56 protein-coding genes and 1 pseudogene (1 of these 57 running past the window's edge) are annotated in these 55,808 nt (G+C 68.7%); 41 read left to right on the top strand and 16 right to left on the bottom strand.

The window, feature by feature from the left end; all coding sequences use genetic code 11:
* From mraY to DM816_RS01875, 19 genes are all read left to right on the top strand, one after another.
* Window positions 1-823, top strand: partial view of a phospho-N-acetylmuramoyl-pentapeptide-transferase gene (gene mraY / locus DM816_RS01965; RefSeq protein ID WP_117208298.1) — the 3' portion only. 284 nt of this gene lie to the left of the window's left edge; the window shows 823 of its 1,107 coding nt (coding positions 285-1,107); its start codon lies off the left edge, out of view; it ends in the stop codon at window positions 821-823.
* Window positions 820-2,151: a UDP-N-acetylmuramoyl-L-alanine--D-glutamate ligase gene (murD, locus tag DM816_RS01960; RefSeq protein WP_117208297.1), complete on the top strand. Its 1,332-nt coding sequence runs from the start codon at window positions 820-822 to the stop codon at window positions 2,149-2,151. Before mraY ends, murD begins: the two co-directional genes overlap by 4 nt.
* Before the next feature lie 100 nt (window positions 2,152-2,251).
* Entirely contained in the window at window positions 2,252-3,562 is a 1,311-nt protein-coding gene (locus tag DM816_RS01955; RefSeq protein ID WP_117208296.1) for an FtsW/RodA/SpoVE family cell cycle protein, read from the top strand.
* A complete protein-coding gene (gene murG / locus DM816_RS01950) occupies window positions 3,559-4,659 on the top strand; it encodes an undecaprenyldiphospho-muramoylpentapeptide beta-N-acetylglucosaminyltransferase (RefSeq protein WP_117208295.1) in 1,101 nt (366 codons plus the stop codon). The genes DM816_RS01955 and murG overlap by 4 nt, the downstream gene beginning before the upstream one ends.
* Before the next feature lie 23 nt (window positions 4,660-4,682).
* Complete coding sequence (gene murC / locus DM816_RS01945; protein ID WP_117208318.1) at window positions 4,683-6,116, top strand: UDP-N-acetylmuramate--L-alanine ligase; 1,434 nt, start codon at window positions 4,683-4,685, stop codon at window positions 6,114-6,116.
* A gap of 179 nt (window positions 6,117-6,295) precedes the next feature.
* The gene (locus DM816_RS01940) at window positions 6,296-7,057 is read left to right on the top strand and encodes a cell division protein FtsQ/DivIB (RefSeq protein ID WP_117208294.1); all 762 of its coding nucleotides are present in this window, start codon (window positions 6,296-6,298) and stop codon (window positions 7,055-7,057) included.
* A 117-nt stretch (window positions 7,058-7,174) separates the two neighbouring features.
* A complete protein-coding gene (gene ftsZ / locus DM816_RS01935) occupies window positions 7,175-8,278 on the top strand; it encodes a cell division protein FtsZ (protein WP_117208293.1) in 1,104 nt (367 codons plus the stop codon).
* On the top strand, window positions 8,268-8,957 hold the full coding sequence (locus tag DM816_RS01930) for a YggS family pyridoxal phosphate-dependent enzyme (RefSeq protein WP_117208292.1): 690 nt from the start codon (window positions 8,268-8,270) through the stop codon (window positions 8,955-8,957). Before ftsZ ends, DM816_RS01930 begins: the two co-directional genes overlap by 11 nt.
* 127 nt (window positions 8,958-9,084) lie before the next feature.
* A complete protein-coding gene (locus DM816_RS01925) occupies window positions 9,085-9,801 on the top strand; it encodes a cell division protein SepF (RefSeq protein ID WP_117208291.1) in 717 nt (238 codons plus the stop codon).
* A 30-nt stretch (window positions 9,802-9,831) separates the two neighbouring features.
* Window positions 9,832-10,125 carry a YggT family protein gene (locus tag DM816_RS01920; RefSeq protein ID WP_117208317.1) on the top strand — a complete coding sequence of 98 codons (294 nt, stop codon included), beginning with the start codon at window positions 9,832-9,834 and terminating at the stop codon, window positions 10,123-10,125.
* 52 nt (window positions 10,126-10,177) lie between these two features.
* A complete protein-coding gene (locus DM816_RS01915) occupies window positions 10,178-10,939 on the top strand; it encodes a DivIVA domain-containing protein (protein ID WP_117208290.1) in 762 nt (253 codons plus the stop codon).
* A 207-nt stretch (window positions 10,940-11,146) separates the two neighbouring features.
* Window positions 11,147-11,767 carry a hypothetical protein gene (locus DM816_RS01910; RefSeq protein ID WP_117208289.1) on the top strand — a complete coding sequence of 207 codons (621 nt, stop codon included), beginning with the start codon at window positions 11,147-11,149 and terminating at the stop codon, window positions 11,765-11,767.
* A 203-nt stretch (window positions 11,768-11,970) separates the two neighbouring features.
* Window positions 11,971-12,288: a DUF167 domain-containing protein gene (locus DM816_RS01905; protein ID WP_117208288.1), complete on the top strand. Its 318-nt coding sequence runs from the start codon at window positions 11,971-11,973 to the stop codon at window positions 12,286-12,288.
* Window positions 12,285-13,784 (top strand): potassium/proton antiporter, encoded by a 1,500-nt coding sequence (locus tag DM816_RS01900; RefSeq protein WP_117208287.1) that lies wholly within the window; start codon window positions 12,285-12,287, stop codon window positions 13,782-13,784. Before DM816_RS01905 ends, DM816_RS01900 begins: the two co-directional genes overlap by 4 nt.
* Before the next feature lie 404 nt (window positions 13,785-14,188).
* A complete protein-coding gene (locus DM816_RS01895) occupies window positions 14,189-14,647 on the top strand; it encodes a TraR/DksA family transcriptional regulator (protein WP_117208316.1) in 459 nt (152 codons plus the stop codon).
* Complete coding sequence (gene lspA, locus DM816_RS01890; protein ID WP_117208286.1) at window positions 14,648-15,217, top strand: signal peptidase II; 570 nt, start codon at window positions 14,648-14,650, stop codon at window positions 15,215-15,217.
* Complete coding sequence (locus tag DM816_RS01885) at window positions 15,207-16,133, top strand: RluA family pseudouridine synthase (RefSeq protein ID WP_117208285.1); 927 nt, start codon at window positions 15,207-15,209, stop codon at window positions 16,131-16,133. The genes lspA and DM816_RS01885 overlap by 11 nt, the downstream gene beginning before the upstream one ends.
* Window positions 16,134-16,194: 61 nt before the next feature.
* Window positions 16,195-17,139, top strand: a complete 945-nt coding sequence (locus DM816_RS01880; RefSeq protein WP_117208284.1) for a hypothetical protein — start codon at window positions 16,195-16,197, stop codon at window positions 17,137-17,139.
* A 79-nt stretch (window positions 17,140-17,218) separates the two neighbouring features.
* Entirely contained in the window at window positions 17,219-18,172 is a 954-nt protein-coding gene (locus DM816_RS01875) for a MinD/ParA family ATP-binding protein (RefSeq protein ID WP_425455202.1), read from the top strand.
* A gap of 30 nt (window positions 18,173-18,202) precedes the next feature.
* On the opposite strand, the gene DM816_RS01870 is transcribed toward DM816_RS01875, so the two are convergent.
* From DM816_RS01870 to dnaE, 3 genes are all read right to left on the bottom strand, one after another.
* Window positions 18,203-20,920 carry a COR domain-containing protein gene (locus DM816_RS01870; RefSeq protein WP_117208282.1) on the bottom strand — a complete coding sequence of 906 codons (2,718 nt, stop codon included), beginning with the start codon at window positions 20,918-20,920 and terminating at the stop codon, window positions 18,203-18,205.
* Between the two features lie 82 nt (window positions 20,921-21,002).
* Complete coding sequence (locus DM816_RS01865; protein WP_117208281.1) at window positions 21,003-21,386, bottom strand: VOC family protein; 384 nt, start codon at window positions 21,384-21,386, stop codon at window positions 21,003-21,005.
* A gap of 169 nt (window positions 21,387-21,555) precedes the next feature.
* Window positions 21,556-25,107 carry a DNA polymerase III subunit alpha gene (dnaE, locus tag DM816_RS01860; RefSeq protein WP_117208315.1) on the bottom strand — a complete coding sequence of 1,184 codons (3,552 nt, stop codon included), beginning with the start codon at window positions 25,105-25,107 and terminating at the stop codon, window positions 21,556-21,558.
* 63 nt (window positions 25,108-25,170) lie between these two features.
* On the opposite strand from dnaE, the gene DM816_RS01855 reads away from it, so the two are divergent.
* Window positions 25,171-25,923 (top strand): DUF2567 domain-containing protein, encoded by a 753-nt coding sequence (locus DM816_RS01855; RefSeq protein WP_162907007.1) that lies wholly within the window; start codon window positions 25,171-25,173, stop codon window positions 25,921-25,923.
* Here DM816_RS01855 and DM816_RS01850 read toward each other — a convergent pair.
* Entirely contained in the window at window positions 25,829-26,512 is a 684-nt protein-coding gene (locus DM816_RS01850; RefSeq protein WP_117208279.1) for an LON peptidase substrate-binding domain-containing protein, read from the bottom strand. The genes DM816_RS01855 and DM816_RS01850 overlap by 95 nt on opposite strands.
* Window positions 26,513-26,585: 73 nt before the next feature.
* On the opposite strand from DM816_RS01850, the gene hisD reads away from it, so the two are divergent.
* From hisD to DM816_RS01810, 8 genes are all read left to right on the top strand, one after another.
* A complete protein-coding gene (gene hisD, locus DM816_RS01845; RefSeq protein WP_117208278.1) occupies window positions 26,586-27,860 on the top strand; it encodes a histidinol dehydrogenase in 1,275 nt (424 codons plus the stop codon).
* 52 nt (window positions 27,861-27,912) lie between these two features.
* On the top strand, window positions 27,913-28,974 hold the full coding sequence (locus DM816_RS01840) for a histidinol-phosphate transaminase (RefSeq protein ID WP_246001444.1): 1,062 nt from the start codon (window positions 27,913-27,915) through the stop codon (window positions 28,972-28,974).
* Window positions 28,971-29,576, top strand: a complete 606-nt coding sequence (gene hisB, locus DM816_RS01835; protein ID WP_117208276.1) for an imidazoleglycerol-phosphate dehydratase HisB — start codon at window positions 28,971-28,973, stop codon at window positions 29,574-29,576. Before DM816_RS01840 ends, hisB begins: the two co-directional genes overlap by 4 nt.
* A 67-nt stretch (window positions 29,577-29,643) precedes the next feature.
* Window positions 29,644-30,270, top strand: a complete 627-nt coding sequence (gene hisH / locus DM816_RS01830) for an imidazole glycerol phosphate synthase subunit HisH (RefSeq protein WP_117208275.1) — start codon at window positions 29,644-29,646, stop codon at window positions 30,268-30,270.
* The gene (locus DM816_RS01825; RefSeq protein WP_162907006.1) at window positions 30,263-30,595 is read left to right on the top strand and encodes a hypothetical protein; all 333 of its coding nucleotides are present in this window, start codon (window positions 30,263-30,265) and stop codon (window positions 30,593-30,595) included. The genes hisH and DM816_RS01825 overlap by 8 nt, the downstream gene beginning before the upstream one ends.
* A gap of 2 nt (window positions 30,596-30,597) precedes the next feature.
* Complete coding sequence (priA, locus tag DM816_RS01820) at window positions 30,598-31,320, top strand: bifunctional 1-(5-phosphoribosyl)-5-((5-phosphoribosylamino)methylideneamino)imidazole-4-carboxamide isomerase/phosphoribosylanthranilate isomerase PriA (RefSeq protein WP_117208273.1); 723 nt, start codon at window positions 30,598-30,600, stop codon at window positions 31,318-31,320.
* A gap of 466 nt (window positions 31,321-31,786) precedes the next feature.
* Window positions 31,787-32,728, top strand: a complete 942-nt coding sequence (locus tag DM816_RS01815; protein WP_117208314.1) for a ribose-phosphate diphosphokinase — start codon at window positions 31,787-31,789, stop codon at window positions 32,726-32,728.
* Between the two features lie 9 nt (window positions 32,729-32,737).
* Window positions 32,738-33,112 carry an FKBP-type peptidyl-prolyl cis-trans isomerase gene (locus DM816_RS01810; RefSeq protein ID WP_117208272.1) on the top strand — a complete coding sequence of 125 codons (375 nt, stop codon included), beginning with the start codon at window positions 32,738-32,740 and terminating at the stop codon, window positions 33,110-33,112.
* Here DM816_RS01810 and DM816_RS01805 read toward each other — a convergent pair.
* Window positions 33,031-33,987 (bottom strand): LysR family transcriptional regulator, encoded by a 957-nt coding sequence (locus tag DM816_RS01805; protein WP_117208271.1) that lies wholly within the window; start codon window positions 33,985-33,987, stop codon window positions 33,031-33,033. The genes DM816_RS01810 and DM816_RS01805 overlap by 82 nt on opposite strands.
* Window positions 33,988-34,059: 72 nt before the next feature.
* On the opposite strand from DM816_RS01805, the gene DM816_RS01800 reads away from it, so the two are divergent.
* The 6 genes from DM816_RS01800 to DM816_RS01775 all read left to right on the top strand — a co-directional run bounded on the left by DM816_RS01800 (window position 34,060) and on the right by DM816_RS01775 (window position 38,883).
* Window positions 34,060-34,926, top strand: coding sequence for an EamA family transporter (locus DM816_RS01800; protein WP_117208270.1), 867 nt, complete (start codon window positions 34,060-34,062; stop codon window positions 34,924-34,926).
* Complete coding sequence (hisF, locus tag DM816_RS01795) at window positions 34,886-35,644, top strand: imidazole glycerol phosphate synthase subunit HisF (protein ID WP_117208269.1); 759 nt, start codon at window positions 34,886-34,888, stop codon at window positions 35,642-35,644. Before DM816_RS01800 ends, hisF begins: the two co-directional genes overlap by 41 nt.
* The gene (locus DM816_RS01790) at window positions 35,641-36,675 is read left to right on the top strand and encodes a saccharopine dehydrogenase family protein (RefSeq protein WP_117208268.1); all 1,035 of its coding nucleotides are present in this window, start codon (window positions 35,641-35,643) and stop codon (window positions 36,673-36,675) included. The genes hisF and DM816_RS01790 overlap by 4 nt, the downstream gene beginning before the upstream one ends.
* Entirely contained in the window at window positions 36,672-37,277 is a 606-nt protein-coding gene (locus DM816_RS01785) for an MBL fold metallo-hydrolase (RefSeq protein ID WP_117208267.1), read from the top strand. The genes DM816_RS01790 and DM816_RS01785 overlap by 4 nt, the downstream gene beginning before the upstream one ends.
* A 57-nt stretch (window positions 37,278-37,334) precedes the next feature.
* On the top strand, window positions 37,335-38,219 hold the full coding sequence (locus DM816_RS01780; protein ID WP_117208266.1) for a hypothetical protein: 885 nt from the start codon (window positions 37,335-37,337) through the stop codon (window positions 38,217-38,219).
* A gap of 217 nt (window positions 38,220-38,436) precedes the next feature.
* A complete protein-coding gene (locus DM816_RS01775; protein WP_246001442.1) occupies window positions 38,437-38,883 on the top strand; it encodes an FAD-dependent oxidoreductase in 447 nt (148 codons plus the stop codon).
* 232 nt (window positions 38,884-39,115) lie between these two features.
* On the opposite strand, the gene DM816_RS01765 is transcribed toward DM816_RS01775, so the two are convergent.
* The 7 genes from DM816_RS01765 to DM816_RS01735 all read right to left on the bottom strand — a co-directional run bounded on the left by DM816_RS01765 (window position 39,116) and on the right by DM816_RS01735 (window position 47,507).
* Window positions 39,116-41,560, bottom strand: coding sequence for a S8/S53 family peptidase (locus DM816_RS01765; protein ID WP_117208265.1), 2,445 nt, complete (start codon window positions 41,558-41,560; stop codon window positions 39,116-39,118).
* 92 nt (window positions 41,561-41,652) lie between these two features.
* A complete protein-coding gene (locus tag DM816_RS01760) occupies window positions 41,653-42,999 on the bottom strand; it encodes an RNA polymerase sigma factor (RefSeq protein WP_162907005.1) in 1,347 nt (448 codons plus the stop codon).
* 288 nt (window positions 43,000-43,287) lie between these two features.
* Window positions 43,288-43,944 carry a zinc metalloprotease gene (locus DM816_RS01755; protein WP_117208263.1) on the bottom strand — a complete coding sequence of 219 codons (657 nt, stop codon included), beginning with the start codon at window positions 43,942-43,944 and terminating at the stop codon, window positions 43,288-43,290.
* A gap of 16 nt (window positions 43,945-43,960) precedes the next feature.
* A complete protein-coding gene (locus DM816_RS01750; protein WP_117208262.1) occupies window positions 43,961-45,187 on the bottom strand; it encodes an exonuclease domain-containing protein in 1,227 nt (408 codons plus the stop codon).
* Complete coding sequence (locus DM816_RS01745; RefSeq protein ID WP_117208261.1) at window positions 45,184-45,825, bottom strand: DUF998 domain-containing protein; 642 nt, start codon at window positions 45,823-45,825, stop codon at window positions 45,184-45,186. The genes DM816_RS01750 and DM816_RS01745 overlap by 4 nt, the downstream gene beginning before the upstream one ends.
* Before the next feature lie 19 nt (window positions 45,826-45,844).
* On the bottom strand, window positions 45,845-46,897 hold the full coding sequence (locus tag DM816_RS01740) for an intradiol ring-cleavage dioxygenase (RefSeq protein ID WP_117208260.1): 1,053 nt from the start codon (window positions 46,895-46,897) through the stop codon (window positions 45,845-45,847).
* Between the two features lie 382 nt (window positions 46,898-47,279).
* Window positions 47,280-47,507, bottom strand: a complete 228-nt coding sequence (locus DM816_RS01735; protein ID WP_117208259.1) for a hypothetical protein — start codon at window positions 47,505-47,507, stop codon at window positions 47,280-47,282.
* A 1-nt stretch (window position 47,508) separates the two neighbouring features.
* On the opposite strand from DM816_RS01735, the gene DM816_RS01730 reads away from it, so the two are divergent.
* Complete coding sequence (locus DM816_RS01730; protein ID WP_117208258.1) at window positions 47,509-48,570, top strand: alpha/beta hydrolase family protein; 1,062 nt, start codon at window positions 47,509-47,511, stop codon at window positions 48,568-48,570.
* Here DM816_RS01730 and DM816_RS01725 read toward each other — a convergent pair.
* On the bottom strand, window positions 48,524-49,054 hold the full coding sequence (locus DM816_RS01725; protein WP_117208257.1) for a MarR family winged helix-turn-helix transcriptional regulator: 531 nt from the start codon (window positions 49,052-49,054) through the stop codon (window positions 48,524-48,526). The genes DM816_RS01730 and DM816_RS01725 overlap by 47 nt on opposite strands.
* A 123-nt stretch (window positions 49,055-49,177) precedes the next feature.
* Here DM816_RS01725 and DM816_RS01720 point away from each other — a divergent pair, with 123 nt between their 5' ends.
* From DM816_RS01720 to DM816_RS01700, 6 genes and pseudogenes are all read left to right on the top strand, one after another.
* Window positions 49,178-50,647 carry an LLM class flavin-dependent oxidoreductase gene (locus DM816_RS01720; protein WP_117208256.1) on the top strand — a complete coding sequence of 490 codons (1,470 nt, stop codon included), beginning with the start codon at window positions 49,178-49,180 and terminating at the stop codon, window positions 50,645-50,647.
* A gap of 59 nt (window positions 50,648-50,706) precedes the next feature.
* The gene (locus DM816_RS01715; RefSeq protein WP_117208255.1) at window positions 50,707-51,540 is read left to right on the top strand and encodes a helix-turn-helix domain-containing protein; all 834 of its coding nucleotides are present in this window, start codon (window positions 50,707-50,709) and stop codon (window positions 51,538-51,540) included.
* Window positions 51,541-51,802: 262 nt separating this feature from the next.
* Window positions 51,803-52,204, top strand: a complete 402-nt coding sequence (locus DM816_RS44120; protein ID WP_246001439.1) for a hypothetical protein — start codon at window positions 51,803-51,805, stop codon at window positions 52,202-52,204.
* Window positions 52,182-52,265: pseudogene (locus tag DM816_RS45600) on the top strand (BBE domain-containing protein); the annotation flags it as partial. The gene DM816_RS44120 and the pseudogene DM816_RS45600, both read left to right, overlap by 23 nt.
* The gene (locus tag DM816_RS01705) at window positions 52,262-52,654 is read left to right on the top strand and encodes a dihydrofolate reductase family protein (protein WP_117208254.1); all 393 of its coding nucleotides are present in this window, start codon (window positions 52,262-52,264) and stop codon (window positions 52,652-52,654) included. The pseudogene DM816_RS45600 and the gene DM816_RS01705, both read left to right, overlap by 4 nt.
* Window positions 52,651-53,571 carry an NAD-dependent epimerase/dehydratase family protein gene (locus DM816_RS01700; RefSeq protein WP_117208253.1) on the top strand — a complete coding sequence of 307 codons (921 nt, stop codon included), beginning with the start codon at window positions 52,651-52,653 and terminating at the stop codon, window positions 53,569-53,571. Before DM816_RS01705 ends, DM816_RS01700 begins: the two co-directional genes overlap by 4 nt.
* Before the next feature lie 342 nt (window positions 53,572-53,913).
* Here the strand turns inward: DM816_RS01700 and DM816_RS01690 are convergent, their stop codons facing one another.
* From DM816_RS01690 to DM816_RS01680, 3 genes are all read right to left on the bottom strand, one after another.
* On the bottom strand, window positions 53,914-54,315 hold the full coding sequence (locus DM816_RS01690) for a VOC family protein (RefSeq protein WP_117208252.1): 402 nt from the start codon (window positions 54,313-54,315) through the stop codon (window positions 53,914-53,916).
* 185 nt (window positions 54,316-54,500) lie between these two features.
* The gene (locus DM816_RS01685; protein WP_117208251.1) at window positions 54,501-54,899 is read right to left on the bottom strand and encodes an OsmC family protein; all 399 of its coding nucleotides are present in this window, start codon (window positions 54,897-54,899) and stop codon (window positions 54,501-54,503) included.
* A 133-nt stretch (window positions 54,900-55,032) separates the two neighbouring features.
* Window positions 55,033-55,800: a TrmH family RNA methyltransferase gene (locus DM816_RS01680; RefSeq protein WP_117208313.1), complete on the bottom strand. Its 768-nt coding sequence runs from the start codon at window positions 55,798-55,800 to the stop codon at window positions 55,033-55,035.
* Window positions 55,801-55,808: the final 8 nt, after the last annotated feature.

The following is a 55,808-nucleotide window of genomic DNA, read 5'->3' as shown; positions in this document are numbered from 1 at the left end:
GCTGCTGGGGCTGTTCGTGTTCTGCGGTGCGGTCGGGTTCATCGACGACTATCTCAAGGTGCGCCGGCGCAACAGCGGTGGCCTGAGCAAGCGCGGCAAGCTGCTCGGCCAGCTGCTCGTGGGCGCGGTGTTCGGCACCGTCGCGCTCAACTTCCCGAGCACCAACGGGCAGACCGTGCTGTCGACCAAGGTGTCGTTCGTGCGTGACGTGTCGTGGGCGGACATCGGCCACGTGGGCGCGGTGATTCTGTTCGTCTTCATGATCATTGCCACGTCCAACGCGGTGAACATCACCGACGGGCTCGACGGCCTGGCCACAGGCACGTCGGTCATGGTGCTCAGCGCGTTCAGCCTGATCGGTGCCTGGCAGTACCGGCACTGGTGCGCCGACTGGGATTACTCCGGCTATTGCTATGTCGTGCGCGACCCGCTGGAGATCGCGATGATCGGCGCGGCCGCGGCCGGTGCGTGCGTCGGCTTCCTGTGGTGGAACGCCGCTCCCGCAAGGATTTTCATGGGCGACACGGGCGCGCTCGGGTTGGGCGGCCTGATCGGGGGCCTGGCCATCGCGAGCCGTACCGAGCTGCTGCTGCCCATCATCGGCGGCCTGTTCGTGATCCTCATGGGCTCGGTGATCATACAGATGATCTCGTACAAGACCACGGGCAAGCGCGTATTCCTGATGTCGCCGCTGCAGCACCATTTCGAGCTGAAGGGCTGGAGCGAGGTCAACATCGTGATCCGGTTCTGGATCGTCGGCGGGATCTGCGTCGCGCTCGGGCTCGGCATCTTCTACAGCGACTTCCTGGCGCACATGCCATGAGTAGCTTTCTGGTCGCAGGCGCACGGGTCGCGGGGGCGGCCAGTGCGCTTGCGCTGCACCGGCTCGGGCATGAGGTGACCGTCGTCGACCGGGCGTCGGCCGACCCGCGGCTGGCGGAGGCCGGCATCCGCGTGGTCATCGGCGAACCCGACCCGCGGGAGCTGTTGTCCGGTGTGGACGAGGTGGTCGTTTCGCCCGGTGTGCCGCCGGACCATCCGCTGGTGCAGGCGGCCCTGCAGCGCGACATCGAGGTGTACAGCGAGCCCGAGCTGGCGTGGCGTCTTCGCGGGCCCGACGCGCCCATTTGGCTGGGCGTTACCGGTACCAACGGAAAAACGACGACGACCACGATGCTGGCCGCCATCCTCAAAGCGGCCGGGATGCGCACGGCGGCCCTCGGCAATATCGGCGAGCCGCTGGTGGACGCCCAAGCCGGTTACGACGTGATCGCGGTCGAGCTGTCCAGCCAGCAGCTGCACTGGTCGTCCACGCTCGCACCGCACGCGGGCGTCATACTCAACCTGGCCGACGACCACCTGGACTGGCACGGCGGCTTCGATGACTACGCGATGAGCAAGACCGCCATCTGGCGGGGCGGGATCGCCGTGGGCAACCTCGACGACCCGCTCGTGGAGTCGCTGCTGGGCAAGGCGGAGGGGCGCCGGATCGGGTTCACGCTCGACGTGCCGCCACCCGGATGCGTTGGCGTGGTTGAGGAATTGCTCGTGGACCGGATCGAGCCCGGTGACGCGCGCGAGCTGGGCACGATCGCCGACATCAAACCCGTCGGTGCGCATAACGTTGCCAACGCGCTCGCTGCTGCGGCGCTGGCCCGCACGGTCGGGGTTTCGCACGACGCGATCCGGGCCGGGCTGCAAGGCTATGTTCCCGAGCCGCATCGCAACGCGCTCGTGACCGCCGTCCGCGGAGTGTCCTATGTGGACGACAGCAAGGCCACGAATCCGCACGCGGCACAGGCCTCGCTGACCTCCTATGAGCGGATCGTGTGGATCGCGGGCGGCCAGCTCAAGGGAGTGGACATCGATCCGCTCGTGCAACGGGTCGCGCCCCGGCTCGCGGGCGCGGTGCTGCTGGGCGTCGATCGGCACGAAATCAAGGAAGCGCTGGCGCGACACGCGCCCAGCCTGCCGGTCGTCGACGTCGCGGCGACCGATGATGGGGCGATGGGGGAGGTAGTGCGAGCCGCCGCGGCGATGGCGCGGCCGGGCGACACGGTGTTGCTGGCCCCGGCCGCCGCGTCGCGGGACATGTATGAGAGCTATGCGCACCGGGGCAAGGCATTCGCCCAGGCGGTCCATCGGTTATGACCGAGAACCTGTTCGAGGTCAGCGGGATTACAGTCCGCCCTGTGCCTCATGCCGAATGCGACCGCCACCGGTTTGAACGCTCCGAGGGGGAGCATTCGGCATGAGTGCTGAGTCGGGGCGCCGCAGGGATCCACTGATGTGGGCCGCGGCGTTGCGCGGCCTGCTCGACCGCCCGCTGGCTTCGTACTATCTGTTGCTCGCGAGCTCCGGGCTGCTGCTCATCATCGGGCTGGCGATGGTGTTCTCGGCGACGAGCGTGTCGTCATACGGCTCGTCGGGCAACGCGTACAAGGTGATCCTGCAGCAGGTGGCCGCGGCCGTGGTGGGGCTCGCGGCGTTCTGGATCTGCCAGCGGCTGCCACGGCGCACGTTCCGTGCGCTTGCCCCGATCTCGGTCATCATCGCGCTCGTGCTGCTGCTCGTGATGGACGGCATCTACGTGCTGCACGCCTCGGGCACGATCTCGTCGCCGAACATCGGGCCGATCGAGTCGGAGACGCTGTGGCTGTGGATCGGGCCCGTGCAGCTGCAGCCGTCGGAGCTGGCGAAGTTCGCGCTCGTGCTGTGGGGAGCGGACGTGTTGACCCGCAAGGGAAAGCGCATCATCAACTGGCGCGAGCTGGTCATGCCGCTGTTCCCGGCCGTGGCGCTGCTGTTCATCCTTGTGGGGTACAACGACCTGGGGTCGATGCTGTGCCTGCTGATTCTGTTCGTCGGGCTGCTGTGGGCGGCGGGCGTGCCCTTGCGTTTTTTCGGCATCATGCTGGGCGTCGGGCTGGTCGGCATCGCGGGGCTGATCGTGGCGCCGGGCCGGTCGGACTACCGCTCCGAGCGCTTCGACGCGTTCTTCTCCGCCGACGCCGCGTTGCTGGCATGCAAGGGCGAGCAGAAGTGTTATCAGGCCAAGCAGGGGCTTCTGGCGCTCGCCGAGGGCGGCTGGTTCGGTGTGGGCCTGGGCAACGGCAGCGCCAAGTGGGGCTGGGCGCCCAGTGTGCACAACGACTTCATCTTCGCGCTGATCGCCGAGGAGCTCGGTGTGGTCGGGTGTCTGGTGGTGCTGGCCCTGTTCGCGGTGCTGGCCTACTCGGGCATGCGCATCGGGCGGCGCGTGGCCGACCCGTTCCGGCGCATGGCCGCGTGCGCGGTGACGCTGTGGCTCGTCGGCCAGGCAGTGATCAACATTGGTGGCGTGGTCAAGCTGCTCCCGATCACCGGGCTGCCGCTGCCGTTCATCTCCGACGGCGGAACTGCCCTGGTGGTGACGCTGGCGGCGGTCGGCATGCTGGCCTCGTTCGCCCGCGCCGAGCCCGATGCGGCGGCAGCCCTGCACGCCCGTCCCCCCGCGAAGTGGTTCCAGCTAGTCTGGGCACCGTTGCCCCCGTTGCCAAGTTCCAGTAGGAGAGTCCCGTGAAGTCAGTCGTCCTCGCCGGTGGTGGGACGGGCGGGCACATTTACCCGCTGCTCGCGTTCGCCGACTGTCTGCGCCGACACGATCCGGGGATCCGGATCACGTGCCTGGGCACGCCGCGCGGCCTGGAAACCGACCTCATCCCCGCGGCAGGCTACGACCTGCGCCACATCCCGGCCTATCAGCTGCCGCGCTCTGTCAACATGAACCTGCTGCGCACGCCCGACCGGATGTGGCGGTCGAGCCGGGCCGCCCGCGCGATCATGGACGAGGTGCAGGCCGAGGTGGTCGTGGGCTTCGGTGGATACGTGTCGGCCCCGTCCTTCCTGGCCGCGTGGCGGCGGCGCACGCCGATCGTCATCCATGAGGTCAACGTGCCCCCGGGCGTGGCCAACCGGCTGGGCATGCGGCTGACCAAGCACGTCGCCGTCGGCTTCCCGCACCAGGTCGAGCAGTCGGCGGCGCTGCGCAGGGCCGCGGTGGTCGGCATCCCATTGCGCCAGGCCATCGCCGCTCTCGACCGGCAGGCCATGCAGACCCGCGCGCGGGTGCACTTCGGGCTCGACCCCAACCGGCCGACCCTGCTCGTGTTCGGCGCGTCGCAGGGCGCCCGCTCGATCAACCTCGCCACCGCGGGCGCGGCCAAGGCCCTGTCGGAGGCGGGGGTGCAGGTGCTGCATGTGATCGGCGCCCGCAACGAGGACGTGGACGTGCCAGCGGGGCTTCCCGTGCCATACGTCCGGCTGAAATTCATCAACGAGATGGAGATGGCCTACGCGGCCGCCGACCTCGCCCTGTGCCGGGGCGGCGCGTTGACCTGCGCCGAGACCGCGGCCGTCGGGCTGCCGGCGGTGTTCGTGCCGCTGCCCTATGGCAACGGCGAGCAGCGGCGCAACGCGCTCCCGGTCGTTGAGGCAGGTGGGGGTCTCATCGTCGATGACGCCGAGCTGTCGCCACAGTGGATCGAGCAGAACGTGCTGCCGCTCGCGCTCGACAAGCAACGACTAGCATCGATGAGCGCGGCTGCGGCGGCATACGGCCGCCGTGACGGAGACGAGCAGCTGCGGCGGTTCGTGCTGGCGGCCGTGGGCGAGCAATAGGAGGAATCGTGGAGACGGCGGAGATGATTCCCGCGGGCGTTTTAGCCGCGGAGGATCTGGGGCGCGTGCACATGATCGGTGTGGGCGGCGTCGGCATGTCCGGCCTGGCCCGCCTGCTGCTGACGCGCGGCGTCCCGGTCTCCGGGTCCGAGCTGCGCGAGTGGCCGTCGCTGGACAGCCTGCGCGCGCTGGGCGGCACGGTGTTCATGCGGCATGAGCCGTCCAATCTCGACGGTGTGGACACGGTCGTCTACTCCACCGCGATCCCGGCCGACCACCTGGAGCTGGTCGAGGCGCGGCGGCGGGGCCTGCGCATCCTGCACCGGTCGGAGGCGCTCGCGGCCGCGATGACCGGCCGGCGCACCATCGCCGTCGCCGGGACGCACGGCAAGACCACCACGACCTCGATGGTGACGCTGGTGCTGCAGCAGGCCGGGCTCGCGCCGTCGTTCGTGATCGGCGGCGAGATCTCGGAGGTCGGCTCCAACGCCCACCACGGCACCGGCGAATACTTCGTGGCCGAGGCCGACGAGCACGACCGCACGTTCCTGCTCTACCGGCCGTACGTGGCCATCATCACCAACGTCGATGCCGACCACCTCAACACGTACGGCGACATGGCCGGGCTCGAAGACGCGTTCGTGGAGTTCGGCAGCCTCACCGATCCCGACGGGTTCATCATCACCTGCGCCGACAACGACGGCGTGCGGCACGTGGCCGACCGCCTGCGCGCGATGGGCCGCGCGGTCTACACCTACGGCGAGGCTTCCGACAGTGACTTGAGCATGTCCGAGGTGCATTCCTCGGCGTCCGGTGTGCGCTATCTGGCTACTTTGGACAACGAGCCATTAGGTGAATTTTCTTTGCCGGTACCGGGAAGACACCTCGGGCTGAATTCGGCGGCCGCCGTGCTGACCGCGTTGAAGCTTGGCATCGACCCGGAGGTCGTGGCCGCCGCGCTCGCGGGCCACCCGGGGGTGCGCCGGCGCTTCGAGCTCAAGGCGATCGCGGGCGGCGTGCGCGTCTACGACGAATACGCCTACCACCCGACGTCGATGACCGCCGCGCTGCACACTTTGCGCGAGGTGGCGGGCGAGGGCCGGCTCATCGTGGTGTTCCAGCCGTATCGGGTCTACCGCACGCGCGACCTGCAGACCGAGATCGCGACCGCGCTGGCGATCGCCGACGAGGTGCTCGTGATGGAGGTCTTCGGGCCGGGCGAGATACGCGAGCCGGGCGAGGGCGGGGTGGCCCTGACCGCGGCCATCGACCTGCCCGAGGAGCGCAAGATGTTCGTGCCGTCGTGGGAGGACGTGCCGGGAGAAGTGGTCCGGCGGGCCCGTGAGGGCGACGTGGTTGTGACCATGGGCGCGCCGCCCATCTCGCTCATGGGCGAGGACCTGATCGAGGCGTTGACCCAGCGCAGCAGCTACGCCCCCCGGCATGCGAAATCCTGACGCATTGCCGCCGCCGCTTTCCCGCAGCGATCTTGAGGCGCTCGGGCCATTCCGGCTCGGAGGTGTCGGCCTGCGGCCGCCACGCCGCGACCCGGAAAAGCCGCTCTTTGCTTTCAAGATCGCAAGGGAAGGTTGCGGCTTCAGGGTGGTAATGACGGCGACTTGCTTTGGCGGGAGCCATGACTGACGGCCGTCGTCGCTGGCGCCTGGTGCGGGCGCGCAGCGATGCGATCCCCGATTCGCTGCGCCGGCTCATGGCGCGGGCGCGCGAGACGCGACCGCGCTGGAGCGTCGTGCCGTGGCGGGAGATCGGGCTCGCGGCGACGGCCCTGGCGTTCCTGGGCTGGCTGGTGTTCTATTCGCCCGTGCTTGGCGTGCGCGAGGTCGAGGTGACCGGGCTGGTCGAGCTGCCCGAGGCACAGGTGCGCGAGACCGCCGCCGTGGTCATGGGGACCCCGCTGACCAGATTGGACGCGTCGGCGATCGCCGACCGGGTGCGCGGGCTCAAGCCGGTCGGCGCGGTCGACGTGTCCCGGGTGTGGCCGTCCACTTTGCGCATCGCCGTCACCGAACGGGTCCCGGTCGGCGGGGTCAAGCGGGACAACGCTTTCGAGCTGTTCGACGGGCAGGGCGTGCTGTTTCGCACGGCCGAGTCGCTGCCCGGCGGGGTGGCACACGTCGAGCTGACCGTGGTGAACCAGCTCCTGATCGACGGCGCGGCCCGGGTTATCGGATCCCTGACACCGGAGCTGCGTGAGTCCTTGGTCACGTTGAAGGTCGACGGGCCGGCCGGATACGAGCTCGTCTTGCCCAATGACCGTACTGTGATCTGGGGCGATGCCGAGGAAAACGACACCAAGGCGAAGGTCGCGACCGCCCTGTTGAAGCAGAAGGGGAAGCGCATTGACGTCAGCGTCCCGGAGATCGTCACGATCCAGTGATGGACACGCCGTCCGTGGTCCTTGGATCAAACCGCGCTGACACTTACGTTTTCGTCCAGACAGTAGTCGCAGTAATTGACAATGCTGTGAAGCTCTAGTAGAGGTTGAGGGTTTGCGATGACACCACCGCACAATTACCTCGCCGTGATCAAGGTCGTCGGTATCGGCGGCGGCGGCGTCAACGCGGTCAACCGCATGATCGAGGTTGGCCTCAAGGGCGTGGAGTTCATCGCGATCAACACCGACGCCCAGGCGCTGCTGATGAGCGATGCCGACGTCAAGCTCGACGTGGGGCGGGAGTTGACCCGAGGGCTCGGCGCGGGTGCCAATCCCGACGTCGGCAAGAACGCGGCCGAGGATCACCGCGACGAGATCGAGGAAGTTTTGCGCGGCGCCGACATGGTGTTCGTGACGTGCGGCGAGGGCGGTGGCACGGGCACCGGGGGTGCCCCGGTGGTCGCCAACATCGCCCGCAAGCTGGGCGCGCTGACCATCGGCGTGGTCACCCGGCCGTTCTCCTTCGAGGGCAAGCGTCGCCAGGTGCAGGCCGAGGCGGGCATCGAGGAGCTGCGCAACCAGTGCGACACGCTCATCGTGATCCCCAACGACCGGCTGCTCGCGCTCGGCGACCGCGGGATCACGATGATGGACGCCTTCCGGCAGGCCGACCAGGTGCTGCTGTCCGGTGTCCAGGGGATCACGGATCTCATCACCACGCCGGGCCTGATCAACCTGGACTTCGCCGACGTGAAGAGCGTCATGAGCGGGGCGGGCAGCGCGCTGATGGGCATCGGCAGCGCGCGCGGCGACAACCGCGCGGTCGAGGCGGCCGAGCGCGCCATCTCCAGCCCGCTGCTGGAGCAGAGCATGGACGGCGCACGCGGCGTGCTGCTATCCATCGCGGGCGGGTCCGACCTGGGCCTGTTCGAGATCAACGACGCGGCACAGCTGGTGACCGACGCGGCGCACGCCGACGCGAACATCATCTTCGGTGCGGTGATCGATGACGCGCTGGGCGACGAGGTGCGCGTGACGGTGATCGCGGCCGGGTTCGACGGTGGCACGCCGTCGTACAAGCCGGCCGAGGTGCGCCGGATCCCGCCACCTGAGCCGCCGCCCCTGCGCAACCCGGCGCCGACCAGCGCGCCGCCCGCGCAGACCCAGCGCAAGGTGCTCTTCGACGACGTGGACGTGCCGGACTTTCTGAAGAATGGATCGTAGGGACGAGCTTGCGGCCAACCTGGCGGCGGTGCGGGAGCGCATCGCCGCCGCGTGTATCGCGGTGGGACGGTCGCCTTCGGAGGTCACGCTGATTGCCGTGACCAAGACCTATCCGGCGTCGGACGCCGCGCATCTGGTGGCGCTCGGGGTACCGGATATTGGGGAAAACCGCGATCAGGAGGCGGCGCCGAAAGCGGCGGCCGTGCCCGGGGCGCGCTGGCACTTCATCGGCCAGCTGCAGCGCAACAAGGCCAAGTCGGTGGTGACGTATGCGCACATGGTGCATTCGGTGGACAGCGTGCTGCTGGCCCGGACGCTCGCCGAGCAGGCCTCGCGCAGGCGTGAGGCGCCGCTGGAGGCGCTCGTGCAGGTGAGCCTCGACGAGGCTCCGGGGCGCGGGGGCGCGGCGGCTGACGAGTTTTTGACCGTGGCCGAGGCGATCGCCGGATCGGGGGCGCTCAGATTGAAGGGCATCATGGCCGTGGCACCGCTCGGCGAGGATGCACAAATGGCTTTCGCCAGGTTGGAGCGGTACATCACACTACTACGGGCGGATCATCCTGATGCGACCGTGGTGTCGGCGGGGATGAGCGATGATCTTGTCGAGGCGATCGCCAATGGCGCGACACATGTGCGCATAGGCAGCGCCTTGCTCGGAAAGCGCCAGGCACTGCGGTAGCCTGGCGGCGGGGCACCGAATTACATGGGTGTGGTTCACCGGGATGTGACGTGAATGGTGTCCACGCGCGACAGAGCGGCATAAGGCACGGGGGACTGTGCCGCACGGCGGACGGAGGGGCGCGGAAATGGGCGCACTTAGGAAGGCGGGGGTCTGGCTCGGCCTGGTCGAAGACGATGACGACCTGGAGTACGACGACGCCCCGGCTGAGTCCTACTCCCGTTACCGCGACCGCGACCGTGGCACCTCTTCGCGGCGCGCCGAGGAGCGGCGCGATCGGTTCGACGACTTCGACGACGACGAAGAGCTCGACGTGACGCCGGTCAGGCGGCGCCGTCCCACGCGGCTGGAGGCCGATGACACTCCCGCCGAGCCGGTGGCATCGCCCCGCTCGGCCGTTGAGGCACGCCTGGAGCAGGCGCGCGCCGAGCGCGCGACGGTCCGCCCGATCACCCGGCCGGTCTCGGCCGCACCGGCGGCCGGCACGGGCACCCGGGAAAACCTTGCCCTGGCACCGCAGCCGCAACCGCTGCAGCGAGTCGCCCCGGCGGCCGAGGACGACCGCCGGACACAGATCACTACCCTGCACCCCACGACTTACAACGAGGCAAGGCAGATTGGGGAGCGCTTTCGGGATGGTTCTCCGGTCATCATGAACCTCACCGAAATGGACGAAGCGGACGCGAAGCGGCTGGTGGACTTCGCGGCGGGACTTGCGTTCGGGTTGCGCGGTACGATCGAGCGCGTGACCAACCGGGTGTTCCTGCTCTCACCGGCCAACGTCCAGGTCACCGCGGAGGACAAGGCCAAGATAGCCGAGGGTGGGTTCCTGAATCACAGTTAGCCCGAGCGAGGGACCCCCACTGACGTGTACATGTCGATCGTGCTCCAGGTAGTTCACATTGCGTTAAACGTCTTCTTGCTGACGCTCATCGCCAGGTTCATCATGAGTTTTGTGCTGACGACAGGGCGTCGATGGCGGCCGGGGCGGGGAGCCGCTGCGGCGCTGGAGGTCGTGTGGAGCGTCACTGATCCGCCCCTCAAAGCGTTGAGGCGTGTGATCCCACCTTTGCGCCTTGGTACCGTGAGCATCGACCTGCCCTCCATACTCTTGCTGATTATCCTGTTCCTGCTGATGTTTCTCGTTGCAGCGCTGATCCCAGCGTGACCCCCACGCGAAGACCAGCCCAACGCGGCCGCGACTGACCCGAGGAGTTTCGATGCCGCTCACCCCGGCCGACGTGCACAACGTGGCCTTCAAGAAGCCCCCTATCGGCAAGCGGGGTTACGACGAAGAAGAGGTCGACGCCTTCCTCGACGAGGTCGAGCGCGAACTCGCCCGCTTGATCGAGGAAAACACCGAGCTGCGCATGCAGGTCGAGCGTGGTGGCGGGCGTGCGGCGCCGGCCGGGCCGGGCCCTGACCCCCGCCTGGCCGCGGAGCTCAACGAAATGAAGTCCCAGCTCGACCGGATCCAGCGGGAGAAGGTCGCCGCCGAGCAGGCCGCCCGCGCGATGTCGGCCGAGCTGGAGCAGCTGCGCGCCGCCGGCGGTGGCCCGATGGTCGGCCCCGATGGCGAGCAGCAGGCGCTGCGCGTGCTGATGATGGCCCAGCGCACCGCGGACGATCACGTGTCGGACGCCCGGCGCGAGGCCGACAAGGTGCTCTCGGAGGCGCGCTCCAAGGCCGAGGAGGTCACGCGCGACGCGCGGGCCAAGGCCGACGCGCTCGAGCGCGACGCCCGCCAGCGCCACCAGGAGGCGATCAGCGGTCTGGACGCCAAGCGCACCGCGCTGCAGCAGCACATCGACACGCTCAAGCAGTTCGAGCGCGAATACCGCACCCGGCTCAAGGCCTACCTGGAAAGCCAGCTGCGCGACCTGGAGGGCCGCGGCCAGTCGCTGGAGGCCGAGATCGGGCGCGAAGGTGCGGGCAGCGGCGGCCTCGCCGCGGCGGGCACCGGCGCGTTCAACGGCCGCTAGGGTCATGATCGCAGGCGGCCCATCGCGGGCCGTCACCGTTGTTGGTGGCCCGGGAGCGGGCCGCCAACGCCAGGCGGCCCGCCGGGCCGTCGACCGCAAGTTGAAATAAACCTGTCGCCGGAACCCCCCTCGACGCATCCTTCGGCGGCGGTGCACTGTCATATGTATCGATGACACTCTGGATGCCCGACGCGGCGGGGGTGAGCTGTGATTGTTGCAAGTCTCGTGCTCATCCTCGGCGCCGTCGCGCTGCTCGTGCTGGGCCTGGCGAACCAGTCAAGCGGATTGCTTGTCGGTTCGATCGGAACCAGCCTGCTGGCCGCGGTGGCCCTCGTGGTGGGGGTTCGTCAAGCCGCCGCCGCGCGTGCCGCGGCGGACCTCGATGAGGACGAGCAGTTCGACGACGCCGAGGGTGACGACTGGGCCGACCGGCCGACGTCGCGCTATGACACGCGTGAAGTCGAGCACGCGCGGGCGATGGTCCCGCCACGGGAGCCGATGGAGCGGGAGGCGGTTGAGCGTTCCGCCCCGGTCGGGGTGAGTGTGCCGTCCCAGCCGCTCCACGACGACGACCTCGACGACGAGGACCCGCCGGACGAGCCGGTCGCGCAGCGGGTCACCGCGGCCGACGCCGCCCGGGTGGCGCGGATGAGCACCGAGGTCCTGGTCATCGACGGGCGGCCGCGTTACCACGTGGCCGGGTGCGTGCACCTGCTCGGGCGGCCCTACGAACCACTGCCGGTCTCGGAAGCGGTGGAGCTGGGGTTCAGCCCGTGCGGGCTGTGCGAGCCGGACAGTGCATTGCTCGCCGACGCCCGGCGCGTCTGACCCGTTTGTTGGGGCGGGTGGCCGTTGTCGGGACGGTGCCCGATGATCCGTAGGGTGGCCGACTGCCGTACGGCAGAATTGGCGGGTTCGCGGCGATGGGCGCGTTCGATTTGTGTGTGGCGAAGCCCTTGCAAATCGCGACGCCACCATCGTCTTTAAGGCGAATCCGCCGCGCGTTGCTTTGCACGCGCCAGAATAACGGCATGCCGCGCCGCCCTTCCCATGATGATGAAGTCGTGATCGCCGTCCGGGTCAAACCGGGGGCCTCGCGAACGCGTGTGGGCGGGCGGCATGACGGGCCGCACGGGTCGGCGGTGGTGCTCGCCGTGCAGGAGCGGGCCGTGGACGGCCGTGCCACCGAGGCGGCCCGCCGGGCGCTCGCCGAGGCGCTCGGGGTGTCCAAAGCGGACGTCTCCCTGCGCTCGGGCGCGGCCGCCCGGGACAAGCTGTTCACCGTGCATCACCCACCCTCCGATGTGGACGAACGGGTGGGGCGCCTCATGCGAGACGACCCGTCATGACGCTGGTCGGGGACGTGGTCGTGCTCCTGGCGGCGGCCGTCCTGCTGGTGTCGGTCGCGGCCGTACGGTGGTCGAGCCGCCTGGGCGTGCCGAGTCTGTTGGTGTACCTCGCGATCGGTGTGCTGCTCGGGGAGTCGTTCCTGGGCATCCAGTTTTCCGACGCGCAGCTGGCCCGCTTGCTGGGCACGCTCGCGCTGGTGCTGATCATCGCGGAGGGTGGCCTCACCGAGCGCTGGAGCCGCATGCGGCCCGTGCTCGGCCTCTCGCTGTCGCTCGCCACCATCGGTGTGCTGGTCAGCGTCGGTGTGGTGGCGGTTTGCACCCACTATCTGCTCGGCTTCGACTGGCGCACCTCGGCTCTGGTCGGCGCGGTGATCTCGTCCACCGACGCGGCGGCCATTTTCTCGGTGTTCCGGCGGCTGCGCGTCAGCCCGCGGCTGAAGGCCGCGCTGGAGTCGGAATCGGGCATCAACGATCCGGTCGCCATCCTGCTGGTGATCCTGCTGTCCGCGCCGGGCGGGGAGGCGCAGTGGTGGTGGGTCGCGCTCATGATCGTTTACGAGCTGGTGGTCGGCCTGCTGATCGGGGTCTTGGCGGGGGCCTTGGGCGTGTGGCTGCTGCGCCGGGCGGCGCTGCCGGCGGCGGGCCTGTACCCCATCGCGGCCGTGGGGTTGACCGTGCTCGCCTATGCGGCCGGGTCGGTGGTGCACGCCTCGGGATTCATGGCGGTCTACGTGTCGGCGCTGGTGCTTGGCAACGCCAGACTCCCGCACCGTCAGGCGATCATGGGTTTCGCCGACGGTGTGGCGTGGCTCGCGCAGATCGGCCTGTTCATCATGCTCGGCCTGCTGGTGTCCCCGCCCGGCCTGCCCGGGGTGCTCATCCCGGCGCTGCTCATCGGTTTGGTGCTCACGCTGGTGGCGCGGCCGCTGTCGGTGCTGGTGTGCGCCACGCCGTTTCGGGTCGGGTGGCGGCAGCAGACGTTCCTGTCGTGGGCGGGCCTGCGCGGGGCCGTGCCGATCGTGTTTGCCACGATCCCGCTGGCCCAGGGCACGCCGCACGCCGTGTGGATCTTCAACGTGGTGTTCGTGCTCGTGGTGATCTACACGCTGCTGCAGGCGACCACGCTGCCCACGGCCGCGGCATGGCTCGGCGTCGGGGCGCCCGAGGAGGCGACCGAGCTGCGGGTGGAGACCGCGCCACTGGAGCGGATGCGTGCCGACCTGCTTCAGCTCGATGTGCCGCCGGGATCGCAGTTGGCCGGTGTGCACCTCGATGAGCTGCGGCTCCCGGTCGGGGCCGCGGTCACCCTCGTGCTGCGCGACGGGGTCGGATTCGTGCCGGGGCGGGACACGAGGCTCAAGACCGGGGACAGCCTGTTGATCGTGACGACGGATGAGGTACGAGATGAGGCGGAGCGACGTTTAAGGGCGGTATCCAGGCGGGGAAGACTTGCCCGCTGGTTCGGGGAAGACGGCGTTGAACGCGGCAATTAGGTGGTATCTTCCCTTTTAACAATTTTTCGGGCGAATACCCGACCAACTACACACACAACGCGTGGCAGGTTTGTGGAGCGTTCATACGTTCCGTATCCTTGCCACCCTATCTACGTGTGCGCGGCGGAAGCCGCGCACGGCGTTTTGCATGTGGGGGAGCCATGGCAGAGCGGGCAGCACGCACGAGCAAGGGCAACGGCACCGCCGCGACGAAACACAGTGCCGCAGACGATGCCGGATCCGCAAAGACGCGTGCCCACAAGTCAGCACCAACCACGGCGGCCAAGCCGGCCGCCGCGAAAAGCAAGCCGGCGGCGGCGAAGAAATCCGCGGCCGAGCCCCCCGTTCAGGCAAAACCGAGGGCCGCGAAGTCCGCTGAGACCCAGCCGGCCGAGGGAGCGACGATGGTCAAACCTGCTGAATCCAAGACCGCCAGCCGCGCCGCGGGCAAGGCTCCGGCCGAGCAGTCCAAGCCCGCCGACGGCGGGAAGAAGGGCACGCGCAGCGCCGCCGAGACCGAGAAGATCAGGCTGGCCCTGACCGCGCGCCGCGACGAGCTCCAAGAGGAGTATGACCAGACGCTTACCGAGATCACCGAGCTGCAGCGCGACCGGCTGACCGACTCGGCAGGCGACGATCAGGCCGACACGGGCACGAAGACCTTCGAGCGCGAGCAGGAGATCACGCTGGCCAACGCCATCCTGGAGCGGGTCAACCAGGTCGAGCGCGCGCTGGAGCGGCTCGACGAGGGCACCTACGGCTACTGCGAGCGGTGCGGCAACCCGATCCCGGTCGAGCGCCTGGCCGCGTTCCCGTCTGCCACACTGTGCGTGTCCTGCAAGCAACTGGAAGAGCGGCGATAGATGGTTCAGTCCACTGTGGAGTCACAGGAGCGGCAGGGTGACAGCAGGCCCCGTGCGCGCCGTGGCGCACAGGTCTGGCTCGCCGTGGTGGCGGCGGTCGCGCTGGTGCTCGACCTGGCCAGCAAGGAGCTCGCGACGAAGCTGCTCGACCCGGCCGAGCCGGTCAAGCTGCTGGGCGGCGCGCTCTACCTGTCGCTTACCCGCAACGCGGGCGCGGCGTTCAGCCTGTTCCGCGACTTCACGTTCGTGTTCCCGATCATCACGCTCGGGGTCGTGGTCTGGATCGGATGGATGGCGCGCACGCTGCGCTCGATGCCGTGGGCGATCTCGCTCGGGCTGGTGCTCGGCGGCGCGCTGGGCAACCTGGTGGACCGCCTCTTCCGTGCCCCGGCCCCGTTCCACGGGCACGTGGTCGACTTCTTCAGCCTGTTCGACCCGCACGGTCAGGTGTGGCCGATCTTCAACGTCGCCGACATGGCCCTCGTGAGCGGGGTCGTGCTGGCTGTTCTCCTTGAGCTGCTTGGTAGGCACCGCGACGGTACTCGCATAAAAGAAAAAAATGGCGGATAAAAGAACGCTGCCGATACCTGACGGGCTCGATGGGATGCGCCTCGATCAGGCGGTGTCCCGCCTCTTTGGACTGTCCCGCACGGTGGCGGCCAACCTGGTCGAAAGCGGTGACGTCCTGGTCGACGGGCAGCCCGGGGCCAAGTCGGAGAAGGTGACCGGGGGAAGCTGGCTCGACGTGGTGCTGCCCGCGCCACCGACCGCGCCCGAGGTGATCGCGGAGAGGGTCGAGGGGCTCGACGTCATCTACAGCGATGACGACATCGCGGTGGTCGACAAGCCGGTCGGGGTCGCGGCGCACCCGAGTCCGGGTTGGACCGGCCCAACCGTGATCGGTGGGCTGGCGGGCATGGGGCACACCATCGCGACGAGTGGCGCGGCGGAGCGTCAGGGCATCGTGCACCGGTTGGACGTCGGCACGACGGGCGTCATGGTGGTGGCCAAAAGCGAGTATGCGTATAGCTTTCTGAAGCGAGCGTTCAAAACCCGCGAGGTCGACAAGCGGTACCACGCGGTGGTTCAAGGGCAATTGGATCCTTTGAGGGGGACGGTCGACGCGCCCATCGACCGGCATCCCACCCATGACTACAGGTTCGCCGTGATGTCGGGTGGAAAGCCGAGTGTCACCCATTACGACACGCTTGAGGCGTTTCCTGCCGCTAGCCTGGTGGACGTGAGGTTGGAAACCGGCCGGACCCATCAGATCCGGGTCCACTTCTCCGCGATGCGCCACCCGTGCGTGGGCGACCTGACCTACGGCGCCGACCCCACGCTCGCGGCCCGGCTCGGCCTGCAGCGGCAATGGCTGCACGCGCGGGCACTGTCCTTTGTGCACCCGACGACCGGTGATGAGGTGACGTTCGTCAGCGAGTACCCGGCCGATCTTGCCCACGCGCTCGACCTGCTGCGCGCGTCATGAACGAGGGCTTGCCCCGAGCGAATCGGCGGCCGTTCGTCCCGGAGCGCGGCGGAGGAACGTCATGAGGGGCGTCTTGCGGCATCTGGACGAGGTAATCGTGCCTCGGCTCGGGCGCGGTCTGGCTCGGGTCGCGGGCTGGGGCCGTTCCGGGCGCTGGCGGTTGCGTGTCATCACCGCGCTGGCGCTGGCCGGATCCGCGGCCGTGCTCGTGACCGTGGTGTGGGCCAGCCACAGCAAGGCACCCGGCGGCCGGGCGCCCGCGGCCAAACCGGTCGTCCACGTGGGAGTGGCGCAGGGTCAATCCATCCCCACCTATCTGGCGACCAGCCGCAGCGAGCTCAAGACGCTGCTCACGCAGACCGGCCCGGCGGCGCCGGCCGAGACCTACGCCCTGGTGAGCCTGCGCACCTATCTGGCCGCCGATCGGCTCACGCCGGTGCTTGGCGGGGTCTCGGTGGCCGAGGTCTATGCTCGGGTCCAGCTGCCCAACGCGCAGACCCAGATCGTGAAGATCCCGGCGTTCCGCCTGCCCGACGACGTCTTCGCGGGCATGCAGAAGGTGGCGACGCGCAAGGAAGCCGAGGCCAACGAGTTCAAGGGGCTCGCGGCGAAACTGAGCGAAACCGTCGAGGCCGAAGGCAGGTTGCGGCAGACCTATCTGGTGGGCGCGGCGACGGCCGCGGCCGAGGCGGCTGCCTACCGCAGCGGATGCAGTTGTGTGTACGCGGCCGTGGTGCGCGCGACGCCGGCGGCGCTCGATCAGATCGCGGCCCGGCCTGAGGTGCGCGCGGTCGACCCCGCGCCCGAGGTGTTGCGCCTCGACCAGGCGGTCTTCCTTGCGCCGCTGCCCGAACAGCAGGACATCGTGCCATCGTCCGCACCGGCCCCGCCGCAGTCGCCGACACCCCGTCCGGCGTCGCCGAAGCCCACCCCATCGAGTGTTGTTCCGAGCGTCTCACCAGTGGTATCCGCTTCACCAATGCCTAGCATCGAACCGCGTCGTTGAACCCTCAGATAGGCCCGTATGGGTCTTAAGTAGGGATGGCTGCGGCTCTCGCGAACGCATAGGGTGGTGACTCGACGACATGAGGTGGGGAGGCGCAGCGGTGGACCGGCGCTGGCAGGGCGAACCAACGCCGCGATGGCGCCTGCTGCTCGACCGCGCCCGCATCCCGCAGTCGCCCGCGGCGCCGCAGGTGCCGGGGCAATACGACTGGCGTCCCGCGCAGGCACCGTCCGAACTGGAGCAGGAATACGCCATTTTGCGGCGCGAGCTGCGCAGCCCGAAGATCCTGGCCTTCGCCAACCCCAAGGGAGGGGTGCACAAGACCACCGCGACCGTGCTCGCGGCAGCGACGATCGGTGGGGCCCGTGGGCGGGGCGTGATCGCGTGGGACGACAACGAGCTGCGCGGCACGTTGGGGTTGCGCGCGGGCAGTGCCCGGCACGCGCGCACGATCCGGCACCTGCTGCGCGATCTCGCTGAGCTGGAAGGACTTGCGGGGCACCAGGTCGCCGAGCGGCTCGACGACTACCTGCGGCACGCGTCGGACGGGACCTACGATGTGCTTGCGGGAGAAGAGAATCCGCGCTTCGCCCAGCGGCTCGACCAGCACACGGTGCGCCGGGTGCTGGAGCTGCTGTCCCGCACCCACGACGTCATCTGCGTGGACACGGGCAACAACGTGGAGAGCGCCAACTGGCAGACCGTGCTGCGCGCGTGCGATCAGCTGGTTATCACGTCGGTGCCGCGCGAGGACGCGGCCTTCACCGCCGACTGGATGATCGACCTGCTGCACGAGACAGGCCTCGGCGAGATCGCCAACAACGCGGTGACCGTGCTGTCGTCCGCGATGCCCGGCCATTCGCCCATGCTGGAAGATCTGCGCCGGCACTTCGCATCGCGCACGCGGGCGGTTGTGACCGTGCCGTTCGACCCGTCGCTGGAGACCGGTTCTTCAATCGACTACGCGCAGCTTCAGCCGACCACGAAGCGGGCGTGGGTCACGGCGGCCGCGACCATGATGGCCAACCTCTGACCGCTCGTGTTCGGCCGCGATGCGTGCCGCTCAGGTCTCCGGGATCTCCGGCAGGCCGGGGTCGTGCAGGTGCCGGTGAGCCGTGCAGATCCAGATGTACTCCCCGGTCGGGGTCATGAGGCGGGACAGGCCACCGAAGTGACGTGCGGGATCCTGGGCGAACAGAAACGTCCGGAAGCCGCGCAGCGCGCTGCCCTCCGCGGGGGTCAGCGAGCCCGGCGCCGTGGTTGACGCCTGGGCGAGGTCGGCCTGGGGCTCCTGCGGCACCGGCAGGCGATCGACGATCGTCGCCATGAGGTCGAGCTGCTTGCGTATGTCGGCGATCCCGGCCGCGGTCATCTCGCCGACGGAGATCGTGATGGGTACCAAGAGCTTGAGCGCTTTGAGGGTCACGATGAGGTAGGGGCCGATGGCGGCCAGCCATTGTTCCCGGCGTTCGACCGTGTAGCGCGCTTCTGGTACCGGATGCCAGGAACCGGGATGCTCGCACCAGAGTGTCACCTCGATCGGCCTGAATCCGAACTTCAACCGCTTCAGGTTCAAGCCGGTGTAGCGGCCCTTGGTGATCGTGAACAGCCGCGGACAGTCGACCACCTCTTGGCCGGCCGCTGTGATCAATTGCCGCAGGTGATTGGCGGTGTCGGCGGCGTACGCGGCCGAGATCCCCGCCTGCACGGCGAGGCGTTCCACGCCGTCGCGCATGTTGCCGATCTGGTCGGCGAGCAGGTCGAGCCGTTCGCTCAGCGGGCCAGGGTGCAGCGAGAAGCCCGTGAGCAGTTCGTTGACGTCGTGATCACGCTGGCAGTTCAGGCAGGGGTAGGTCAGCTCGAACCGCTCCGCCCCCACGACGACGCCGGATGCTGTGCTCCTCCCGGCATTTCTTGCGGTGCTTGCCCTTTCGCGGTAGCGGAGCAGCCCTTCGAGCGGGAACCGGCCCGTGCACCCGGCAACCGGGCACGGCACGTGAAGCGCGAACGGCAGGCCCGGCCACCGCCTGGCAATGAGCCCCTCGACGCTGTCGCGCAGCACGTTGAAGAACAGATCGGGGGACGGCGCCCGCACCTCTATCGCCAGCGTCCGGTCTCCTTTGAGCTCGACAAGCGCCTCGGAGTCGTACTCCTCGATCGGGTGGCGCAGGAACACGCCGTGCCGCCAATGCCTGCTGGTGGTCGCGTCATGGTGGCGGACCGTCAGCCAGGCCACCAGGCCCGGTGGTGCCGGTTCGCCCAGCTCGCAGACGAGGCGCAGGACCCGTTTGCCGTCGGCGACAGGGTCGGACGGCTCCCACGGCAACGGTGGCCGTTCGAACGGAACCAGCTGGGCCACGAGGCTGCGGTGGTGGTCATGCACCAGCCGATAGGAGACGTCGAACTTCTCCATGAGCCGCAAGAAGAACGGATAATGGGTGACGTCGTACTGCCCGAGCTCGGCGTTCTGCCCCCAAATCATGCGCAGATCCAGATGGTCCAGCACGCCCCCGTTGGCGCGCACTTTCGCATCCTCCAGCACGTAACTGATCGCACGGGTCAGCCACTCGGGATTGAGCACGACGATGTCCCGAAGCCCGTCATCGTCGCCGTAATAAATGATCTGGCCGAGTTCGTGCAGCAGTTCGGCGAAGGAGGACACCTCGTTCTCGCCCACTCTGGCGGCCAAGCACAGCTTTTCGAACTCGTCGAACGTCACCTGCGGTCGCTCACCGGCGATGGACATCACCGCATCCCGTGCGGCCGCCCACCGCGTGCTGAAGATCTGCCCCATCTGCGGTAGCTGCGAGCCGAATTGCGCCACGGCCGACCGCAGTCGCGCCAGGCCCGCGCCGGTCCGGCTGTCCACCGCGAACTCGCCCGCCAGCAGGGCGCCGAACTCCGATTTCAGCCGCGGATAGTCGAGCTCCGGTTGGCGCTCGGCGGCATGGGTGGCCACCACGAAAGCGATCGCATCCGATCCGGTACGCAGCCGGATGCGGCGCAGCCACGCCTCGACCTCGTTTTGCTCCTGCCCCTCCCGGGCGTGCCATACAACGAGGTAGATGGCGTGTCGGCTGAAGAAGAACTGATGGGTGACCCGATAGACCTCCTGGCCGCCGAAATCCCAGGCGCGAAGGACCATGTCGACGTCGAGGCGGGGATGGGGGACGGTCAGCTCGCGAATCTGGATGCCGTGCGTCGTCGGCCTCCCGTTGACGAACTCCTCCCGCCGCAGCGCGGCCACCAGCGAGGTCTTGCCCACATTGCCCTCCCCGACGAGCAGGACCTTGGCCTCGTACTGCGGGATGCCGTCGCCAAGACTCCGCAGATATGCGGCCAGTTGCGCGCCACCGCGCCGCCAAAGATCGAGAATCGGTTCGGCCAGCGGATTGCCGTGCAGTCGCAAGGTCAGCTGCCCTGTCTCCAGCAATGGCGCGAGCGAGGCGGGCAGTGTGGTGAGCCGGTTCTCGCGCAGGTCGAGCAGCTCCAGCTGGCGAAGCGAACCCAACTCGGACGGCAGCTCGGTGAGGGCGTTGCCGCCCAGATCCAGCTCGCGAAGCTGGAAAAGTCGGCCGATCTCCGGGGGAAGGGCGGTCAGATCGTTCCCGGAAAGATCCAGGCGGCGCAGGTTGCGCAGCCTTCCGATGGCCGGCGGCAACCGGCGTAGCGAATTGCCGTAGAGCACGAGAGCCTCGGCATAGCTGGCGTCGGGAACTTCCTCTGGCAACTCCGTAAGGCCTTTACGCGCCAGATAGATCGTTCTCGACACCGCCGTCACCGGTACATCATGGCGATCGGGCCGGATGGCCCGTATCGACTGAACGGCCTGTCCAGGCTGCCCCGAGTGACCTGGCCGGTGCTCATTCCCAGAGTTGGGCGTTGTGCGCCTGCATGGCCTCGGTGGTGTCCGGGAGGACGCAGAACGGCAGCCCCGCCGGGTCGCGCATGACCCACCAGTGGTTCACCTGCTGGACACGTTGCGCGCCAAGCGCTTCCAGCCGTGCGACCTCGGCCTCCACGTCGTCGGTGTGGATGTCGACGTGGACGCGGCTCTCGCCCTCCTGTAGATGCTGGATCAGCAGGCCCATGTCGTCGCCCGGCAGCATGGCGCTGTGAAACTCCGGGAAGCGCTCGTGCCGCTTGTGCGGGCTGCCCGTGGCGGCCTGCCAGAACTCGACCTCGCGAGCGTGCAGGCCGCCCGGCACGTCGATCACGATTTGAGAGATCCTGCTGTAGTGCGCCATGGCCCTACTCTATGGGCCATGTTTTCCATGACACTGTCCAGGCCGCCCTGCTCGGCGTGATGTCCTTCGTCGTCGGCATGGTCACCCTGCTTCTCGCTCCCAACGCACCGCGATGTGAAAGGCCGGCAAGCCCGTAGCGAGGCGGGAGACGACCGCAACGGCCGGGCGGTCAGCGGCCGAAGCCGACGGCTCCCGCGCCCAGCAGGGCCTTGAGGTCGGCCATGAGGGCGGTGCTGGCGTCGACGCGCTGCGGGCCGAGGCGGTACAGGGTGGATTTAGGGCCCACCATCAACCGCAGATGAACCTCGACCTGGCCAGGATGTTGCTTGAGCACATCGCTGAGCTTGTTGACGATCGGCGGGGTGCAGCGGGTCGCCTGCAGGGTCACCACGATCGGAGCCTCGTCGCTGGCGCTGACGTTGGTGTCGGGCAGCGACATGTCCATCGCCATGACGCGCGCCTGGTCGTCGCGCCGGTCGACCCGGCCCTTGACCACGACGATCGCGTCCTCGGCGATGTATTGCCCGATTAGCTCATAAGTGTTGGGGAAGAACAGGACTTCGACCGCGCCGTCCAGATCCTCCAATGTGGCCGATGCCCACGCCTTGCCCTGCTTGGTGATCCGGCGCTGCACACCGGACAGGATGCCGGCGAGGTTGACCACCGCGCCGTCGGGCACGTTGCCCTCCTCCGACAGAGCGGCGATGGACATGTCGGCGGCGTTGGACAGCAGGCGTTCGAGGCCGAAGAGCGGGTGGTCGGAGACGTAGAGGCCGAGCATCTCGCGCTCGAACATGAGCAGGTCGGACTTGTCCCACTCGCTGGTTGGGATGGGCGGGTTGGTGATGACGCTGGGTGCGGCCACGCCACCGTTTTCCTCGCCGAAGAAGGACCCGAACAGGTCGAACTGGCCGACCGCCTCGTTGCGCTTGACGTCCATGTAGGAGTCGATGGCATCGGCGTGCACGGACAGCAGACCCTTGCGGGTGTGGCCGAGCGAGTCGAACGCGCCGGCCTTGATGAGCGACTCGATGGTGCGCTTGTTGCACGCCACGGCATCGACCTTGCGCAGGAAGTCGTAGAAGTCGGTGAAGGCGCCCTTTTCCTTGCGGGCGCGGACGATCGCCTCCACGACGTTGGCGCCCACGTTGCGCACGGCGGCGAGGCCGAACCGGATGTCGTCGCCCACGGCCGAGAAGCGGGCGCGCGAGGCGTTGACGTCGGGCGGCAGCACCTTGATGCCCATGCGGCGGCACTCGGCCAGGTAGACCGCGGACTTGTCCTTGTCATCGCCGACGCTGGTGAGCAGCGCGGCCATGTATTCGGCCGGATAGTTGGCCTTGAGATAGGCCGTCCAGTAGGAGACCAGACCGTAACCGGCGGTGTGCGCCTTGTTGAAGGCGTAGTCCGAGAACGGTACCAGGATATCCCAAAGGGTTTTGATCGCCTCGTCGGAATAACCGTTGCTGCGCATGCCCTCGGAGAACGGGATGTATTCCTTGTCGAGAATCTCCTTCTTCTTCTTGCCCATCGCGCGCCGGAGCAGGTCGGCGGCGCCCAGCGAGTAGCCCGCGAGCTTCTGCGCGATCGCCATGACCTGCTCCTGGTAGACGATAAGGCCGTAGGTGTCGCCCAGGATCTCGGACAGCGGCTCCTCAAGCTCTTTGTGAATGGGCACAACGGGTTTGCGGTTGTTCTTGCGGTCGGCATAGTCGTTGTGCGCGTTGGCGCCCATCGGGCCGGGGCGATAGAGCGCGAGCACGGCCGAGATGTCTTCGAAGTTGTCGGGCACCATCGAGCGCAGCAGCGAGCGCATCGGCCCACCGTCCAATTGGAACACCCCGAGGGTGTCACCGCGGGCCAGCAGCTCGTAGGTGGGCTTGTCGTCGAGCGGAAGCTCTTCCAGCACAAGGTCTTTCTCGCGGTTGGCCTTGATGCCTTCCAGGCAGTCGTCCATCACGGTGAGGTTGCGCAGGCCCAGGAAGTCCATCTTGAGCAGGCCGATGGACTCGCATGCGCCCATGTCCCACTGGGTGATGATGGCGCCGTCCTGCTCGCGCTTCATGATGGGCAGCACGTCCATCAGCGGCTCGCCGGACAGGATCACGCCGGCCGCGTGCACACCCCATTGGCGCTTAAGGCCTTCGAGCCCCTTGGCGGTGTCGACCACCTTCTTGGTGTCGGCGTCGGACTCGTAGAGCGCGCGGAATTCGACCGCTTCGGGATAGCGCGGGTGGTTGGCGTCGAAGATCCCGCTCAGCGGGATGTCCTTGCCCATCACGGGCGGGGGCATCGCCTTGGTTATCTTGTCGCCTATGGCAAACGGGTAGCCAAGCACGCGGGCCGCGTCTTTGATGGCGGCCTTGGCCTTGATGGTGCCGTACGTGATGATCTGCGCGACCCGCTCCTCGCCCCACCGCTCGGTGGCGTAACGGATCATGTCGCCGCGCCGACGCTCGTCAAAGTCCATGTCGATGTCGGGCATCGACACGCGCTCGGGGTTGAGGAACCGCTCGAACAGCAGGCCGTGCGCCATCGGATCGAGCTCGGTGATGCGCAGCGCGTAGGCGATCAGCGCGCCAGCCGCCGAACCGCGGCCCGGCCCGACCCGGATGCCCTCCTTGCGCGCGTACGCGCACAGGTCGGCCACGACGAGGAAGTAGCCGGGGAAGCCCATCTTGCAGATGACGTCGAGCTCGTAGTCGGCCTGGCGTAGTCTGTCCTCCGGAACGCCGCCGGGGAAACGCTCCCGAAGGCCGCGGTGGACTTCCTCTCTCAACCAGGTCTCTTCCGAATATCCTTCTGGTACGGGGAAAGAGGGCATCAGGTCGCGGGACGCGAACACCTCTTTGTAGTCACCGATCCGCTCGGCGATCTCCAGGGTGTTGTCGCACGCGCCCGGCACCTCGGCGTCCCACAGCGCCCGCATCTCGTCGGGCGACTTGAGATAGAAGTCGCGCGCGTCGAACTTGAACCGCTTCGGATCGGCCAGAGTCGATCCACTTTGGACGCACAGCAGCACCTCGTGCGCGTCGGCGTCGCCGGCGAACGTGTAGTGCAAGTCGTTGGTGGCCACCGGTTTGAGCCCCAGACGCTTGCCCAGCCTGAGTAGATCCTGGCGGACCCGAGTCTCGATGCTCAGGCCGTGGTCCATCAGTTCGAGGTAGAAGTTGTCCGCCCCGAAGATGTCTTGGAACTCTCCGGCCGATGCGCACGCCTTCTCGAAGTCGCCGATGCGCAGCCAGGTCTGGATCTCACCGGACGGGCACCCGGTCGTGGTGATCAGTCCCTTGCCGTAGGTGTGCAGGAGCTCACGGTCGGCGCGCGGCTTGTAGAAATAGCCCTCCAGGCTCGACAGCGACTGCATCCGGAACAGGTTGCGCAGCCCGTCGGCGTCGGCCGCGAGCATCGTCATGTGCGTGTATGCGCCGCCACCGGAAACGTCGTTTTCGCCGCCCTCCGCCCAGCGCACGCGAGTGCGCTCAAACCGGGACGTGTTAGGCGTCAAGTAACTCTCTACGCCGATGATGGGTTTGACGCCCGCGCCGACCGCCTGCTTGTAGAAGTCGTAGGCGCCATACATATTGCCGTGGTCGGTCATCGCCAGGGCGGGCATGCCCAGCCGCGCGGTCTCGGAGAACAGCGACTTCAGCCGGGCCGCACCGTCCAACATGGAGTACTCGGTGTGCACGTGCAGGTGTACGAAAGACCGGCTCCCCATGTTGGCCAACCCTAGGCCATGGGCGCCGGGTCCGGCGACAGCCCCACCGCATACGATCTACGGATGCGCCGTGATAGGGGCCGTGAGCTGATCTTCGGGCTGGTGGTGGCACTCGCCACAGCCATCCTCGGGGTTCTTCTTGGATTCATCTGGTACCTCGTGGCGCCGCCACTGCCCCTGAGGAAGGTTCAGGGTGGGCTGGCCTACATCGCCCCCGACCCCGAGCAGCAGGTGGCACAGGACGGGTGGTTCGCCATCCTCGGGTTGATCTTCGGGATCGTGGTCTCGGTGGCGGTGTGGGTGATCGCGCGGGCGTGGCGCGGGCCGATCCAGCTGTTCGCGGTCACCGTGGGCGCGGTCGGGGCGGGGTTTCTGGCCTGGGTTGTGGGCACGCAGATCGGCGCGTCCGGATACGAGGAGCGGCTAGCCGCGGCGCCCATGGACGCGATCGTGCAGCGGCCGCCGGAACTGTCGGCGACAAGCACGAAGACGTGTGTGCCATATACGGATCAGTGCGTGACCACGCGGGGCGGCGACCTGCTCGTGCCCGCGCTCGGTGCGGTCATCAGCTATGCGGTGCTCGCCGGGTGGTCACGTTGGCCGAGCCTGCGGCGCCGGGAGGAGGAGGAATACGAGGCGATGGCGGAAGCGTCGCAATTGCCCGTGCCGCCGCCCGATCCCGCGCAGGGCTGGCACCAGCCGTGGCCCGGCCACACGCCGCCTAGTTCATCGTCGGAGCCGGGCCAAGCTGGGCCAGGGTGGCCGGAACCGCCCGGATCTCCGCCAGCAGGGCCGTCTCGCGGGCCAGCAGCTTGAGCTCGGCGAGCAGGCGGGTCGCCGTGTCGGGCGCGCTCAGCAGGGCCTGCCGGTCGGCGACGGTCAGCGCGGAGGTCGCCGCGACGAGGTGGGACAGGACGACCGGGTCGGCCGGGAGCTGATCGTCGGCCCCACCGCGCAGCACGCTCAGGTATTCGCGGAAGCGCGCGAGCACGCGCGGGGCAAGCTCGATGGCGGCCGCGTCGGCGGGCGGCTCGGGCAGATATTCGACGCCGGCGATGGGGTAGGGCTGCGGGGTCGGCAGGAAGCCGGTGATCCGGAACCGGCGCGCGCCGACCGTGACGATGTCGAACCGCCCGTCGGCGTGCTCGGTGATCTGGCGGATCTGCGCGACGCAGCCGACCTCGTGCACGACCACCTCGGACGTGGTGATCCCGTTGTGTGGTGGCGGCAGCACCTCCAGCCCGCGGTCGATGGCCACCACGCCGAACTCGCGCGGCGTGCCGTCGGGCATGTCGCGCAGGTGCCGGATCAGCTGACGCCATCGATCCTCGAAGATGTGCAGCGGCAGCACCAGGCCAGGGAACAGCACCGTCCCGAGGGGGAACAGGGGAAGCGTGCCGGTCACATTCGAAGCCTACTGTCCCAATCGCTGGGCATCTCGCCAGGCTTTGTCGGACCGGCGAACTAGACTTTCCCCCGTGTTGAGCCGCATCGACCTACGTGGGAAAACGACCGATCCGAGACGCATCCTGCCGCGCGCGCAGTTCGACGTGTCCCATGCGGTCGAGCAGATCCGCCCGTTGGTCGAGGCGGTTCGCGACCATGGCGCGGCCGCCGTGCGCCAGGCCACACTGCGCTTCGACGGGGTCGATCTGGAGCGGTTCCGGGTGCCCGTGACCGATGTCGGGCTCGATTCCGACGTGCGGGCCGCGCTTGAGGAGGCGATCGCGCGGGTGCGCAAGGTCCACGAGGATCAGCGCCGGCGCGAGGTGGTCACCCAGGTGGTGCCCGGCGGCACGGTGACCGAGCGGTGGATTCCGGTGTCGCGGGTGGGGCTCTACGTGCCCGGCGGATTGGCGATGTATCCGTCGACGGTCGTGATGAACGTGGTGCCCGCACAGGTCGCGGGCGTCAAGGAGCTCGTGGTGTGCAGCCCGCCGCAGAAGGAGACGGGCCTGCCCGACGCGCGCGTGCTTGCCGCCTGCGCGCTGCTCGGTGTGGAGGAGGTCTACGCGGTCGGCGGGGCACAGGCGATCGCGATGCTGGCCTACGGCACCGAGGAGTGCGCGCCGGTCGACCTGATCACCGGGCCGGGCAACGTGTGGGTGACGGCCGCGAAACGGTTGGTGCGCGGCGTGGTCGGCATCGACGCCGAGGCCGGGCCGACCGAGATCGCCATCCTGGCCGACGACACGGCCGACCCGGTGCACGTGGCCGCCGACCTGGTCAGCCAGGCCGAGCATGATCCGCTCGCGGCGAGCGTCCTGGTGACGACGTCGGCGGAGTTGGCCGACGCGGTGGACGAGGAGCTGCGGGCGCAGGTGGCGCAGACCAAGCACATGGAGCGGATCGCGGCCGCGCTGAGCGGGCCGCAATCGGGCACGGTGCTGGTGTCGTCGCTGGACCAGGGGCTGGCCGTGGTCAACGCCTACGCGGCCGAGCACCTGGAAATCCAGACACGCGACGCGCGAGCCGTCGCCGATCGGGTGACGAGCGCGGGCGCCATCTTCGTGGGGCCCTATTCGCCCGTGTCCCTTGGGGATTACTGCGCGGGGTCCAACCACGTGCTGCCGACGGGCGGGTGTGCCCGGCACTCCAGCGGGCTGAGCGTGCAGTCGTTCCTGCGCGGCGTGCACATCGTTGAATACGACGAGGCGGCGCTCAAGGACGTGGCGCATCACGTGGTCACGCTGGCCAATGTGGAAGACCTGCCGGCGCACGGGCAGGCCGTGTCTGCGAGGTTCCGGTCGTGAGGGAGTTGCGCGGGTCGAGGGCCGTCGGTGCGCTGATCGAGGATGGTGTGGCGTGAGAGAGTTGCTGCGCGCGGAGTTGCGGGGGTTGACGGCCTACGGGGCGCCGCAGATCGACGTGCCGGTTCGGTTGAACACCAACGAAAATTCCTATCCGCTGCCGCCGCATGTGGCGCAGGCGGTGGCCAAGGCGGTCGCCGACGAGGTCACCGGGCTCAACCGCTATCCCGATCGCGACTCGGTGGAGTTGCGCAAGGATCTGGCGGACTATCTCGGGCATGGGCTCGGCGCCGACCGGGTGTGGGCGGCCAACGGGTCCAATGAGGTGCAGCAGCAGCTGTTGCAGGCGTTCGCGGGGCCGGGGCGGGTGGCGCTCGGGTTCGGGCCGGCCTATTCGATGCATCCGTTGCTCGCGGTGGGCACGGCGACCACGTGGGTCGACGGCGGGCGCGACGGCGACTTCGGGTTGACCGCCTCTCGGGTGGTGGAGCAGGTGCGGGCGCACCGGCCGCATGTGACCTTCCTGTGTTCGCCCAACAATCCGACGGGCACGGCGCTCGACCCGGCCGTGGCGCAGGCCGTGCTCGAAGAGCGGCAGGGGATCGTGGTCGTCGACGAGGCCTACGCGGAGTTCCGCCGACCGGGCACGGCGTCGGCGCTGACGCTGCTCGACCGGTACCCCCAACTGGTTGTCACCAGGACCATGAGCAAGGCTTTCGCCTTCGCGGGAGCCAGGGTGGGCTACTTCGCCGCCGATCCGTCCATTGTGGACGCTGTGCAGCTGGTGCGCCTGCCCTACCACCTGTCGGCGCTGACCCAGGCGGCGGCGCGGGCGGCGCTGGCGCATGCCGGTGCGCTGCTGGAGACCGTCGACGAGCTCAAGGCGCAGCGCGACCGGATCGTGCGCGAGCTGCGGGAAATGGGCTTGACGGTGGCCGATTCCGATGCCAACTTCGTGTTGTTCGGGCGGTTCGAGGATCAGCGGGCGGTGTGGCAGGCGTTGCTGGATCGAGGCGTGCTGGTGCGAGATGTCGGGCTGAGCGGCTGGCTGCGGGTGACCGCGGGCACGCCCGACGAGACGAGTGCGTTTCTCGCGGCGATGAAGGAGTTGGCGTGAGCAGGGTCGGGCGGGTCGAGCGGGCCACCAAGGAGACGTCGGTCAAGGTGGAGATCGACCTCGACGGGACGGGGCGGGCCGACATCAGCACGGGCGTCGGGTTCTACGACCACATGCTGAATCAAATCGCGCGGCACGGCGGGTTCGACCTGACCGTGCACACCGAGGGCGACCTTGAGATCGACGCGCATCACACCATGGAGGACACGGCGCTCGCACTGGGCGAGGCGTTCGCGCAGGCGCTGGGCGACAAGGCGGGCATCCGGCGCTACGGCGACGCGGTGATCCCGATGGACGAGGTGCTCGTGCAGGCGGCCGTGGACCTGTCGGGGCGGCCCTACGTGGTGCACGACGAGCCGATGGACCTCGCGCCATACATCGGGCCGGTCTATCCGACCAGCATGACGCGGCACATCTTCGAGTCGTTCGGGTTCACGGCGCGAATCACCTTGCATGTCAACGTCTTGCGGGCCGCTCGCCCCGGGCAGCGACCCGATGCGCACCACGTGGTGGAGGCGCAGTTCAAGGCGGTCGCGCGGGCGTTGCGTGAGGCCGTGGCCATCGTGGGTGGCGGGATCCCCTCGACGAAGGGGGCGTTGTGACGTCGGTGGTGGTGCTCGATTGCGGGTTGGGCAATCTGGGTTCGGCTTCGCTTATGGGGGCGGCGTTATGACGTCGGTGGTGGTGCTCGATTACGGGTCGGGCAACCTGCGCTCGGCGGAGCGGGCGCTCGCGGCGACGGGCGCGTCGGTCACGGTGACGTCCGATTTGGACGCTGCGGTGGCGTGCGATGGGCTCGTGGTGCCGGGAGTGGGCGCGTTCGCGGCGTGCATGGCGGGCGTCGAGGCGCTCGCGGCCGGGCCGGTGATCGCCGAGCGGGTGGCGGCCGGGCGCCCGGTGCTGGGCATCTGCGTCGGCATGCAGATCATGTTCGAGTCGGGTGAGGAGCACGGGGTCGTGACCAAGGGGCTGGGCCTGCTGCCCGGCAGCGTGACCCGGCTTGCCGCGCGGCGTGTGCCGCACATGGGGTGGAACCTGCTCGACGCGCCTTCCTCGTCCGTGTTGTTCGAGGGGATCGCGGCCGATGCGCGGGCATACTTCGTGCACTCCTACGCGGTGACCCCAAACGCCGAATTGGACAGTGTGGCGCTGGTGACCACGTCCACGCACGAGTCGGCCACGTTCGTGGCGGCGGCCGAGCGCGGGCCGCTGGCCGTGACCCAGTTCCACCCGGAGAAGTCCGGGGCCGTGGGCGCCGCCCTGCTGCGCAACTGGGTGGCCTCCGTTCATGGCTAAGGTGCGCAAGCAGCGCCGCGCGGAGCGGGAGCTGCGGATGCAGGCCGCGCGCGAGCAGGAGGCGGCACGGGCGGCGAAACGGCTGCGGCGGCGGGAGTTGTGGCGGCGGGTGACGCTGCAGAAGTTGCGGCAGCGCAGTTCCGGGCGGCTGTTCGCGCGGCGCTCGCCTGGGCAGCGGGCGTTCGTCGGCGTGCTGGCGCTGCTGATCCTGGTCGTCATCTGGAGCGTGGTGCCCTCGTTGGCGTTGAAGGTGGCGCTCAGCCTGCTGTTCATGCTCGCGCTGCCGGTGTTGGTGATCGTGGCCTTTGATCGAAGGGGATCGTAGAAATGGCGCTCACGCTGCTTCCCGCGGTGGATGTCGCGAATGGACAGGCCGTGCGGCTGGTGCAGGGCGACGCGGCCCGGCAGACGTCATACGGCGACCCGTTCGCCGCGGCCATGGACTTCCAGGAGCGCGGTGCGGAGTGGATCCACCTGGTGGACCTCGACGCGGCGTTCGGGCGCGGGTCCAACGCCGAGCTGCTCGCCGATGTCGTGGGCCGGCTGGACGTGAAGGTCGAGCTGTCGGGCGGCATCCGCGACGACGACTCGCTGCGCCGGGCGCTCGCGACGGGTGCGGCGCGGGTCAACATCGGCACGGCGGCGCTGGAGGATCCGGAGTGGTGCGACCGGGTCGTGGGCGAGTTCGGCGATCGGGTCGCGGTCGGGTTGGATGTGCGCGGGCGCATGCTTTCGGCGCGGGGCTGGACACGTGACGGTGGCGACCTGTATGAGGTGCTCGAAAGGCTCGACAAGGCGGGCTGCGCGCGCTATGTGGTGACCGACATCCACAAGGACGGCACGATGCAGGGGCCCAATCTGCAACTGCTGCGCGACGTGTGCGCCGCAACGGATGCACCCGTTATCGCGAGCGGCGGTGTGTCCACATTGGACGATCTGCGGGCGTTGGCCACGCTGGAGCCGGTCGGGGTCGAGGGCGTCATCACGGGAAAGGCGCTCTATGCGGGCGCGTTCACGGTGGAGGAAGCGCTGGCCGTGCTTGCCGGCTAGGGCGCATCTGGCAGATTTTGGTTTCGGTCGATAGACCGAGGTGGCCAAGGTGAGCAGGCCGAGCATCCGCCCAGGCCGTGGCCCGGACCGCGGCCATGGCGACGGCGCCCGCCCTAGCGCCGATTCGAGGACCTTGAGTGCATGCTTGGGCTTTTAGGCGTGCGCCTCTCGCGCCGGCGTCGACCGCAGATCCCGGACGGCTTGGAAGGCTAGGCCCGGTCAAGTGTGACGAGACGCCCGCCGGATCGGTCGCCTTTGCCGGGCGTGACCTGCAGCGAGCCGGGGTCGCGGCGGTGGTGGGCTAAATTCCGGCGGATTCCGTGCGCTGTGGGCTTGTGGCGGTGGGCCGTGCTCGGTGGGAGGGCGGCCGACTGTGCCGTGGTTGGGCGGATTGGGGTGCTGTGGGCTTGTGGCGGTGGGCGGCCGGTCCGTGGGCGGTGGGGCTGGGGCGGTAGTGTTCGGGCACGTGAAGGAGATCGCGGTCTTCAGCGGAAGTGCCCATCCCGAGCTAGCCCGAGAAATCTGCGCCCATCTGGGCGCGCCACTGCATCCCGTGCGCGTGCAGCGGTTCGCCAATGACTGCCTTGAAGTCCAGCTCCAGGCGAATTGTCGCGAGCGGGACGTGTTTTTGATCCAGCCGTTGGTCCGGCCGGTGCAGGAGCATCTGGTCGAATTGTTGCTCATGCTCGACGCCGCCCGGGGCGCGAGCGCCGCCCGCATCACGGTGGTGCTACCGCACTATTCGTATGCGCGCTCCGACAAGAAGGACGCGCCGCGCATCTCGATCGGCGGGCGGCTGGTGGCCGATCTGCTCGCGACGGCGGGCGCGCATCGGGTGCTGGCGATGACCCTGCACTCTCCGCAGATCCACGGGTTTTTCAGCGTGCCCGTGGACCATCTGCACGCGCTGCGCGAGCTGGCCGCGCACTTCCGGCAGTATGACCTGTCCAACGTTACGGTCGTCTCCCCGGATCTGGGCAACGCCAAGGAGGCGGCGGCGTTTGCGCGCATGCTCGGCGTGAGTGTGGCGGCCGGCGCCAAACAGCGGTTCGCCGACCGGGTCGAGATCAGCGCGGTGATCGGCGACATAGAGGGACGTGACGTGATCGTGCTCGATGATGAAATCGTCAAGGGCAGCACGCTCATCGAGCTGCTGGACCGGCTTCGCGAGCGCAACGCCCGCTCGATCCGGGTGGCGTGCACGCATGGCCTGTTTTCGAACGGGGCACTGCGGCGGATCGGTGAGCAGGACGACGTGTTGGAGATAGTCTGCACGAACACGGTCCCGATCGCGCGCGACGAAGTGGTACCAAAGCTGAAGGTTTTGTCAATCGCACCGGCGCTGGCAGAGGCCATGCGGCGGATCCACGACGGGGAGTCGGTAAGTGCGTTGTTCGACAACCCGTAAGCTGATCAGATGACCAACTCCAAGCCAGAGATCGACTTTCCCGAGGGCCCGCCGCCGGCCGACCTGCAGATCGAGGACCTTCAGGTGGGTGCGGGCGCCGAGGCCACGGCCGGCCGACAGGTCGTCGTGCATTACGTTGGAGTGGCTCACTCGACCGGCGAGGAGTTCGACGCCTCATGGAACCGGGGGAGCCCGTTCACCTTCCCGCTGGGCGCGGGCCGTGTGATCCAGGGGTGGGACGAGGGCGTGCAGGGCATGCGCGTCGGCGGGCGGCGCAAGCTGACCATCCCGCCGCACCTGGGCTACGGCAACCGGGGCGCGGGTGCGGCCATCAAGCCGGGCGAGACCCTCATCTTCGTGGTGGACCTGCTGGAAGTCCGCTGATCCCACGCGTTTTGCAGCGCCTCGGTCGCCGCTCGGATCGCCGGGCGGGCGGCCGAGGAGCTGCGCCACGCCACAATCACCCGCCGCACGGGCGTCGGATCCACATTGATGGCGGTCACGCCGTCGGGCAGGCCGGTGCGGGCCAGACGCGGAATGAGCGCGACGCCCAGCCCGGCCGCGATGAGCGTGAGCTGGGTCTCGAACTCGCCGACGAGATAGTCGGGCGCGACCCCCGGTAGCACCCGCAAAAGCCAATCGTGGCAGATGGTGTGGGGCGGCGAGGCGATCCAGCGCTCTCCTCGCACCTGGGCGAGGTCGGTGGTGGTCGATGCGGCGAGGCGGTGCCCGGAAGGGACGATGAGGTCCGCGATGTCCAGGCCCAGCTCCACATAGGACAAGCCGGCCAGGTCGAGCCCGATCTCGGGCCAGTCGTCGAGCACCGCGATGTCGGCCGCCCCGCGCGACACGGCGGCCACCGCCTCATACGGATTCACCTCGATCAGTGAAGTGGTGAGCGCCGGGTGGTCGTTGCCGAGGGCGGCGAGGGCATGCGGGAGCAGCGCACGGCAGGCGGTCGCGAACGACGCGATCGTGACCCGGCCCGAGACGGTGGTGTGGTGGGCGGCCAGCGCCGCCTCGGCCTGCTCCAGCTGGTCGAGGATGGCCACGGCGTTCGCGGCGAGGACCCGGCCGGCGTCCGTGAGGCGAAGCCCGCGGCCGTCTTTTTCGCACAGTTTGGTGCCGGTCTCGCGTTCGAGCTTCGCGAGCTGCTGGGAGATCGCGCTCGGCGTGAGGCACAGGGCGGCGGCGGCCGCGTGAACCGTGCCACAGCGGGCGAGCGCGTCGAGGGCCTTCAGCCTGCTCAGCTCGATCATGCAGCGATGCTACACGGTCGGTGTAGACCAATTTGCTGGTGCTGAACAGTGGGCCCGGCGAGGCTCGCATGCATGCGACCCAGGGATATCGCGCTCGCCGTGGCCGTGATGGCGGCGTGGGGAGTCAACTTCGTGGCCATCGACATCGGGCTGGACCGGATGCCGCCCTTGCTCTTCGGCGCGCTGCGGTTCGGGCTCGCGGCCGTTCCGGCCGTGTTCTTCGTGGGCCGGCCGCAGACGCCGTGGCGGTGGGTGATCGCGGTGGGGTTCATCCTGGGTGTGGTGAAGTTCGGGCTCCTGTTCGCGGGCATGGCGGCCGGCATGCCCGCTGGGCTGTCGTCGCTCGTGCTGCAGAGCCAGGCCGTGTTTACGGCGGTGTTCGCGATCGGGTTGCTCGGGGAGCGCCCGTCGGTGCGGCAGTGGGTGGGGCTTGCTGTCGCGGGACTCGGAATCGCACTCATCGCGCTGCGCATAGGGGGCGGAAACGGCGCGTTCGTGCTCGTGGTCGCGGCCGCGGCGGCGTGGGGACTGTCCAATGTGGCGATGCGGAAGGCGGCCCCGCCCGACATGCTCCGCTTCATGGTGTGGGTGTCGGCGGTGGCCACGCTGCCGCTGCTTGGCCTGTCGCTGTGGCTGGAGGAGTTCTCGGTGCGCGTGGACTGGGCGGGGGTCGGGGCGCTGGTCTATATCGCGGGCATCTCTACGCTGGCCGGATTCGCCGTGTGGGGCGCGTTGATCAGGCGGTACCCCGCGGCGACCGTTGCACCGTTTTCGATGCTCGTGCCGGTTTTCGGGATGGGGTCGGCGGCCATGTTCCTTGGCGAGCCGCTGTACGCGTCGGACCTGGTGGCAGGGGTGTTCATCGTGAGCGGGGTGCTCTACGGAGTAGGGTTTGCGCATGGGCGTCGCCGTGAGAGTTATCCCGTGCCTGGACGTTGACGACGGGCGCGTGGTGAAGGGTGTCAATTTCGAGAACCTGCGCGACGCGGGCGACCCGGTCGAGCTGGCGGCGCGATACGACGCCGAGGGCGCCGACGAGCTCACGTTCCTCGATGTGTCGGCGTCGGCGCAGGGGCGCGGCACGATGCTGGAGGTCGTGCGGCGCACGGCCGAGACGGTGTTCATCCCGCTGACGGTGGGTGGCGGCGTGCGCTCGGTGTCCGATGTGGACGTTCTGCTGCGTGCCGGGGCGGACAAGGTGGGGGTCAACACGGCGGCGATCGCCCGGCCCGAGCTGATTCGTGAGATCGCCGAGCGGTTCGGGTCGCAGGTGCTTGTGTTGTCCCTGGATGCCCGCCGGGCGGCGACGGGCGGTGGGTTCGAGGTCACCACGCATGGCGGGCGCAAGCCGGCCGGGCTCGACGCGATCGAATGGGTGCGCCGCGCGGCCGAGCTGGGTGCCGGGGAGATCCTCGTGAATTCGATGGACGCCGACGGTACCAAGGGAGGATTTGATCTTGAATTGATCAAACAGGTGCGGGCGGCGGTCGATGTGCCCGTGATCGCGTCCGGCGGCGCCGGAAAGGCGTCGGACTTCCCGCCCGCGGTGCAGGCCGGAGCCGATGCCGTGCTCGCGGCGAGCGTCTTTCACTTCGGGGAAGTGACGATCGGTGAGGTGAAAAAGGCTCTATCGGCTTCTGGGTACCAGGTGCGATGAGCATCCTTGTCTACGGGGCCAACGGTTACACGGGCGAGCTGATCGCTCGGGAGGCGGCGGCGCGCGGTCTTCCGGCGGTGCTCGCCGGGCGCTCGCACGACCCGATCGTGCGGCTGGCGTCCGAATTGGACCTGCCGTCGCGGGTGTTCCCGGTGGACGACGCTGATCTGGATGGCGTGTCGGTGGTGCTGCACTGTGCGGGCCCGTTTTCGGCGACGAGCGGGCCTCTCGTTGAGGCATGCCTTGCGGCGGGAGTGCACTATCTCGACATCACCGGTGAGATTGACGTGTTCGAGGCGGTGCACGGGCTTCACGAGTCGTTTGTGGAGCGTGGGATCGTGGCCTGCCCGGGTGTTGGTTTCGACGTGATACCAACAGATTGCGTGGCGGCTGTCCTGAAGCGCGAGTTGCCGGATGCGACACACTTGGCACTCGGGTTCGACTCGCGGATGAAGATGTCGCCCGGGACGACGAAGACCTCGCTGGAGTCGTTGGGTGTCGGCGGGCGGGTCAGGCGCGACGGCAAGCTGGTGGTCGTGCCGCTCGGGTCTTCGCGGCGGACCGTCGACTTCGGAGCCGGTGCCAAGCCCGCGTCCACCATCCCGTGGGGTGACGTGGCGACGGCCTATTTCACGACCGGAATACCGAATATTGAGGTGTACGTGCCGGCGCCGCCCGCTCGGGCACGAAGCCTACGCTGGGCCAACCTACTGCGTCCCATACTTCGGCGGACCGTGCTGCAGCAGGTGTTGCAGCGGCGGGCCGCCTCGGTGGCCGGGCCTGACGCGGCTTCGCGGTCGCGCACGCCGGTTTGGGTGTGGGGCGAGGCGCGCAACGCTTCGGGCGACGTGAAGACCGCACGCATCAAGGTGGCCAACGGATACGATCTGACCGTCACGGGCTCGCTCGCCGTGGCGCAGCACTTGCTTTCGTCGTCGGAGTTGGCGGGCGGCTACTACACGCCATCACAGTTGATGGGCCACGATTTCGTGACCCGCCTGCCCGGATCGGGACCACTGGAGCTGTCATGAACCTGGCCATTACCAAGACTTCCGTCGGCCCCATGGACAACAACGCATATCTGTTGGAGTGCCGGTCGACCGGGGCACGGCTGCTCATCGACGCGGCCAACGATGCGCCCGTGCTGCTGGCCCAATGCTCCGACCGGCTCGATGCCGTGGTCACCACCCACCGCCACGGAGACCACTGGCAAGCCCTGCAAGAAATCGTGACCGCCACCGGCGCGCGCACCTACGCCGGCCGCCTTGACGCCGACGGGATCCCGGTGTCCACCGACGTTTTGGTCGACGACGGCGACACCATCCAGTTCGGACAGATCAGCCTTGAAGCCATTCACCTGGTGGGCCACACGCCGGGCAGCATCGCCCTGCTCTACCGCGACCCGTCCGTCCGGCATGCTCCGCAGCTGTTCACGGGCGACTGCCTGTTCCCGGGTGGGGTCGGCAATACCTGGGGCGACGGCGCCGCCTTCGAGTCCCTTTTGGACGGCGTCATCGCGAAGGTGTTCGACCGCCTGCCCGACGAGACCGTCGTCTACCCGGGCCACGGCAAAGACACCACGCTGGGCGCCGAGCGCCCGTCGCTGCAGGAGTGGCGCGCCCGCGGCTGGTAACCATGGCACGCAACACCTTCGCCCAAACTGTCAGAGGGTCTCTGTAGCGTTCGGACCATGCCCTCGCACCTACACGAGATCCTCATCGAAATGTTCCGTGACCGGCCGGTGCTGGCCGCCGAACTCTTGCGCGGGCCCCTGCACGTTGCGGTTCCAGACTTCGACGAGGCCCGGCTCTCCGCAGGCGACCTCACCGATGTCACCCCGACCGAATACCGCGCCGACGCGGTCGTGACACTGGCCGACGAGGGGATCACGGTGCTGGCGGTCGTGATCGAGGTGCAGTTGCGCACCGACGGACGCAAACGGCGCAGCTGGCCGGCCTACGTCGCCACCCTGCACGCGCGGCTCGGCTGCCCGGTGGCGCTGATGGTGGTGTGCCCGGTCCAGGCGGTCGCCGACTGGTGCGCGGCGCCGATCCCGGTCGGGCCGCCCGGGTCCGTGCTGACCCCGGTGGCGCTTGGCCCGCAACAGGTTCCGGTCATCACCGACCTCGCCCTGGCCCGCCGCGTCCCCGAGTTGGCGGTGCTCTCCGCGCTGGCCCACGGCGCCCGCCCGGATCCGCAGCCAGTGTTCCACGCGCTGCTCGCAGCGCTCGACACAATCGATCGCGACCACGCGAACCTGTACACTGACCTCATACTATCGGTGCTGCCGGCGGCGGCCCGGGCCAGCCTGGAGGAGTCCATGACCGTCATCGCGGGTTACCGGTACCAGAGCGAGTTCGCCCGCCGATACTTCAGCGAGGGCGAGGCGCAGGGCGAGGCACGGGGCAAGGCGCAAGGTGAGGCCGAAGCCGTCCTGGCCATCCTGGACGCGCGCGGCATCGACGTGCCCGACAGGATCCGCGCCGAAATCGAGGGCTGCACCGACCTCGATCGGCTCGGCGGCTGGATCCGGCAGGCGGCCACGGCGCAACGGATCGAAGACCTCGACCTGTAGCGGCCCCTCTATCGCAGACCTGCCCTTCGCCGTTCCCGCATGCGGCAGTGCCGCCTACGGTCCTTTTTGGACTGTGTCATTGCGAAGGTGTCCGATCGCCTGCCCGACGCGACGTCGCCTTCCCATATGGCGTGTAGTGACCTGTCTCACGCGCTGTCACGCGCGATCGATCCCGTGGTGTCTTGAGGCCGAACGCCCAGGAACCGAGGGAGACACCATGGCTGAGAACACCGATGTGGTCGTGATCGGTGGCGGATACGCCGGCGTCATGGCCGCCAATCGCCTGACGCAGCGCGACGACGTGACAGTGACCCTGATCAACCCACGCCCGGCCTTCGTCGAGCGGATCCGCCTGCACCAACTGGTGGGTGGGTCGCACGACGCGGTCGTCGACTACGCGGAGATCCTGGCCGGCGGCGTCCGGCTGGTGGTCGACACCGTGACCCGGATCGACCCGGCCGAGCGCAGCGTGACGTTGGCGACCAGCGGGACGGTCGGATACGACTACCTGAGGCCTCCTGCGCGTGCTCGCCCCCGAGGTCGTCCTGGTAAGCGATGGCGGCGGCGTCAAGCAGGCCGCGCTGCGGCCGATCATCGGCGCCGAAAAGGTGGCCCGCTACCTCATCGGCGCCACCGGCAAGGTCGAAGGCACGCTCAGCGGTGACGCCACGGTGGTCAACGGCAACCCGGCGATCGTCGTGCGCCTGGACGGCGAGATCGACGGCGTCATGGCGTTTCATGTCGAGGATGCCCGCATCATCGGGCTCTACTACGTGCGTGCGCAATCCGGAGAAGCTGTCCCGCGTCGAGTCCGAGACCCCGCTCACCCTGCGATCAACGTTGAGCGGGCGCCGCCCGGCGTGAGCCGGACGGCGCCCCCTGCGGCTCGGCTTGGGTCAGCCCGTGATGTAGTTGATTTCGATGTTCACCGAGTCGGTGCCGACCAGGCCGGAGGAGTCGAAGACCTCCAGGATGACGGTCCAGGTGGTGCTGGCGTAGTCGCCCTTGGCCAGGCCCAGCTGCGCCGTGAAGCTCGCGCAGTTCTTGGGGAAGACGATCCCGCCCTGCTCGCCGGTCGGGACGTTGCTTCCGGCGCACAGCACCTTGGTCTCGCTACCGGAGTATGCGGTCCAGCGGTAGCGCATGCCCGAGATGGCGCCGTCCTCCGTGTCGTGGCCCGTGCCGGCGAACGAGACCGACTGCGGCGTGCCGTTGTAGGCGTCCAGGCTCAGATCCTGGGCCGGCGTGGTGATGGTCGCGGTGGGCTTGTGCTGCCCGGCCGGGACCGCGATCACCGTGAACGCCCGCTGCACCGACACACCCGCGGCGGTGAACTTGACCGTGTACGAGCCCGGGATCACCTTCGCGGCCGGCATGCTCACCGAGTGGCCGCTTGCCGTGTGCACGACCATCCCGCTGCGGCGAACCTCCCACTGGGTTTGGCTGTCGTCCACCGGGCTGTTCGTGTCGGGGTCCAGCGACGTGGCCACGAGCGGGATGCTGTTGCCCTCGACGATCTCGGCGCCGTTGGCCGGCGACACCAGTTTGACCTGTGCCGGCGAGTCGACCACGGTCACCTTCACGCTCGCGGTGCTGGTCTGGCCGATGCTGTCCGTCGCCGACGCCGTGATCAGGTGGGCGCCGGCCGACAGCGGTGGGACGCTGATCGACTTGCCCTCACCGATCTTGCCGTCCTTGCTGCTGGACCAGATGATGTGGACGGCGCGGCCCATGAAGTCGGTCGCCGTACCCGCCAAATCAATCCATTCGCTCACGCCGAAGCTCGCGTCGTCGGTGGGCTTCTGGATGGTCACCTTCGGCTCGGTGATGTCGACGCCGAGCGCGTGGGCGACCGCGCCGAGGGCGTTGATCCGGCGCTGGCTGCCCGTCACCTTGCTGCCGAGCCCACCCACGTGTGCGGTGTCATTGAGAATCTGGCGAACCTGCTCCGGGCCGAGCGCCGGGTTCGCGGCCATCACCAGTGCCGCCACGCCGCCAACGAACGGCGACGCCACACTGGTGCCGCAGGCGTCGGACCTCGTGGCGGGGTCGGTCAGCGGATTGCCGGGGTCGTTGAGGCTGAGCACACACATCGGGCCGTAGATCTCGACTGACGTCGGGACGTCGACCTCGCCGAAGTTGGAGCCGCCGGAAACCACGGCATCGGGGTTCATGCCGCCGACGCACATCACGTGGGTGCTTTCGCAAGGCACCCAAAGGGTTCCGTTGTCCACGCTGGTCGAGTAGTTGCCCGCGGACGCCACGATCAGGGCACCCGTGTCGCGCACGTGCTTCATCCGCCGGTCGGTCCACTTCCTGGCGTGGGGGATACCCAGGTTGACGTCACGGGTGAAGCTGAGGTTCACCACGTCCGGGTCCTCCTCCTCGGCCATTTTCTCGGTACGCCGCAGCACCGACCAGTAGTCCAGACTGTTGCCGACCGCGATGAACTGCGAGACCACCGGACCGGCCGGGCCAGCGACGCCATACCCGTTGTCCACCTTGGCCATTGCGGCGAGCGCGACGTCGGTGCCGTGCCACGGGCACGACGAACCGTTGCTGCAACCCTTCGGGTTGGTGTCGCCCCAGCTCGCCTTGCGGATCGTCGAGTTGGCGGGGAGGTCGGGGTTGAGGTTGAACCCGCCGTCCACCACCATGTAGCGCACCTGAGGCGTGAGTTTGCCCTTGGTCTGCAACAGTTGCCATGCCGGGGCCACGCCTGTGTTCATGTTTCCGCCCGCGCGCATGTATGACCAGTCGAAGACGTTCTGCGGGATGTCGCTTGCCTCGAACGCCTCACCGGACTCGATCGTGCTCGGCTCGGTGAGCCAGTCGACGACCAGTTCGGTGCCGAGCTTCCACTCCGACGCGGCGAGGGCCAGCAGGCGCAGCACCCGTTCGTCGCTGGCCCGGTACTGCCCGGACTGCCGCGGCTCGGTGGCCAGCAGGTCGGCCGGCAGGTTGGCCGGGTCGGCCCCGCTCACGTCCACCTTCACCAGGTGGTCCTGGCCGCTGCCGTCGCGCTCGGGCGCGAACGAGTCGAGCACCTGGCCGTTCCACCGCGCCAGGAAGGCGTCAAGCTCGGCCTGGTCCCTCGCGTGCACCATCACCTCGTCGAGGACCAACTCCGCTGTCGTGCCGCCAGGCGTGGCCAGCGCGCCGACCTGGCGGAACTCGCGGCTGCCCTCGACCGGGACCACCTCGGTCACCGTCGGCCGCACCGCCGGGTCCACCGTGAAGGCGAGCGGCGTCGGTGCCACCGCCGCATTGCCCACCCCGGCTGCGGCGAACGGACTGATTGCCATCGCGGCCACCATGGCCCCGATCAGAAGCTGTCGCATGACTCCTCCAACCCGTCGTTGTTTCGGTTACGCGGGTAAGAGAGCCCAGCCCGGCCAGGCGCAAAAAGAATCCGTTGTCGGGCAGGCGACAGCTAGCCGCCGCACCGGGTCGTCTCAAATGGACCGAGCAACGTGCGGCCGTCGGTCGCCTTCACCTCGACTTGCCAGGTGTGACCGCCTGCCGGGACCCGACGGGTGATGGTCGCCGTCTTGTCGTTTATTTGCATCTGGTACGCCGCAGCGCTCCCGTGAAAGAGCTGCGCCGACTGCAGATCGGCGTTGGCGGTAGCCGTGACGCTGAGCGTGTAACCGCCCGCCGCGTCCGGCCCGGCGCAGGTGCCGTTGGCGTCGAAAGCCAGCGGGGCCGGTGGCGTGGGCGAGGGCGTCCGGGAGCGCGACGGCCGGACGGAAGGCGAGGGCGACGGCTCCATGGAGGGCGATGGCTCCACGGAGGGCGATGGCGTGGGCGAAGGCGAGGCCGTAGGTGAAGCCGAGGGTGTCGGAGACGAGGACACCGCAGCCACTGGAGTCTGGCCCGACCCCGAAGACTGGGCGAACACCCAAGCACTACCGCCACCGCCTGCCAACAGCACGGCCACAGCCGCCGCGACGACGACCACGCGCGTGCGCGGCGAACCCTGTGTCGGGAAACCGACCCGGTTCCACTTCGGCGGGGCCGGGGTGGGCCGCCCATCGCCGGGCGGCATCAGCAGCATGGGAGCGAAGGGCGCCGCACCGTACGCGGGCAGCAGCGCGGCCGGGTTGAGCCGCTTCCGCCGCGTGTCCGTGCAGATCTCGCAGTCTTCAATGTGCCGGTGAAGCCGCTTGCGCAGCAACGGGTTCAGCTTGCCGTCCCATCCGGTGAGCATCTCGGCAAGCGTGGCGCATGCGCCATCGTTGTGGCGGGCGACCAGCAGCACGCCCAGCGCGATGGTGAGCTGCTCGCGTGCCCGCGACAACCGGGCCCGCACATTGTTGATCGGCACGTCGAGCACCTCGGCAATGTCCGTTGTGGACAGATTGTGCCTGAGCGCCAACTCGGCCACCTCGCGGTCACCATCCGACATGCCCGCCATCGCGGCCCGCACCAGCTCGGCCACCTCCTGCGAGGAGGCGCCCGCGCTCGGATCGACCGTGTCGGCCGGGACGTCGGGGGCGAACTCCAGCGGCGTGTGCCGGGAACGCTGCTTGATCTGGCGCAGGCCCTCGTTGCGGGCGATGGCGTAGAGCCACTGCCGCAGCCGGGCCGGGTCGCGCAGCTGCGCGACGTGCTCGCTCGCCAGCAGGAACGTATCGTGCACGATGTCGGCCGCCGCGTCACCGTCGCCGATCAGCCCGCGCGCGTAGGCGTACAACGGGTCGGCATAACGGCGATAGGCAATCTCCAGCCCTTGCGGGTCTTTCTTCACTATCGCGGCCACGAGCGCCAGTTCGTCCACGGCAGACACGGTACTTTCCCCGCTTGCTCAGTCCCAAGCGGGAACCCACCACTGCCAATCCTCAGGCGCCGGAGGCCAATTCGGGTCCGGTTGCCACCCCGGCGGTGGAACCCATCCGGCAGGCGGAGCCGGCCAGTCCGCGTCTGTGCGGCGGTGATGGGGGCGCGGGATGGACGCCTTCGCCGAAAGATGGACTCCATCGGATCGCCTTCGACAGAGTCAACGACTATCCATCCTAAGTGGACGAACTGCCGCGCATCTTCATCGGACAGCTCGCCCGCGTTGCCCTCAGGTCTGGTTGTCCGGCGCGGGCCGGAGATCTTCGAAGCTGCGCCATCGGTTGCCCGGACTCTTGGCCCGCCACGCGAGGTGCTCCAGCATCAGCGAGGTGCGCAGCCCCTCGGGGCGCAACAGCCACCTGATGACGCGTCGACCGTCGGTGGGCGTGTCACCGTGAGTCTGCGGTATCAGATTCCGGATTCCCACCCAGGCGGCGGCGCCGCCGATCGCCGATAGCACCAATCGCCACGGGCCCGAGCCGACGGCGGTCCCGGCCAGATAGCACCCGATAGCGGTGATCAGGTTGACGCCCGGGCCCGCGAGAATCATGGCGATCAGCCTGGCCCGGAGGAACGGTTGCTCGGGCGAGGGTACACAGCGCACCATGCTGTCCCTGCCCCACAGTCCAATGCGGACGGTCGTGCGGCCGACCGTCCCGGCGACGGGCAGGCGCAGCACGACGGCCGCGCTCAGGTGGCCGAGTTCATGCAGATAGACATGGATGGGCACGCTGACGATGGCCACCACGAGCGTCATGAAGACGAGGCCTACCGTCGGTTGATGGGCGCGGGAGACCTGTGCCGCGCCCGCGAACAGCGCGCTGAAGCCCGCGACGGCACAGACGAGGGCCCACAGGATCCGCAGGGGAGTGAGGCGACCGGGCATGCGGGGTAGCACAAAGCTACAGGTCAGTCGGCAGCATGCGCAGGAACGCCTTAGGGTGCACGATCGGGATGCCATACTGCGCGGCCTTGGCGGCCTTGCCCGACATGGTGTCAGGGTCGGCGGCGACCAACAGTCGTGTTTGGAGGGTCACGTTTTGGCCCACCCGTAGGCCGGCTGCCGTGGCGCGGGCCTCCCACATCTCGCGCGGCTCGCCCGTGTCGCCGGTGAACACGACGATGTCACCGTGCCGCAGGTAGAGCCGGCGGGTGGGTCTGGCCGGTTCGCCGCCGAGCATGGTGATGGCGTGCTGGGCCGTGCGCACCACACCATCGACGCTTCCGCCGTCGAGGCCCAGCAGGGTCGCCACCGACGTGAGGTCGTCGCGCACCCCGGCGCTCACGCTGCCGTTGTCGAGCACCGCTACCGTGGCGAGCGCCTGCAGGTATTGCTCGTGCAGCTCGACCAGCTCGGCGCGGTCGAGCCCGAGCGAGTCGGCGACCGAGACCAGTGCTTCGGCCTCGACGACCGAGATGTGCCGATCGAGCAGCGCCCGGTCGAGCACGTCGAGATAGGCGTCGACATTGGGTTTGTGGGTCCGCGGCAACTCCTCCACCAACCGGGAGAGGAAGTGCGGCTCGAAGCGCCCTTCGGCCCGCCGCCGCGCCGGCCCGATGGTCGCGGGCGGGAACGGGGGCCAGTCCGGCGCCACCCGTAACCGGTGGGCCCACGGCGGCGGCGCGCCCGCGATCGACAGGTAGTGCCCGAGCAGCTCGGCCGCCGCCCGCGCATCGTGCAAAGCCGAATGCGCGTTGGTCAGCGTCACCCCGGCCGCCCGGCAGCAGGAGGCCAGCGCGCGCCCCGACTGGGGCAGGAACTGTCCGGCCAGGACCATCGTGCACAGGCCGTTGTCCGCGTCGACGGGCACATCGGCACCGATGCGCTCGAACTCGGCCGCGAGGAACATCGAGTCGAACGCCCAGTTGTGCGCGACCAGCACCCGCCCGGCCAGCCGCTCGGCCACGCTGCCCGCGAGCTCCTTGAACGGCGGGGCCTGCCGTGCCTCGGCCGCGCTGATGCCGTGAATGTGTTGCGGCCCGAGATCGCGCTGCGGGTTGACCAGCGTGCACCACTCGGACTCGATCGCTCCCGCCGCGTCCACCTGCACGATCGCGATCTCCACGACGCGGTCGTGCCACGACGGGCGCAGCCCGGTGGTCTCGACATCGATTACCGCATACGTCACGCCACGAGTGTCTCAGACCGGTGTGACAATCTCGCGCGCGAAGACCACCACGCCAGCGTCAGGACGGTCGCGACCTCGGCCGTGGCCAGGGCCCGCTCGACCGCGCCCAGCGGGATGGCGCGCCACCAGCGCACGCCCGTGACCGGTTGCAGCGCAAAGGCTCCCGCGATGAGGCCGAAGCACAGCAGCGCGAGCACCGCGAACCCGATCGTCCACAGTGCATAGTTGCGCCACACCGGCGAGCGCCGCCACGCCCAGGCCACGGCGATCGCTCCGACCGGCAGTGCGACGAACGCGATCAAGCTCGCGACGCGGTGGATATCGCCGTTCACGGAGGGCCCGACCGCCCAGTTGTGCTTGGGGAACGCCACGACCCCGGTCAGGCCGACGCACCACAGCAGCAGCCCGGCCCCGGCGACCGATCCTGCCCGCGCGATCCCGGACCGCACCAGCCCCACCAGCACGCCGAGCGAGCCGACCGCCACCGCCAGCACACCGAGGTTGAACAGCCAGCCGGTGTCGTACAACGCGTATTCGCTGATGGTCCGCCGGATCGGGCTCACCGCGTTGGTCGGCGGCAGCACGTGCAGCGCGGCGATGGCGAGGACCCCGGAGAGCGCGATGAACAGATGCGGCATCCACCCATAGTGCCAACGTTCAGACGGGCACGGCCAGCGTGGCGGTGTATCCGGACGACACTGAGCCGGTGACCGTGGCCAGCTGGCGTGCCCCGTCGTCGTCGCCGAACACGCTGTCGCCCTGCAGCGTCACCCGCGCGAGGTTGTCGACGCTGGCGCTGTAGCCTTCCGCGGTCGTGTAAACCGTCATGCACACGGCTTCCGGCAGCGCCAGCTGAGTCGTGCGCAGCGGTTGTCCACCCGACGTAGCGGCGCTGAGGCTTTGGTACACCTCAAAATGAATATGTGGCCACCGCCCGGAGTAACATCCCGGAAAGATGCTATTGAAGGTTACCTTTCCGTCGGTACCGGTCTGTTGCACGCCGCGCAGGTAGTTCTCGTCCTGGATCCCCTGCGAGTACATCGAATACTGCCCCTCGCGATTGCACTGCCACAGGTAGACGGCCGCGCCCGGCTTGGGCCGGCATCCGCCGGCCTGATCCTGCACGGTGAGCGTGATGGTCAGCGGCACGCCCTCGGCGACACCGGTCGCCGAGCCGAAGCTCGACCTGATGTCGCTGCGCACAATCCCGCTCTGCGCAAGGGCGTTGGGCCCGTTGGAGCCGTCGGCCGGGTACGGTCCCGAGGTCTCTTGCGGGATTTCGGTGCAGACTCCGGTGCCCGCCGGTCCGGATGGCGACCCAGGCGCCGACGGCGACCCGGGCACCGATGGCGACGCGGTTCCTGATGGTGATCCTGTCGCAGACGGCGACCCGGTCCCGTTTGGCGACCCGGTCCCGTTTGGCGACCCGGTCCCGTTTGGCGCGGTGGTTCCCGGATATCCGTTCGGGGACTCGCCATTCGGTGGTGTCGGGTATCCGTTCGGCGGCGTGACCTGCCCCGGCCCACCGGGCGGCGATGCCTCATCGGTCGGCTGCAGCGTACTGGAACATGCCGACAGCGCGGCCACCCCGGCCCCGGCGAGCAGGCCCAGCGCGAGGCGGCGGTTGAGCAGCAGGGTCAGGTCGGCGTGCAGGCCCTGGTCGTGTTCGTCCCGATGGTCGTCCAGATGTTGGTCGATTTCTCGTGCCATATGGCTTCACCTGGCCTTTCTGGCTGAATCGTGCCACGGCCGGGTTTGCCGCAGAGCCGCTTTCGACAAAAGGTCGTGCCCTCCGGGGCCGATAACGCTGCGGTGTGCGCGCGGCGGTGTCACGTCGGACTGTCCAATGACGAGCGTCGGAGTGCTTGGGACGCATCGAATCGGGCACAACCCACCGCCGAGGCCGACCGAGGGCCCGAATATGTGAATTCCTCGGATTTGTCCAGAGAAATCCCGCTAAGCTGCCAAACATGAGGGGATGGCGTTTGCTTGCTCTGGCGGCAGTATTGCTGACCGCCACAGGATTCGCGCAGCCCTCACCCTCGCCGTCGCCCTCGGCACCGTCGCCGTCCGCCGCGCCGCCGCCCGGCGCTCAGCAGCAGCAACAGCAGCAACAGCAGCCCTCGCCGTCGGAATCGCGGTCGCCCGCGCCACCGGGCTCGCCGTCGCCCTCACGCCCACCCTCGCCTTCGAACGGTTCACCGTCTCCTTCGCCGTCGCCCTCACCGTCGCCCTCGGCGGAGCCGTCGCCATCCACCCCGACCCCGCTGCTGCCGGCCATCGAGCTGCCCGCGCCGACCGGCAAGGCCAGGATCGGCACGGTGTCCGTGCACGTGGTCGACCGCGATCGGTTCGACCCGTTCGCGCCGGGCCGGCCGCGCGAGCTGATGTTGCAGCTGTGGTACCCGGCCAACCCTCAGCGCGACCAGACGTTCGCACCGTGCATGCCCCCGAAGGCCGCCGAATCCTTTGGGCTGCAACCGGAATGCATGACCCACGCGTACCAGTCCGCGCCCGTGGCGCGGCAGCGGGACCCGCTGTTCGGCGTGATTCCGGTCCCGTGGATGAAGCGGAACTACCCGGTCGTGCTGTACTCGCACGCGTACTCGTCCAGCCGGGGCTTCGGGACCGTGCTGATCGAGGAGCTCGCGAGCCGCGGCTATATCGTCGTGGCCGTCGACCATCCCTATGACGCGGGAGCGGTCGAGTTCCCGGGCGGGCGGGTCGTGACCTACCAACCGGAGGAGCCGCCGTCGCTCGGGCCGCCCGACCTCGCCTGGCTCGACGAGGCCAACAAGCGGGGTTTGCCGGTGCGCGTCGCCGACATGCGTTTCGTGGTGGACAGCCTCGCCGAGATGAACGAGGGCAAGTCATCGGTGGAGGGACTGCCCAGTGGGCTCGCCGGGGCCATGAACCTGGACCGGATCGGCTTCTTCGGCCACTCGCTGGGCGGGACGACGGTTGCGCAGGCCATGCTGGAGGACAACCGAATCAAGGCGGGCCTGTCACTGGACGGCGCGATGCCGCCTGCCGTGCGAGCGTCCGGATTGGACAATCCGATCCTGTTCATCGCCTCCGAGCAGCCCGACCCGTATCGCGCCATCGAATCGTCGTGGCAGGTCACCAACCAGCGCGGCTGGCATCGGGGACTGCGCATGACCGGCACCGGGCACAACTCGTTCACCGACCTGATCGTGATCTGCACGCAGATGGAATGCGGGCAGGGGATGGAAAGCACACTCGGATCGGTCAACGCGGGGCGGGCGGTCGCGGTGCAGCGGGCCTATCTGATGACGTTCTTCGACGGTCAACTGAAGGGCCGCGATCTCGGTCTGCTCAATCGACCCTCCCAGCGGTACCCGGAAATTGTTTTTCTGAATTGATGTCTTCAATGACGTCGCAGGTGCTGGCGACCGGATCGAGCTCGTTGAGTCGACTGGCCAACAGTTGCAGCAGGCCCTTCAGTGTGGCCTGGTCGGCGTCGGGCAGCCCGGACAGGATGTGTGCCTCAAGGCGGTCCAGGCGGCGGCACAGCTGGGCGAGCACGGCCCGGCCGTGGTCGGTCGCGACGATGAGGCGGGTGCGGCGGTCGGCCGGGTCGGCCTGGCGCGCGATGAGGTTGGCGCGCTCCATGTCGTCGAGGAGGTAGGTCATCACGGTCCGGTCGATGCCCAGCTGCGCGGCGATGGCGCGCTGGGTGCGGCCGCCGGGACCGGGTGTTTCGGCGGCCGCGGCGGTCAGGACCTGGAAGCCGCGGTGGCCGCCCGGGATGCCGTCGGTCGCCGAGCGCGCCGCCTTGACGTAGGCGCGGAAGACCACCCCGAGCGCCCAGCCCAGGTCGGTGTCGAGGTGCGCAGCCACGGGCATATGCCACCTTCCTCCGCAGTGCTCCGGGAGCCCGACTCCTTCGAGTCCCCGCAAGTCTAGCCGGGTTTGTGCTGCCGGGCATACTGTCTGTTCGACAGACGATCTGCATGGCTTACTACAGGCATGCCTGATTACGGCCATGATCTTTTGTTCGGTGTGTTCCTGCCGCCGCTCGCGGCGCGGGCCGATGATGTGCTCCGCATGGCGCGGCTGACCGACGAGCTGGGGCTCGACCTGCTCACCGTGCAGGACCATCCCTATCAGCCGGCGTTCCTTGACACGTGGACGCTGCTGTCGGTGATCGCGGCGCAGACGCGGCGGGTGCGCGTGTCGCCCAACGTCGCGAATCTGCCGTTGCGGCCGCCCGCGGTGCTCGCGCGCAGCGCGGCAAGCCTCGACATCCTCAGCGGTGGGCGGGTCGAGTTGGGGCTGGGCGCGGGCGGATTCTGGGATCCGGTGGTCGCGATGGGCGGGCCACGGCGCGACCCGGGTGAAGCCGTTGCGGCGCTGGAGGAGGCGATCCGCGTCATGCGGACGCTGTGGACGCCGGGGCGGACGGAGCGCATCGAGGGTTCGCACTATCGGTTGGCGGGCGCGAAGTCGGGGCCCTATCCGGTGCACCCGATCGGGATCTGGCTCGGGGCGGCCAAGCCGCGGATGCTGCGGTTGGTGGGGCGGCTGGCGGACGGGTGGATGCCGAGCAGCCCGTGGGCGCCGCCCTCGGCTCTGGCGGAGCTCAACCGCACCATAGACGAGGCCGCGGTCGCGGCCGGGCGTGCTCCCTCGGACATCCGGCGGCTCTACAACCTGGGCGAGGAGTTCAGCGCGCAGCAGTTGGCGGAGTTGGCGTTGAGTGAGGGCATGTCCGGCTTCATCGCGATGCTCGACCTCGACGACGAGAAGGCGTTGCACCGCTTCGCCGAAGAGACCGCGCCCGCCGTGCGTGAAATCGTTGCCGCACATCGGTCCGGCACGCCTGTTGCGGTGAACCAGGCCTTTGATGTGTTGCCCACTCCCGACGACGGGCGGCGCCTGACCAGGGTGACGCTGTGGGACGAATCGGCCCGGCCGAGCGCGCCCAAACCGGAAGGGCCGGTGGAATACTCCGCTGCGGGGCGGGCACAGGCCCAGCACCTCATCGAGGTCCACGACCATCTGCGCGCCGAGCTTGCCCAGCTGCGCGACCTCATTGGCCAGGTCGCCTCGGGCGTCGTGGATGCCGGCGAGGCCCGATCGCACATCAACACGATGACGATGCGGCAGAACAACTGGACCCTCGGGGCATACTGCGAAAGCTATTGCCGCGTCCTCACCATGCACCACACCGCCGAGGATGCCCTGCTGTTCCCGCAGCTGCGGCGCAAGGAGCCCGGTCTCGCGCCCGTGGTGGGGCGGCTGGAGCAGGAGCACCATGCCATCGCGGGAGTGCTTGAACGGGTCGACGCGGCGCTCGTCACGCTCGCCGCCGACCCGACACGGGTGGACGAGCTGCGCGAGGCCGTCGATATCCTCACCGACGCGTTGCTGTCGCACCTGTCCTATGAGGAACGCCAACTCGTGGAACCATTGGCACGGCTGGGGATCCGGATCTGATTCGCAGGGCCTTGACGTCTCTCCCGCTCGGGTGCTCGCTGCGGTGCGAGAATGATCGTGTGGAGTCTTACGTTGAGCGTCCGCCGTTGCCGGGATTGGCGGGGGTGGTGCGGACGGTGTGGATACAGCGCACCGGTGCGGCGGCTTACGTGCAACGTCACCTGCCCACGGGTGGGGTGGAGGTCCACTTTCCGATCGGGGGCCATCCGCAGCTGGTTGGTCCGCTGACGGGTCCCGAGATTGAGGTTATCGCGCCGTGGACCACCATCGTGGGGGTGCGGTTCCAGCCGGGGACCGCGCCGCCGCTTCCGACGGTGCTCGACGACCTGTTGGATCAGCGGCTGGGACTGGCGGACCTGTGGGGGAGTGCGGTGGACCGCCTCGTGGAGGCGATGGCGCGGGCCGCGACGCCCGAGCGGGCGCTCATGCTCTTACAGGGCCACCTCGTGCAGGAGTTTCGAAGTGGGGGCCACGTGGACCCGCTGGTGGGTGAGGCCGTGAAGGCGCTGATGCCATGGCACCCGGTGAACATCGGCACGCTGGCCACCCGCCTGGCGCTCTCCGAGAGCCAACTGCGCCGCCGCTGCCTGCACGCCGTCGGGATGAGTCCGAAGGTCCTCCAGCGGACGCTGCGATTTCAGGGATTCCTCGCGCTGGCGCAAGCCGGTGCCACGGCCTCGGGTCGGCGCGGGGCGGACGGCATGGCGGGACTGGCGATTGACGTGGGTTACGCCGATCAGGCCCACCTCAGCCGAGAATGCGTCCGCCTGACCGGCCTGACCCCGCGCCGGCTCCTCGGCGGCGACATCGGCCGGTGCGCGTGCGGCCACGATCACTCCGCGTCGTACGAGCCGTTCCTTGCCACCCGAAGCAGCCCGCCGCTGCGAACCTGAGGCTGCGCGATTCGTTCAAGACCGGCCGTCCCGCCGCCCGTAGTTTCGAACTCGTGCCCGACCTAGCCGAGTTCCACGACTCACTCGACGGTGAGGTGTTCAGCCCGACTCGCCGGGCTACGGACCGGGATCGGTCTGCTGGGGCGCAAGCACGGGTTGACCTGCGATCGCCTCGTCGGCGCACAGGCCCCAGCGAATAGTCTCGGCCTGGCAGGCCTGGGCGCCGGACAGCCCTGACGAACTGACCGTCAACCTGACCCTGGTGTCTGAGCCCGGCGCGCCGAACCAAGCCACCCTCTTCGGCGCCTCTGGGTTGGGAGCGGGATCGACTCGGGAGCTGTTGCAGGAGTTCGTGGATCGGGCGGACACCGTCGAATTGCGCACCGGCATGCCGTACCACCAAATGAAAAGCACCTTCGCCGACCTGGACCCGCAGGATCCGCGGCTGCAGTCGGAGTTCTTCTCCCAGGCCATGTCCGACCGCACCGTCGTATCGCTGCTGACCCAGTTCGGCGAGCCCAGGACCGCGGGCCGGCGGCAGCTCACGTTCACCGCGATGGGCGGGGCCCACCACCGGGTCGCCGACCCCCGCGCTCGACGACTGGGCCGCGGCGTACCACGCGGGCAACCATCCACGCCTCGTAATGGCCAAGAAAACCTATGACCCGCACCGGTTCTTCGACTTCCCACAAGCCATCCAGCCAACAGAGCAAGGAGAAACATGAGCAAGGTCATCAGCGGCCACGCAGTCTCGGTCGACGGCTATATCAGTGGTCGCACTCCCGAGGGCGTCGAGGAGTTCGGACGCGGTCTCGGCGACGCGCCCATGCTGTTCGACTGGTACTTCGACGGGGACACGCCGAGCCGAGTGGACGCCATCGCGGCAGCCCGCGCGGCTGCCGGCGACAAGGACGTCGGCCTGATGGGTGGTGGTCTGGTCACAGAGGCGCTCAGGGCGGGACTGGTCGATGAGGTGATCCTGCATCAGGTGCCGATCCTGCTCGGCGCCGGGCGCAGCTTCTTCCATGAGCTCCCGGAGCATGTGCACCTGCGCCTGCTGGAGGCCATCCCGGCACCGGGCGTGACCCACCTGCGCTACGAGGTGGTCCGATGATCCTCGTCACCGGAGGGCTGGGCATGATCGGCGCGCACACCGCTCGCGCGCTGCTCGACCTCGGACACGAGGTCGTCGTCACCGGGCACCGCCGCACCGAGGTCCCGTCGTTCCTGGCCGGCCGGGTCACCGTGGAGACCCTCGACGTCACCGACCGGGACGCGTTTGTCGCCCTCGCCGATCGCCACGACATCAGCGACATCGTCCATCTCGCTGGCAGCATCCCCGACCAGGACCCGGTCCGCTTCTTCCGCACGGACATGTCGGGCCTGCTCAACGCGCTGGAGGCCGCCCGCAACTGGGGCGTGCGAAGGCTCGCGGTCGCCAGCAGCCTCGGGGTGTACATCGGTCGCACCGAGACCCGCTGGCATGAGGAGCTCGCGTTGCCCACCGCACCACTGCCACATCTGATCGTCGCCTTCAAGAAGGCCGTCGAGCCACTGACCACGCACAGCCTGCAGGGCAGCGGCGTCCAGCCGGTCGTGCTGCGCATCGGCACCATCTGGGGACCGCTCGTCGACCCGCAATCACCGTTCTTCCACATTCCGCCGTACATCAGCGCCGTGCTCCGCGGTGAGCAGCCGCGGCCCATGCATGCCGAGGACGGCGGCGACCGCTGCTACGCCCCCGACGCCGGGCGCGCGATCGCCCTCCTGATGACCGCGGACACTCTGCGACACGACACCTACAACGTCTCCAGCGGCCGTCCGGCCACCAACCGCGAGTTCGCGGACGCGCTGCAGGCGATCACCCCCGGCCTGCGGCTCGACCTCCTGCCCGGACGGAAGGACGGCCCCGGCGACGACCCCTACCTCGACATCACCCGGCTCACCCACGACACCGGCTTCACGCCGGCCTTCGACGTCGCCAAGGCTGTCGCCGACTACGTCGCGTGGCGCGCCGACAACCCCCGCTGAAGGAGCACCCACATGCTCGACCCCGACGTGCGCCGCGTCCTGGACGGCACCTCGACCGCGCACCTTGCCACCGTCCTGCGGGACGGCTCACCCCATGCCGCTCCCGTCTGGGTTGTCGATCTGCGCCTCTGACACGTCGCCCAGCCGGCCGGCCGCCATCACCTCGCACCCGGTCGTCGCTGGCGACGATGCACAGCACCACCGAGCCCGTCGCAGGGGCCCCTGCCGATCGGGCTCGCAGGCACCCCGCTCCCGTGTCAAGAACTGGCCCACAGTGGGCACCGCCCGGAAACGCCTGCGCCATCGGTAACCCGGCTCTCGGCGCGCGGTCGGGCAGCGCGATCACATGTCCGATCGCGGTAGGGGACAGTAAAGGTCGACGCCGTTGCCGTCCGGATCGCGGACCGACGCGTAACGCTGACCCCAGAAGGCATCCCATGGCTCGCGCACGGCCCGCGCGCCGGCGTCGACCAGCTCGGCGAACTTGGTGTCGACCTCGGCCGGCGTCGCGAACTCGAACGCCAGCGCGAAGGCATGCCCGCCCACCGGGGGTGTCCAATCCGGAACCAGGTCGCGCACCAGCCCTTCGGCGTCGAGCATCACGTTGAGCCCGTTGGGCAGCAGGCACGACGCATGCGAGTCGTCGCCCTCGGATTTGAACTCCAGCCCGAGCCGCCCGTAGAAGGCGATTGAGGCCCGCATGTCCGACGCGACGATGCCGATCGCGTTCAATCGTGGATTCATGTCTCGACCATATGCCGGGGGTCCGACAAAAACGGCCGAACGACGGAACGATCAGCGAACGAAGAACGCTCGTCTCGGGCGGCCACGGGGGAAGCCGTCAGAGACGAGCGTTGCGCGAAAGCGTAGCTCCTCCGAGCCCACGTTGCCAACCCGTGTCGGCAAGGTGACTGGAGATCGACTCGAGTTCAGACGGGAAGCACCTGGACCGTCTCCGTGTATTCCCGCAGCGCCCGCCCCACAGTGCAGTGGTGTTCGTGCACGCGGTGCGCCACGGCCTTGAACACCTCCACCGCTTTGTCGTCGCCTTCGGGCAGCTCAACGTCGTATGTGGCCGTTACTGTGCCAAGTTTCGTCGGCTCGATCTTCTGCGCCTCCACCGTCACCGCCAACTTGACGAGGCGGTGCCCGCGCTTGGCGGTCAACGGTTCGATGGTCACGATCTCGCATCCGCCGAGCGCCACGAGCAGCAGTTCGACGGGGGAGAAAACACCGTCCTGATCGGATGCGCCGATCGAGACTCGGGCGCCACGCTCATTCGTGCCGACGTAACCTTCTTCGGTCCGCTCGACGAAAACCTTAGCCATGATCTTGATCCTACTCCGGAGGGCGGGGGCGAGATTCCTGCCGCGTAGGCGTGGACGCCTTCAACGGGCGGCAAACGCGCGAGCACGAAACCTCGAAATCGCTGTGCGGGCCCATTTAGCCGGCCCATCCCGGTCATCCCTGGATCGACCGCTGCCGCGCCACCTCATAGAGCGCGATCGAACCGGCCGCGGCCGCGTTGAGCGAACTGGCCGCCCCGCCGATCGGGATGCGGGCCAGCACATCGCATGCGTCGCGCCAATTCGCGCTCAGTCCATGCGTTTCGTTCCCGACGACAAGCGTTGTGGGGCCCCGCAAATCGACGTCGGCAAGCTCCAGCGATCCGTGCTCGTCAAGACCTATGACAAACCCTTTTGTCTGGTACCGATCCAAGCGCACGACCGGCAATGCGAACAGCGATCCGGTGCTGGCCCGCACCGCCCGCGGATCGTAAATGTCCGCCGAATGCCCGGTCACCACGACCCCGGTCGCCCCGAATGCATCGGCGGACCGGATGAGCATGCCCACATTTCCCGGCGACACCGGTCGGTCGAACACCACGACCAATCCGGGCGCGATGCGCTTCGGATCGTCGGCCCGCTGCGCGACCACGGCCACAAGCTCGGGCGTCTCCTCCTGCTCGCCCAGTTCGGCGAGTAATTCGTCGGCCATTGCCACATGCGTTGTGTCAACCGTATCGAGCAATTCCACCGCCCATTTCGACAGCGCCCCGCCGTGCCGGTGCAGCAGGGCCCGGATTTCCCACCCATGTTGCACGGCAAGCGAAATCGGCCGCACGCCTTGCACAATGAATTCGCCGGCGCGGTGCCGCTTCGTACGATTCGTGAGCAACGCTTGCCACTGCTGGAATCGCGCATTACGACTCGTGATCGTCAACCCCACCCGCCCAC

It is taken from the genome of Allorhizocola rhizosphaerae, assembly GCF_003426775.1.
GTDB classification, from domain to species: Bacteria; Actinomycetota; Actinomycetes; order Mycobacteriales; family Micromonosporaceae; genus Allorhizocola; species Allorhizocola rhizosphaerae.
Note: the sequence above shows the minus strand (reverse complement) of the source record. Positions and strands in the feature narration are given on the sequence as shown.

What these genes read in the sequence shown, in the direction of transcription:
- DM816_RS01810 (WP_117208272.1), top strand. Translation starts at nt 32,738, where the DNA reads ATGACCAACTCCAAGCCAGAGATCGACTTTCCCGAGGGCCCGCCGCCG.
- hisF (WP_117208269.1), top strand. Translation starts at nt 34,886, where the DNA reads ATGGGCGTCGCCGTGAGAGTTATCCCGTGCCTGGACGTTGACGACGGG.
- ftsZ (WP_117208293.1), top strand. Translation starts at nt 7,175, where the DNA reads ATGACACCACCGCACAATTACCTCGCCGTGATCAAGGTCGTCGGTATC.
- DM816_RS01875 (WP_425455202.1), top strand. Translation starts at nt 17,219, where the DNA reads ATGAGGTGGGGAGGCGCAGCGGTGGACCGGCGCTGGCAGGGCGAACCA.
- dnaE (WP_117208315.1), bottom strand. Translation starts at nt 25,107, where the DNA reads ATGGGGAGCCGGTCTTTCGTACACCTGCACGTGCACACCGAGTACTCC.
- DM816_RS01955 (WP_117208296.1), top strand. Translation starts at nt 2,252, where the DNA reads ATGAGTGCTGAGTCGGGGCGCCGCAGGGATCCACTGATGTGGGCCGCG.
- DM816_RS01725 (WP_117208257.1), bottom strand. Translation starts at nt 49,054, where the DNA reads ATGCCCGTGGCTGCGCACCTCGACACCGACCTGGGCTGGGCGCTCGGG.
- DM816_RS01865 (WP_117208281.1), bottom strand. Translation starts at nt 21,386, where the DNA reads ATGGCGCACTACAGCAGGATCTCTCAAATCGTGATCGACGTGCCGGGC.
- DM816_RS01690 (WP_117208252.1), bottom strand. Translation starts at nt 54,315, where the DNA reads ATGAATCCACGATTGAACGCGATCGGCATCGTCGCGTCGGACATGCGG.
- priA (WP_117208273.1), top strand. Translation starts at nt 30,598, where the DNA reads ATGGCGCTCACGCTGCTTCCCGCGGTGGATGTCGCGAATGGACAGGCC.
- DM816_RS01915 (WP_117208290.1), top strand. Translation starts at nt 10,178, where the DNA reads ATGCCGCTCACCCCGGCCGACGTGCACAACGTGGCCTTCAAGAAGCCC.
- DM816_RS01940 (WP_117208294.1), top strand. Translation starts at nt 6,296, where the DNA reads ATGACTGACGGCCGTCGTCGCTGGCGCCTGGTGCGGGCGCGCAGCGAT.
- DM816_RS01785 (WP_117208267.1), top strand. Translation starts at nt 36,672, where the DNA reads ATGAACCTGGCCATTACCAAGACTTCCGTCGGCCCCATGGACAACAAC.
- DM816_RS01740 (WP_117208260.1), bottom strand. Translation starts at nt 46,897, where the DNA reads ATGGCACGAGAAATCGACCAACATCTGGACGACCATCGGGACGAACAC.
- DM816_RS01745 (WP_117208261.1), bottom strand. Translation starts at nt 45,825, where the DNA reads ATGCCGCATCTGTTCATCGCGCTCTCCGGGGTCCTCGCCATCGCCGCG.
- DM816_RS01790 (WP_117208268.1), top strand. Translation starts at nt 35,641, where the DNA reads ATGAGCATCCTTGTCTACGGGGCCAACGGTTACACGGGCGAGCTGATC.
- hisH (WP_117208275.1), top strand. Translation starts at nt 29,644, where the DNA reads ATGACGTCGGTGGTGGTGCTCGATTACGGGTCGGGCAACCTGCGCTCG.
- murC (WP_117208318.1), top strand. Translation starts at nt 4,683, where the DNA reads ATGATTCCCGCGGGCGTTTTAGCCGCGGAGGATCTGGGGCGCGTGCAC.
- lspA (WP_117208286.1), top strand. Translation starts at nt 14,648, where the DNA reads ATGGTTCAGTCCACTGTGGAGTCACAGGAGCGGCAGGGTGACAGCAGG.
- DM816_RS01930 (WP_117208292.1), top strand. Translation starts at nt 8,268, where the DNA reads ATGGATCGTAGGGACGAGCTTGCGGCCAACCTGGCGGCGGTGCGGGAG.
- DM816_RS01780 (WP_117208266.1), top strand. Translation starts at nt 37,335, where the DNA reads ATGCCCTCGCACCTACACGAGATCCTCATCGAAATGTTCCGTGACCGG.
- DM816_RS01900 (WP_117208287.1), top strand. Translation starts at nt 12,285, where the DNA reads ATGACGCTGGTCGGGGACGTGGTCGTGCTCCTGGCGGCGGCCGTCCTG.
- DM816_RS01920 (WP_117208317.1), top strand. Translation starts at nt 9,832, where the DNA reads ATGTCGATCGTGCTCCAGGTAGTTCACATTGCGTTAAACGTCTTCTTG.
- DM816_RS01825 (WP_162907006.1), top strand. Translation starts at nt 30,263, where the DNA reads ATGGCTAAGGTGCGCAAGCAGCGCCGCGCGGAGCGGGAGCTGCGGATG.
- DM816_RS01775 (WP_246001442.1), top strand. Translation starts at nt 38,437, where the DNA reads ATGGCTGAGAACACCGATGTGGTCGTGATCGGTGGCGGATACGCCGGC.
- DM816_RS01720 (WP_117208256.1), top strand. Translation starts at nt 49,178, where the DNA reads ATGCCTGATTACGGCCATGATCTTTTGTTCGGTGTGTTCCTGCCGCCG.
- murD (WP_117208297.1), top strand. Translation starts at nt 820, where the DNA reads ATGAGTAGCTTTCTGGTCGCAGGCGCACGGGTCGCGGGGGCGGCCAGT.
- DM816_RS01685 (WP_117208251.1), bottom strand. Translation starts at nt 54,899, where the DNA reads ATGGCTAAGGTTTTCGTCGAGCGGACCGAAGAAGGTTACGTCGGCACG.
- DM816_RS01925 (WP_117208291.1), top strand. Translation starts at nt 9,085, where the DNA reads ATGGGCGCACTTAGGAAGGCGGGGGTCTGGCTCGGCCTGGTCGAAGAC.
- DM816_RS01805 (WP_117208271.1), bottom strand. Translation starts at nt 33,987, where the DNA reads ATGATCGAGCTGAGCAGGCTGAAGGCCCTCGACGCGCTCGCCCGCTGT.
- DM816_RS01885 (WP_117208285.1), top strand. Translation starts at nt 15,207, where the DNA reads ATGGCGGATAAAAGAACGCTGCCGATACCTGACGGGCTCGATGGGATG.
- DM816_RS01700 (WP_117208253.1), top strand. Translation starts at nt 52,651, where the DNA reads ATGATCCTCGTCACCGGAGGGCTGGGCATGATCGGCGCGCACACCGCT.
- DM816_RS01755 (WP_117208263.1), bottom strand. Translation starts at nt 43,944, where the DNA reads ATGCCCGGTCGCCTCACTCCCCTGCGGATCCTGTGGGCCCTCGTCTGT.
- DM816_RS01705 (WP_117208254.1), top strand. Translation starts at nt 52,262, where the DNA reads ATGAGCAAGGTCATCAGCGGCCACGCAGTCTCGGTCGACGGCTATATC.
- DM816_RS01905 (WP_117208288.1), top strand. Translation starts at nt 11,971, where the DNA reads ATGCCGCGCCGCCCTTCCCATGATGATGAAGTCGTGATCGCCGTCCGG.
- DM816_RS01855 (WP_162907007.1), top strand. Translation starts at nt 25,171, where the DNA reads ATGCGCCGTGATAGGGGCCGTGAGCTGATCTTCGGGCTGGTGGTGGCA.
- DM816_RS01895 (WP_117208316.1), top strand. Translation starts at nt 14,189, where the DNA reads ATGGTCAAACCTGCTGAATCCAAGACCGCCAGCCGCGCCGCGGGCAAG.
- DM816_RS01880 (WP_117208284.1), top strand. Translation starts at nt 16,195, where the DNA reads ATGAGGGGCGTCTTGCGGCATCTGGACGAGGTAATCGTGCCTCGGCTC.
- DM816_RS01800 (WP_117208270.1), top strand. Translation starts at nt 34,060, where the DNA reads ATGCGACCCAGGGATATCGCGCTCGCCGTGGCCGTGATGGCGGCGTGG.
- DM816_RS01765 (WP_117208265.1), bottom strand. Translation starts at nt 41,560, where the DNA reads ATGCGACAGCTTCTGATCGGGGCCATGGTGGCCGCGATGGCAATCAGT.